This window comes from Streptomyces sp. NPDC096079, from assembly GCF_040303145.1.
Classification (GTDB): Bacteria; Actinomycetota; Actinomycetes; order Streptomycetales; family Streptomycetaceae; genus Streptomyces.
Genome location: NZ_JBEOST010000002.1, coordinates 625,788 through 679,617, shown reverse-complemented (window position 1 = coordinate 679,617; position 53,830 = coordinate 625,788). Strand labels below are relative to the sequence as shown.

The window sequence follows — 53,830 nt, the reverse complement described above, 5'->3', positions numbered from 1 at the left end:
GGGCTCGACGATCACGACGGCGCGCGCGGCGCGGGCCGCCTCGGTGACGAGCGCCGTCCGGTCGGCCTCGGTCAGCTCCTTGAGGACGTACGAGACGGTGACCAGGTCGGTCTCGGGCAGGCTCAGCGCGGTGCCGATCCGCTCGCGCCGCCACTCGGCGTCGAGCACCCCGGCGGCCAGCTCGCGGCCGAGCGTGAGCGCGGGCTCCGCCCAGTCGAGGACCGTGGTGCGGGGCGGCTCCTCCGCCCAGGCCTCGGCGACGGCCCAGCTCGCCGCGCCCGTGCCGCCGCCGACGTCGGCGTGGGTGCGCGGCTCCCAGTCGGGCGCGGCGGCCCTGAGGGCGTCGAGGGCGCCCCGTACCGCCTCGAAGGTCGCCGGCATCCGGTACGCGGCGTACGCGGCGACGTCGGAGCGGTCGCGCAGCACGGGGGCGTCCGTCGGGGTGGTGCCCCGGTAGTTGGCGATCAGCCGCTCGACGGCCTGCGCGGCCCGTTGCGGCGGCAGCCCGTCGAGGAGCACGGCGAGGGCGGCGCGCAGGGTGTCGGCGGAGGCGGAGGAGACGGCGTTCACCGAGTCAGTCTAGGCGGGCCCGGCCTGGGATCCCGCCGTGCGCCAGGGGCGGCACAGACCCAGGAAGCAGGCGAGGGCGAGGACGGCGCAGCCGAGCTGCACGACCGCCATGGGGACGGCCGTGTGCTCGCCGGCGATGCCGACGAGCGGGGAGGCGACGGCTCCGATGAGGAAGGAGGAGGTGCCGAGGAGCGCGGAGGCGGATCCGGCGGCGTGCGGGGTGCGCATCAGGGCCTGGGCGTTGGTGTTGGGCATGGCGAGGCCCATCGCGGACATCAGGACGAAGAGCCCGGCGGCGATGGGGACGAGGCCGACGTCGCCGAGGAGTCCGCTGGTCATGAGGGTGAGCGCGACCGCGGCGAGCAGGATGGTGCCGAGGCCGAAGCCGAGCGCCTTGTCGAGGCTGACGCGGCCGACGAGCAGCTTGCCGTTGATCTGGCCGACGGCGACGAGCCCGATCGAGTTGAGGCCGAAGAGCAGGCTGAAGGTCTGCGGGGAGGCCCCGTAGATCTCCTGCACCACGAACGGGGAGGCGCTGATGTACGCGAAGAGGGCGGCGAAGGCGAGCCCGCCGGTCAGCATGTAGCCGGTGAAGACCCGGTCGGCGAGGAGTCCGCGCATGGTGCGCAGGGCCTGGCCGACGCCTCCCTCGTGCCGGCGCTCGGGGGGCAGCGTCTCGTGCAGGAAGCGCCACACCACGAGGGTCAGCAGGACGCCGATCACGGTGAGGACGTAGAAGACTCCGCGCCAGTCGGTGACCCGCAGGATCTGGCCGCCGATGAGCGGGGCGATGATCGGGGCGACGCCGGAGATCAGCATCAGGGTGGAGAAGAAGCGGGCCATCTCGACGCCGTCGTACAGGTCGCGGACGACGGCGCGGGCGATGACGATGCCGGCGGCGCCGGCGAGGCCCTGGAGCAGCCGGAAGCCGATGAGGAGTTCCGCGCTGGGCGCGAGGGCGCAGACGGCGGTGGCGAGGACGTACACGGCCATGCCGATGAGCAGCGGGCGCCGGCGTCCCCATCTGTCGCTCATGGGGCCGACGACGAGCTGGCCGAGGGCCATGCCGGCGAGGCAGGCGGTGAGGGTGAGCTGGACGGTGGCGGCGGGGGCCCGCAGCGCCCCGGTGACCTCCGGCAGCGCCGGGAGGTACATGTCCATGGAGAGCGGGGGAAGGGCGGTGAGCCCGCCGAGGACGAGGGTGACGAGGAGTCCCGTCCGCCGGGCGGCGGTGACGACCGGGGTGGGTTCGGTTATGTGTCCCTGTGTTGTTTTCTGGCCGCTCTCCGGCATCGACTGCTCCATCTCGTTGAATCCTTGCCTATGCTCTCAGCTCGACCGGCATGGTCGAGACCTCTCTGGGACGGGTGGGGACATGGGTGACACGGTGCGCTGGGGAATCCTGGCGACGGGCGGTATCGCGGAGCGGTTCACCACGGACCTGCTGGCGCTCGACGGCGCCGAGGTCGTCGCGGTGGCGTCCCGGACGGAGGCGTCCGCGAAGGCGTTCGCGGACCGCTTCGGGATTCCCCGGGCGTACGGGGAGTGGGCCGGGCTCTTCGCCGACGCGGACGTCGACGTGGTGTACGTGGCGACTCCGCACCACGCGCACCGGATGGCGGCCGGCCTCGCCCTGGAGGCGGGCAAGGCGGTGCTGTGCGAGAAGGCTCTCACGCTGAACGCCCGCGAGGCGGAGGAACTGGCCGCCCTCGCGCGGGGCCGCGGGCTCTTCCTCATGGAGGCCATGTGGATGTACTGCAACCCGCTGGTCCGGCGGATCGCGGAGCTCGTCCGCGCCGGGGCGATCGGCGAGGTCCGCGCGGTCCAGGCGGACTTCGGCCTCGCGGGACCCTTCGACGCCGGCCACCGGCTGCGGGACCCGGCGGTCGGCGGCGGGGCGCTGCTCGACCTCGGGGTGTACCCCGTGTCGTTCGCGCAGCTCCTGCTCGGCGAGCCGTCCGCGGTGCACGCGCACGCCCGGATCTCGCCGGAGGGCGTCGACCTGCACACGGGGATGCTGCTGGGCTGGGACTCGGGCGCCTCCGCACTGCTGTCCTGCTCGCTGGAGGCGGACACGCCGCTGACGGCCTCGGTGACCGGCACGGAGGGCCGGATCGACGTCCCGCGCGGCTTCTTCTTCCCCGAGCGGTTCACGCTGCACCGCGCCGGCCGGGAGCCGGAGGAGTTCGCGTCGACGGACGACCCGCACTCCTTCCGGCACGAGGCCGCGGAAGTGATGCGCGCCCTGCGGGCCGGCGAGACGGAGTCCCCGCTCGTGCCGCTGGACGGCTCGCTCGCGGTGATGCGGACGCTCGACGCGGTCAGGGACCGCATCGGCGTCCGCTATCCCTCCGAGATGGCGGCTATACGGGCCTGAGGCCGGGGTTCCCCGCCTCCGTGACGAAGGAGGCGACGGTGGAGACGGGGGCGCCCGGCCGGGTCACGTACGGCACCGCGCGGAAATCGGCGCGGGCGCTCTGCTCGCCGAGGGCGACCGTCACGTAGCCGCGCCGCCCGTTGATCCACTTCACGTGCGGGTTGGACCGCATCAGGTTGTCGTGCGCGGGCGGCCGCTCGGCGCCGTCCTTCCCGCTGGCGATCGAGGTCGTGACGATCTCGGTGCCGACGGTCCGGGACGCCGGGTCGCGGAAGTCGGCCTTGACGTCGATGGCGTAGGCGACGTGGACGTCGCCGGTGAGCACCATCAGGTTCTCGAGGCCGGCCGCCTCGGCCCCCGCGAGGATCCGCTGCCGGGAGGCCGGGTAGCCGTCCCAGGAGTCCATGGAGAGCTTGTGGCCGGCGGTGACGCGGTCACGGCGCTCGGAGAGGACGACCTGCTGCGCCAGCACGTTCCAGCGGGCCCGGGAGTCACGCCAGCCGTCGAGCAGCCAGCGCTCCTGGCCCGCGCCCGTCATCGTCCGGGCCGGGTCCTCGGACTCCGGCCCCGGGAGCTGCCAGTTGTCCCCGTACGCCTGGTCGGAGCGGTACTGCCGGGTGTCGAGGACGTCGAACTGCGCGAGCTGCCCGAAGCCCAGCCGGCGGTAGAGCCGCATGTCGGAGCCCGTGGGCGACTGGGGGCGGCGCAGCGGCTGGTGCTCCCAGTAGGCGCGGTAGGCGGCGGCCCTGCGGAGCAGGAACTCCTCCGGCGGGACGTCGTCCTCGGAGGTGTCGCCCGCGTAGTTGTTCTCGGTCTCGTGGTCGTCCCACGTGACGACGAAGGGGTGGGCGGCGTGCGCGGCGCGCAGGTCCGCGTCGGACTTGTAGAGCGCGTAGCGGAGCCGGTAGTCCTCCAGGGCGAGGGTCTCGCGGTCGAACACGGCGGGCAGTCGGCGGTCGGTGTAGGCGCGGGCGCCGCCGGCGGCGTCGACGGGGTACTCGTAGAGGTAGTCGCCGAGGTGGAAGACGACGTCGACGTCCTCGCGGGCGAGGTGGCCGTAGGGCGTGAAGTACCCGTCGTGGTACGCCTGGCAGGACACGGCGGCCAGCTTCAGCGAGGTGTTCCGGGCGCCGGGCGCCGGGGCCGTGCGGGTCCGGCCCACCGGGCTGATCCAGTGGCCGACCCGGAAGCGGTAGAAGAACACGCGGTCGGAGTCCAGCCGGTCGACCTCGACGTGGACGGTGTGCCGGAACTCGGGGTGCGCGTCGACCCGGCCGCGCCGCAGGACCCGGGTGAACCGCTCGTCGCGGGAGAGCTCCCACTGGACGGAGACCCGGTGGGCGGGCAGTCCGCCCTCGGGCTCGAACGGGCGGGGCGCGAGCCGCGTCCACAGGAGTACGGAGCCCGGCAGCGGGTCGCCCGACGCCACGCCCAGCGTGAACGGGTTCTCGGTGACGCGCCCGCCGTCGAGCCGGGCGGCAGCGGCGGCACCGGCCGCGGGCAGCTGGGTGGCGAAGGCGAGCGCGGCGGCGGCGCCGGTCGCGGTGAGGAAGCGACGGCGTGCGAAGTGCCGTGCGGCAGCGCGGAGTTCGGCAGAGTGATCGGATGACTGAGGCATGTGTCCCTCCCCGGACGGATGCTGTCCTTCCGTCATTCGAAGGGGAGGGAACGACCTCTCATTGTCGAGTACAGAACATCCACGTGTCGGACGGATGAGTTCATGGAGCACGCGTCTCGCGTACGCTGCGCGCCCATGAGCATCGCAGTGGTGACGGGAGCCGGTTCGGGCATCGGCCGGAGCGTGGCGCTGGCCCTCGCGGCGGCCGGATGGTCGGTGGCCCTGGCCGGCCGCCGGGCCGAGGCCCTGGAGGAGACGGCGGCGGCCCTGCCGACGGGCGACTTCCTGACCGTCCCCACGGACGTGACCTCGGAGCGGGAGGTCGCGTCCCTCTTCGCCGCGGTAAGGGCCCGCTACGGGCGGGTCGACCTGCTCTTCAACAACGCGGGCACCTTCGCGGGCGGCGGCACTCCCGTCGAGGACCTCGACCCGGCCACCTGGCGCGCGGTCGTGGACGTCAACCTGACGGGCGCGTTCCTGTGCGCGCAGGCGGCCTTCCGCGCGATGAAGGAGCAGTCGCCGCAGGGCGGCCGGATCATCAACAACGGCTCGATCTCCGCGCACGTGCCGCGCCCGCACTCGATCGCGTACACGGCGACGAAGCACGCCATGACGGGCCTCACGAAGTCCCTGTCCCTCGACGGCCGTCCGTACCGGATCGCCTGCGGCCAGCTCGACATCGGCAACGCGGCGACGGAGATGACGGCCCGCATGCAGACCGGCATCCTCCAGGCCAACGGCGAACTGGCGGTGGAGCCGGTGATGGACGCGGCGGACGTGGCGGCGACGGTGGTGCACATGGCGGCCCTGCCGCTGGAGGCGAACGTGCAGTTCGCGACGGTGATGGCGACGGCGATGCCGTACATCGGCCGGGGCTGAGGCCGCGGTCCCGCCGGGGCCTGTCCGAGAGACAGCCCCGGCCGACACGGCGCGGGTCAGGCCTGCCCGGTCTCGAACCGGCGCGGGTCAGGCCTGCCCGGTCTCGAACCGGCGCGGGTCAGGCCTGCCCGGTCTCGAACCGCGCCACCTTCCCGCCGTCGACGGTGAAGGCCCACTTGGTCCGCATCTCGCCCCAGGTGTCGTTGCGGTACCGGGCGACGAGGGCGCGCCCGCCGTCGGCCTCGCTCTCCACGTCCATGTGCCCCCGCGAGGCGAACACCTCCCGGTCGAGCCACTGCCGCACATCACGGTCGGACCCGTCGTCGGACATGGTCACCCCGGGCGCGAGCACCTCGAAGAGTCCGGGCTCGTCGTTGGCGTTGAGGGCCGTGACGAACGCACGCACGACCGGATCACTGAGCTGGTTCACGGGAATGGTCATGCCCCACCCGTACACCCGCGGGGCCGCGCCGCCCGGACGCCCCGGCCGTGAAGTCCCCCCGTCAGCGGTCCGGAAGAGGTCACGACCAGTCGCAGGCCTTGCCGTCGCCGTCCCGGTCGAGGCCCGAGCGGTAGCCGGGCCGGCCGGCGTAGAGAGGGGCCCTGCCCGCGGCGCGGACCGCGTCGCAGTTCTTGTAGTAGGCCGCCCCGCCGCCACCGGAGCCCGAGCCTCCGCCTCCTGTGCCACCGTGGCGGTCGGGGTCCGGGTCCGGGTGCAGTCGGGCGTAGTCCTCGGCGGGGCAGGACAGGCCGGGCCGGGCGAGGGAGAGCCGTACGGACATGTACTCGGGCCCGTCGACGTCCTCGCCCGCCTCCGGGTCCTGGAAGCAGATGCGCCAGTCGTCGTGACGGGCCGCCAGGTCGTCGTCCGTGTACACGCTGTCGCCCCGGATCGTGGTGAGACCCAGCTTCCGGAGCACGGCGGAGCCCGACGCGAAGGTCTTGCCGACGACGCGCGGCACCTTGGGGAAGACCACGGCCTCACCGTCCCGCGCCGGGCACGGGCTGCTCTTCTCGACGACGGCGAACTCGATCCGGATCCGCCGCCCTTCCCGGGTCGTCTCGGTCGCCCCGGCGTCCGGCTCCTGGAAGCAGACCTTCCAGTTGCCGTCGACGAGCTGCATCCTGTCGTCCTCGGTGGCGTCGTGCGAACGGGCTCGGAACCCCGCGTCGTACGCGGCCCGCGACGCCGTCTCCAGGTTCTGCCCGGTGTAGTCGGCGACGACCCGGCTCACCAGCGGGGTCGGCGTCGGGGTGGGCGGCGTGTACGGGGTGAACGACGGGAACGCACGGACGCGCGGCGCGCCGTCGGCGACCGCCGGCCGGTCCGCGGGCCCGTCGCTCGTGCCCACGGCCACGAACCAGACGGCGGACAGCACGGTCGCCAGCACCTTCTGCCCCGGTGACCAACGACTCCGCCAGGCCAGGAAGACGCCCACGGGCGGCATCAGGACCAGACAGAAGACGGCGAACCCGGGCCGCCGCCACAGCGGCTCCTCCCGGACCGGCCCCTTCTCCAGCGACACGCCCACCCGACCCTGCCCCTCCCTGACGACCACTCGGCGCCAGACAGGGTATGACCTGCGCGTTCACCGTCCGCGCGCAGGGAGGAGGACGTCAGTCGAGACAGAACTCGTTGCCCTCGGGGTCGGTCATCACCAGATGGCCGGCGCTCAGCGGCGGGGCCGGCTCGAAGCGGCGCACGCGCTTCGCCCCGAGGCCCACGAGCCGGTCGCACTCGGCTTCGAGCGCCGCCATCCGCTCCTCGCCCCGGAGCCCGGGGGCGGCACGGACGTCGAGGTGGACGCGGTTCTTGGCGACCTTGTCCTCGGGCACCCGCTGGAAGAACACGCGGGGCCCCTCCCCTTCGGGGTCCTCGATGGCGGACCGCGTGTTGCGCTGGTCCTCCGGCACCCCGATCCGCGCGAGGAACTCGTCCCAGGCGGCCAGCGGATCGGCCCCCTCGGGCAACTCCACTCCGGGCGGCCCGGGATGGACGTACCTCAGCGCGTCGCGCCAGAAGGTGGACAGCGCCCTCGGGTCGTGGGCGTCGAAGGTGACCTGGAATCGGCGGCTCATCCGGACTGCTCCGTTCGTAGGTTCGCCAGGCGACCGTACCGAAGCGCGGGAGCCCTGCCCCCTCCCACCACGCCGTCCGAATTGCGCCAGCGGTACGGCCCCGCCCCGCGCGAACCTGACGTCATGACCGCCTACGCACCCCGCGCCATCCCGCCCGCCGCCCTCGCCCTGCTGCGCGTCACCGACGACGCCGGCCGCGCCTGCGCCCCCTACGCCGCCGTCGAGGGCGGCGACCCCCTCCGCTGCTGCCTGCGCCCCTCCGCGCCCGGCGAGGAGATCGCCCTCGTCTCGTACGCCCCGCTGCGCCGCTGGGCCGCCGAGACCGGTGCCGAACCCGGCGCGTACGACGAGCAGGGCCCCGTCTTCATCCACGCCGCCGACTGCGGCGGCCCCGCGCCCTCGGAGGCGTACCCCTTCTCGCGTGCCGGGGCGCTGCGCACCCTCCGCCGCTACGACGCGTCCGGCCGCATCGTCGGCGGCCGCCTCCTGGAGCTCCCGGCGACCCCCGCCGAAGGCTTCGACCACGCCCTCGCCGAGGCCTTCGCGGACCCGTCGGTCGCCCTGGTCCACGTCCGCGCGGTCGAGTACGGCTGCTTCCACTTCGAGGTCCGGCGCCCCTGAGCAGGACACGCGGAAGGGCCCCCGTCCAGGCGCGAACCTGATCGGGGGCCCTTCCCACGCGGGCCGACAGACGAGTCGGGCTGTACGCCGGGTTCTGTGCCCCGGGACCTCGCGGTCGTCGGGGCGACGGCCATCCATCTACGACCGGCGTTGCCGCCGGCCTCCTGCGGTCTACCCGCGGACTCGGGCGAGCAGCCCTCGAACATCCGCGCAGGGACACCGGGGTGTCCCCTCTTGACCTTGCTCCGAGTGGGGTTTACCTAGCCGCCTGAGTCACCTCAGGCGCTGGTGGTCTCTTACACCACCGTTTCACCCTTACCGAGGACCGAGGTCCCCGGCGGTCTGTTTTCTGTGGCACTGTCCCGCGGGTCACCCCGGGTGGCCGTTAGCCACCACCCTGCTCTGTGGAGCCCGGACGTTCCTCGGGAAGATCCGAGGATCTCCACGCGGCCGTCCGCCCGGCTCGTCTGCCGTGCCGACCATGCTACCTGGCGGGGCGGACGCGCTTGACCTTGCCGCAGCGTCAGGGTTTCTACTGGGCGCATGCGTATCGGCGAGATCGCCGCGCTCGTCGGGGTCACCCCCCGGGCCGTGCGGCACTACCACCAGTCCGGGCTGCTGCCCGAGCCCGAGCGGCGGGCCAACGGGTACCGGGAGTACGGGGTGCGGGACGCCGTCCTGCTCGCCCGGATCCGGCGGCTGACCGAGCTCGGGATCGGGCTCGACGAGGTGCGGGACGTGCTCGCGGACGACGAGGGGCGCGGGCTCGTGGAGGTCCTGGAGGAACTCGCGGACGACCTGGCCCGGCAGGAGGCGGTGATCCGGGAGCGCCGGGAGCGCCTCGCCCCGCTCCTCGTCGCGGCCCGCGCCGGGCGGCTGCCCGCGGAGGGGCCCGTCTCACCCGAGCTCACGGCGCTGCTCGCCGGGCTCGGCGAGCTTCCCGAGTCGCCGATGGCGGCGAAGGACCGGGAGATCCTGGCCCTGCTCGACACCGTCGCCCCCGAGGCCGAGCGGGCCCGGCTGATGGAGCTGATGCGGGACGTGGCGGGCAGCGCGCGGGAGCTGTACGGGCTCCTGGACGCCCTCGCCGACGCGGAGGCGGACGATCCCCGGGTGGACGGGGCCGCCCGCGCGCTGGCGGCCGTCCTGCCGGACGGGCTCGCGGTCGAGCTGCCACCGGCGGGCGCCGGAGGCCTCGCCGACACCTTCTTCGCGGACCTCGCCCCCGCCCAGTCGGCGGCGGTGCGGCGGGCGGTGGACCTGGTGGCCGGGCGACGGGCGCAACGACGGACCGAGCGAGGGGAAGCGGACGGATGACGGACACCACCCGGGGGCCGCGGGGCCGCCTGCTGCGGCTGCTGCGCGCGGCCGCCTACGCCGTGCTCCCCGCCGAGCTCGTGCTCTTCGTCTGTCTGCTCGCCGGGGTGCGGATACCCGAGGCCGCGCTCCTCGTCGGGGAGCTGTTCGTGTCCGGGCTCCTCGTCGCCGGGGCCGTGGTCCTCCTCCGTCTGCTGCGGCGCGGGCTCTCCGCCCGGGAGGCCCTGGCCGAGCTGGTGCCCGAGGCCGTCCTGCGGCTGATCGGGCACGAGCTGCGGCTGATGGCGGGCCTGGGACGGTGGGTCGCGCGCCGGCCGCACGGGGTGGCGGGCGCGGACGGGGTGTTCCCGCACGCCCGGGACCAGGCGGCGCTGATGTACGGGTTCGCGTTCGTGTGCGTGGTCGAGACGGTCGGCATGTCGTACCTGCTCGCCGACTGGCCCCTCGTCCACGCGGTGGTGCTCGTCCTGGACGTCTACACCGTGCTCTTCGTCCTGGGCCTGCACGCCGCCTCCGTGACCCGCCCGCACACGCTCACCGGTGACGTCCTGCGGCTGCGGCAGGCGGCCCACGTCGACGTGCGCGTCCCGCTCGACCGGATCGCGCACGTCCGGCGCGAGTCCCTCTTCTCGCACGAGAAGAGGGACGGCGAGCTCAATCTCGCCGTCGGCTCCCAGACCTCCGTCACGATCGAGCTGACGGAGCCGGTGGACGCGCCCCGGCTGCTGGGCGCGCCCCGGCCCGTACGGCTGATCCGGCTGCACGCCGACGACCCGCGGGCGCTCGTACGGGAGGTCACGCGGGCGCGAACAGCACCTTCGCCGTCCCCGGGTCCGCTGCCGACAGCCTGACGCGCAGCCACGCGCCCAGCGGGAGCCTCGCCTCCCCGCCCTCGATCCGGGCGACGACCGCGGGGTCGTCCAGGTGGACGGTGCCGACGGCCGGTTCGCGCTCCTTCACGTCGATGACGTACGCGTCGAAGATCTCGCCGATCCGTTCCCGCAGGAGCGCCGCCTCGACGATGTCGACGCTCTCGCGTTCGACGGTGTTGGCACGGCGGGCGCCGGAGGCCATCTCGTCGGGGAGGGCGGGCAGGGCGGCCCGCACCCACTCGGGCGGCTCGTCGCCGGCGACCGCCGCCACGCACAGCTCGCCCGCGTACCGGTCGACGAGACGGCGCAGCGGCGCGGTGCAGTGGGTGTACTCGTCGGCGACGGCGGCGTGCAGGGCCGGGCTGGGGACGTGGCCGTCGGTGAAGACCGTGTACCCGGCGCCGCGCAGCAGGGTGGTGCACTCCTGGAGGAAGGCGGCGTGACGCGGGTTGGCGGGGTCGGCGGCGCGGACGACGTCCGCGTACGAGACGTGGTGCGGCCAGTCGACGCCGAGGGCCTGCGCGGAGCGGCGCAGCCGGGCGACGGCGCCGTCGGGGGCGGTGGGCAGGGTGCGCAGGATGCCGGTGCCGGCGGCGGTCATGAGGTCGGCGGCGGCCATGCCGGTGAGCAGGGAGATCTGGGCGTTCCAGGCCTCGGCGGGGAGCGGGGCGCGGTATTCGAGGGAGTAGGTGTGGTCCCGCTCGACGATCTCCTGCTCGGGGACGTTGAGGGAGATCCCGCCGCGTTCGGCTTCGAGGGCCTCGCGGAGGCGGCCGATGTCACGAAGGAGGGCGAGCGGCTCCTCGGCGGTCCCGTCGTCGATCTTCCGCTGCACGCCCGCGTAGTCGAGTTTGGCGCGGCTGCGGACCAGGGCGCGGCGAACGTCGGTGGCGACCCTGCGCCCCTCGGCGTCGAGGTCGATGCGCCAGAGCAGGGCGGGGCGGGTCTCGCCGGGGAGGAGGCTGGCGGCGCCCTCGGAGAGGACGGGCGGGTGGAGGGGGACCTTGCCGTCGGGGAAGTACAGGGTGAGGACGCGCCGGTGGGCCTCGACGTCGATCGGGCCTCCGGGGGTGACGAAGGCGGCGACGTCGGCGATGGCGTAGTGGACGCGGTAGCCGCCGTCGGCCCGCCGGGCCAGGTGCATGGCCTGGTCGAGATCGGTGGAGGTGGGCGGGTCGATCGTGAGGAACGGCAGGTCGGTGGCGTCGTACGAGGGAAGCCGGGGGGCCTTGGCGGCGGCCTCGGCCTCGGCGAGGACGAGTGGCGGGAAGGCCTCGGGGATCGCGAGCTCGGTACGGAGTGCGCGCAGGGCGGCCCGCAGCGGAGCCTCGGCTGCGCCGGTCACGTGGATGTGGCGGCGGGGCATGGACCGAGCGTATGAGCTGGGGCGGGGTGCGGCACCTCGTAGGCTGGACGACCGGGGCCGCACCCCCACCCCCCGTACGGACGAAGGAGAACCACCGTGCTCGTGCTGTTGCCGCCCTCCGAAGGCAAGGCCTCCTCGGGGCGCGGGGCGCCGCTGAAGCCGGAGTCGCTGTCCCTGCCGGGGCTCGCGGAGGCGCGGGCGGCGGTCCTGGACGAGCTGGTCGAGCTGTGCGCCGCCGACGAGGAGAAGGCGCGCGAGGTGCTCGGGCTGAGCGAGGGGCTGCGCGGAGAGGTCGCGAAGAACACGGAGCTGCGGACGGCGGGCGCGCGTCCGGCCGGGGAGATCTACACGGGCGTGCTGTACGACGCGCTGGGTCTGGCGACGCTCGACGCGGCGGCCCGGAAGCGGGCGGCCGGCTCCCTGCTGGTGTTCTCGGGGCTGTGGGGCGCGGTGAGGGTGACGGACCGCATTCCGTCCTACCGCTGCTCGATGGGCGTGAAGCTGCCCGGGCTCGGGGCGCTCGGCGCGCACTGGCGGGGCGCGATGGCCTCGGTGATGCCGGAGGCGGCCGGGGAGGGGCTCGTCCTGGACCTGCGCTCCTCGGCGTACGCGTCGGCGTGGAAGCCGAAGGGGGAGCTCGCGGCCCGGACGGCGACGGTGCGGGTGCTGCACGCGCCGACCCGGAAGGTGGTCAGCCACTTCAACAAGGCGACGAAGGGCCGGATCGTGCGGAGCCTCCTGGAGGCGGGCGCGGCTCCGGGTGCGCCGGCGGAGCTGGCGGAGGCGCTGCGGGATCTCGGGTACGTGGTGGAGGAGAGCGGGAAGCCGGGGGCCCTGGACGTGCTGGTGGACGAGATCCACTAGCCGTCGTTGCACCCTCTGCAACGGTCGTTGCGGGTCGCGCTCGCCCTGGGCAGGATGACGCCCATGACGAGCGTGTTCGCCCTTGCCCCGGACGTCCGGGTGGTCCCCATCGTCGTGATCGAGGACGCCGACGACGCGGTGCCGCTGGCCCGCGCCCTGGTGGCCGGCGGGCTGCCGCTGATCGAGGTCACCCTGCGCACCCCGGCCGCGCTCGACGCCGTCCGCGCGATCGCCGCCGAGGTGCCGGGCGCGGTCGTCGGCGCCGGGACCGTCGTCTCGGCCGCCGGGGTCGCGGACGCGGTCGGCGCCGGGGCGCGGTTCCTGGTCAGCCCGGGGTGGACCGAGCGGCTGCTCGGCGCGCTGCGGGACTCGGGCGTGCCGTTCCTGCCCGGGGTCTCGACCACCTCGGAGGTGGTGGCCCTCCTCGAACACGGGGTGGAGGACATGAAGTTCTTCCCGGCCGAGGCGGCGGGCGGCGTCCCGTATCTGACGTCCCTCGCGGGCCCGCTGCCCCGGGCCCGCTTCTGCCCCACGGGCGGCGTCTCGCTCGCCTCCGCCCCCGGCTACCTCGCCCTCCCGAACGTCGGCTGCGTCGGCGGCACGTGGATGGTGCCGCCCGACGCCCTCGCGGCCCGTGACTGGGCGCGGGTGGAGTCCCTCGCGCGCGGGGCGGCGGGTCTCGGGCAGGGCCTCAGCCGGTGAACGTCACGCTGAGGTGGTCGGTCACCGGACGGTAGCCGAGGCGCTGGTAGAGGGCGTTGCTGGTGGGGTTGGCCAGATCGGTGAAGAGCAGGACCTGTGCCGCTCCGGCCTCGCGCGCGGCCCGGCTGACCGCCTCGGTGGCACCGGCCGCGTACCCCCGGCCGCGTTCGGCGGGCACGGTGTGGACGAGGTGGACGCGGGCCTGGCCCTCGATCGTGCGGGAGACGGCGGCCATCGAGACGGGGCGGCCGTCGGGCGCCTCCCAGAGCCAGAGCCGCTCCTCGGAGATCCGCTCGGTGAGGAAGCCGGTGTAGTCCTCGGCGGGCTCGTCGCCCATGGCCACCGCGAACGCCGCCGTCCAGACGGCGACGAGCGGGACGTCGGCCTCGGTGGCGAGCCTCGCGCGGCCCTCGGGCGCCGGGTCCCGCGGGGTCAGCTCGCCGAGCCGGAAGAGCCGCATCCGGGTGGTGGGCGCCCAGGGGCGGCCGGTGGCCCGCGCGTACGCCTCGACGGCGGCGGTCTCGCCGCGCACCACGGTGGGCTGCCGCTCTCCGCCGAGGAGCCCCACGGGGGCGAGCGCGCGGGCCGCCTCCGCCGGCATGACCCCGAGGGAGGGCGCGTCGGAGGGCGGCACCACGAGGACGCCGGTGACCCGGCCGTCCGGCTCCGCCCACCAGCCGAGCCGCCGGGCCGTGTCCATGAGCGTGAGCACGGCGGTGTTGCGGGCCGGTTCGGCCGCGAGGAGCTCGGCGGCGGCGGCCCGGAAGGCGGCGGCGCTTTCGGTGAAGGACCACGTCATGCGCGTGATGGTGGTACGGGGCCGGGCCCCCGCGCCACCGATTTCGCGGGGGCGTGGGGTGCGCGGGGTGCGCCGTGTCGCGGGGTGCGCGCCGCCGCGGGGGTGCGCCGGTGTCGCCTCCGCGTCCGCTACCGCAGGTGCGAGGTGTCGTTGAGGAGGCGTACGGACGCGTTGCCGTCGGCGTAGTAGGCCACCGCCGAGATCGAGGCGGCCGACAGCTCCATCCGGAACAGGGACTCCGGCGGGGCGCCGAGCGCGAGCCGCACGAGCGTCTTGATCGGTGTGACGTGGGTGACGAGGAGGACCGTGCGGCCCGCGTACGCGGCGGTCAGCCGGTCCCGGGTCGCGGCGACGCGCCGGGCGACGGTCGCGAAGCTCTCCCCGCCGCCGGTCGGCGCGGCCTTCGGCGAGGCGAGCCAGGCGTCGAGGTCCTCGGGGTACCACTCGCGGACCTCGCCGAACGTCAGGCCCTCCCAGGCACCGAAGTCGGTCTCGCGCAGCCCCTGCTCGACGCGCACGTCGAGGCCCAGTCGGGCTCCGACGGCGGCGGCGGTCTGGCGGCAGCGGGTGAGCGGCGAGCTGACGATCTCCTGGACGGTGCCGCGCGCGGCGAGCGCCTCGGCGACGGCCTCGGCCTGGCGCAGCCCGGCCGCCGAGAGCTCGGGGTCGCTCCCCCCGCTCCCGGAGAACCGCTTCTCGGGCGTGAGCGCGGTCTCCCCGTGCCGCAGCAGCACGAAGGTCGCGGGCGCGCCCATGTCGGGCCCGGCCCAGCCCTGGCGGGGCGCGACGGTCTTCGCGGGCGTGGACGGGGCGGCGGGGCCGGTGACCGTACCGGTCCCGGTCCCGTGCGGGGCGGCCGGTGCCTGGACGTCGGCGGCGTGCCCCACGGGGGCCGGGGCCGCCTGGGTGCGGGCGGCGTGCCCCGTCGGGGCCAGGGCGCCCGCCTCCGCCTCGAAGTCGCCGGAGGCCACCGAGGCGGCGACGGCGTCCTCGGCGGCGAACAGGCCGTCCTCCGGGCCGGCGTCCGGCGCGGCGAAGAGGCCTTCGTCCTGACCTGTGCCCTGGGCCGTGCCCTGGGCCGTGCCCTGGGCCGCTGGGCGCGACACGGCGCCCGGCCAGGCGCCCGAGCCCGTGCCCGTACCGCGGGGGGCGGTGCCGCCGCCCATGGACCCCGTCGGCGCGGAAGCGCTCAGCGCCGCTCGCGCCCGCGCGGCGCCCGCCGTCGCGTCGCCCGGCGGGCCGGACGGGGGCGGCGTCGCGGCGTTGCGGGCGGCGGAGGCGTCCAGGCCCGCCGTGGAGCCGGACGGCTCCCACTGGCGGCCCCTCTTGCCCGCGTCCATGGCCTCGTTGGCCAGCCGGTCCGCGTGCTTGTTCCGCTCGCGCGGGATCCACTCGTACCGGACCTGGCCGGCCGGGAAGACCCGGCCCGCCTCGGCCGCGAGCGGCTTCATGTCCGGGTGCTTGATCTTCCAGCGGCCGGACATCTGCTCGACGACCAGCTTGGAGTCCATGCGGACGTGCACGGTGGCGTCCGGGAACAGCTCCCGCGCCGCCTTCAAGCCCGCCACCAGGCCCTTGTACTCGGCGACGTTGTTCGTGGCCACCCCGATGTACTCGGCGGCCTCCGCGAGGGTCTCCCCCGTCGCCGGGTCGAGGACGACCGCGCCGTACCCGGCGGGCCCCGGGTTGCCCCGGGAGCCGCCGTCCGCCTCGACCACGACCTCGCGCATTACAGGCCGGACTCCGCGGTGCGGACCAGGATCCGGCGGCAGTTCTCGCACCGGACGACGGCGTCCTTCGCGGCGGCGCGGACCTCGTTGAGCTCGGTGATGTTGAGCTCGATGTGGCAGCCCTCGCACTTGCGCTGGTACAGCCGGGCCGCGCCGACGCCGCCCTGCTGCTCGCGCAGCTTCTCGTACAGCTTGATCAGGTCGGCCGGGACGGAGCCGGCGACGAGCTCGCGCTCCTTGGCGACGGCCGCGGACTCGGTGTCCAGCTCGGCCTGCGCGGCGTCGCGGCGGGTCGTGGCGTCGTCCACCTTGGTCTGCACGGCGGCGACCCGCTCGGTCAGCTCGGTGAGGCGCTCCTGCGCGGACTCGCGGCGCTCCATGACCTCCAGGACGATCTCCTCCAGGTCGCCCTGGCGCTTGGCGAGGGAGACGATCTCGCGCTGGAGGTTCTCCAGGTCCTTCGGGGAGGAGACGGCGCCGGAGTCGAGCCGCTGCTGGTCGCGGGCGGCGCGCTGGCGGACCTGGTCGACGTCCTGCTCGGCCTTGGTCTGCTCGCGGCCGCAGTCGCTCTCCTCGGTCTGCGCGGCGACGAGCAGGTCGCGCAGCTGGGTGAGGTCCTTGGTCAGCGCCTCGATCTCGGCGTGCTCGGGCAGCGAGCGGCGCTTGTGGGCGAGCTGCTGGAGGCGGACGTCCAGGGCCTGGACGTCGAGGAGGCGGATCTGGTCGGCGGGCGCGGCGTTCAGTTGGGGGCTCCAGAGGAAGTGTGGTGGGAGGACCAGGGGTCGGTGACCGTCTTCGAGACGTGGACGCGGAGGTCCCAGCCGTGGCGGTCGGAGATCGTGTCGAGCTGCGCGGCGGCCTGCTCGCACCAGGGCCATTCGGTGGCCCAGTGGGCGGCGTCGACCAGGCCGAGCGGTGAGTGCTGGGTGGCCTCGGAGACCGGGTGGTGGCGCAGGTCGGCGGTGAGGAAGGCGTCGACGCCCGCGGCCCGTACGGCGTCGAAGAGGCTGTCGCCGGAGCCGCCGCTGACGGCGACGCGGCGCAGCAGCATGCCGGGGTCGCCGGCGACGCGGATGCCCTGGGCGGTGGCGGGCAGCCGCTCGGCGGCGCGGGCGGCGAAGTCGGCGAGCGTCTCGGGGCGGTCGAGCTCGCAGATCCGGCCGAGGTTGTTCTCGGGGACGAGGGGGCCGGTGACGCGGAGGTCGAGGGCGCCGGCGAGGGCGTCGGAGACGCCGGGGTCGGCGGTGTCGGCGTTGGTGTGGGCGACGTGGAGGGCGATGTCGTGCTTGATGAGCGTGTGCACGACGCGGCCCTTGAAGTGGCCGGCCGCGACCGTCGTGGTCCCGCGCAGGTAGAGCGGGTGGTGGGTGACGATCAGGTCGGCGCCGAGGGCGATCGCCTCGTCGGCGATCTCCTGGACGGGGTCGACGGCGAAGAGGACGCGGTTCACCTCGGCGTCGGGGTCGCCGCAGACGGTGCCGACGGCGTCCCAGGACTCGGCTCGCTCTGGTGGCCAGAGGGCGTCGAGCTCGGCGATGACTTCAGACAGGCGGGGCACGAGGGAAAGGCTACCTGTCCCCCGTGCCCCGCCGTTCTGGCCTGTGGATAACTCCGGGACCCCGGGCTACTTCTTCACGAGGTCGGCGCGCAGGTCGTCGAGGACGCTGTTCGCGGCGGTGACGCCGAGGCCGAGGTACCAGGTCTCGTCCGGGACGTCCTTGGCCTGGCCGGCCTTGACGGCCTTGAGGTTCTTCCAGAGCGGGTTGGCCTGGGCGGTGTCCTTCTTGGTGGCCTTGGCGTCGCCGTAGACGCCGGTGAAGATCCAGTCGGCGTCGGCCTCGTCGATGCGCTCGGGGCTGACCTCGGCCGCCAGCTCGTCGATCTGCTGGTTCTCGGGCCGGGGCAGGCCGGTGTCCTCCAGGATGGTGCCGATGAAGGAGGCCTTGGCGTAGAGGCGGATCTTGCCGGGCAGGTAGCGGACCATGGAGACGGTCGGCTTGTTCGGGCCGATGTCCTCGCCGAGCTGCTTCGCCTTGGTCTCGTAGGCGGCGAGCTCGGCCTTCGCCTCGGCGGTCCTGTCGAGCGCGGCGGCGTTGAGGAGGTAGTTCTCCTTCCAGGTGAAGCCCGGGCGGATGGAGAACACGGTCGGCGCGATCTTCGACAGCTCGTCGTACTTGTCGGCGGCGCGGAGCTGGCTGCCGAGGATGAGGTCGGGCTGGAGGTTGGCGATGGCCTCCAGGTTGAGGTTGTTGATGGTGCCGACGGACTTGGGGCTGCCGGCGTCCTTCGCCAGGTAGCCGGGGATGCCGTCGTCGCCCTCGGAGGGGGCGTAGCCGACGGGCTTGACGCCGAGGGAGACGACGTTGTCGAGCTCGCCGACGTCGAGGACGACGACCCGCTTGGGCGCGGCCTTGAGCTCGGTCGTGCCGAGGGCGTGGGTGAGGGTGCGCGGGAACTGGCCCGGCTTGGCGTCGGTGCCCATGGCCGCAGTCTTGGCGGCGGCGTCGCCGAAGTCCTTGCCGCCGGTGGCGACGTCCTTCTTCTTGGACGCGTCCTCCTTCTTCGCGGGGTCGGAGGACCCGTCGCCGCCTCCGCAGGCCGCGAGCGAGAGTGCGGCGGCGAGGGCGACGACGGCGGCGGTGCCGCGGCGGCGGAGGGACATGAGAAGGCTCCTGTACGGGTCGTCCTGGCGGGGACACACGGAGGCGGAACCTCCGCTTAGGTTCGCCTTACCTTACTCACCATGGGTCACTCCAGCACAACCGCCCCCTCACCCTCAGCCGAACCGCCGCAGGGCCACCCTTATGTGTGAAGTGACCCTGCTCGTGTTGTTCGGCTGGAAGTGCGAAAACTAGCTTCGTGGCCGGAGGTGACGAGTCGATGACAGCGTGTGCCATCGAGACCACGGCCGAGGACGGCGACCGCGACCCCGGCGCGGCCTGGCCGGCGGGGTTCACGATCACGGCCAACGGCGCGTACGCGGCCAGGCTCGCGGGCGCCGGTGACGCCCTGTACGTGGAGAGGTGGACCCTCGACGGCCCGGAGCCGTACGCCGTCCCGCTCCCCCTCGGCCAGCCGGAGGAGCCGGGCGCCCGGCTGCTGCCCCTCGCCGACGGCCGGGTCCTCGTCGCCCGCCGCGTGGACGGCCGGCGGAACACGTTCTCCCTGCTCTACCCCACCGGCCCGGCCACCGGCGAGCTGCAGCTCGGCGCGGTGGAGGCGCCCGGCTCCGAGCACCTGGTGCTGCTCCCTCCCTCGCCGGACGGCATCTGCGCGTACGCGATGTGCGTCGGACCCGACACCACGACGCTCTGGCTCGTGGCGGGCGGGGCCTTCGGACCGGAGCGGGTCGCGGAGGTCGCGGGCCGCTGCACGGGCGGGGTGTGGCTCGACCGCACGGGCCGGATGCTCGCGCTCGACCGGCGGCTCGGCGACGGGCCGGTGAAGGCCGTCGCCGTCGACCTGGAGCGGGGCGGGGAGGTGACGCCGCTGCTCCAGATCACCGAGGAGAGCGACGACCGGCTGCTGCTCGCGGACCCCGACAGCGGGCTGCTCCTGATCCGCTCCGACGCGCCGTCGCCGGGGCACGACCGGCTCGGCTGGGGCGTGCTCGGGAGCCTGCTGCCGGTGCGGTTCCCCGAGTGCCTGCGGCTCGACGACGCGGCGGTGACGCCGTTCGCGGTGCAGCCGGGGCAGGTGCTGATGCCGGAGAGCTGCGCGGTGGCGCTGCGGATCGACGCGGCGGGCGGCAGCTGGGTGGGCGTCTGGCAGCCCTCGTCCCGCCGGATGGCCCAGCTGGCGGCGCCCCAGGGCTGGCTGCCCGGGGCGGGTCTGTGGACGGCGGGGGGCGAGCTGCGGCTGCCGTACGCGACGGCCGAGGTGCCGTGCGGCCTCGCGGGTCTGGAAGTGCCGCCGGAGCCCGAGCCGGTGGTGGTCGTCGAGGAGCCGCGGGTGTGCCGCCCGGTGCCCCTGCAGCAGGCTCCGCTGACGGACCGCCGGCCCGCCGGCTAGTGCGGTGGACCTTTCCGGTCACAGCACTGGTGCGGTGGCCCTTCCGGCACGGCACTAGACTCACGGCCGCACAGCAAGAGCAATACGTACGGGGTGAGTTCCAGCATGTCGGAAGCAAGCACGGAGGGTACGGAGTCGCGCGGCTCCGGGAAGCACCGCGGCCAGGCGTCGCCGGCGGAGGACTCCACGTCCTCGCCGCACGGCCGGCACCGCCGCGAGGCCGACGCCCACGCGCAGTAGGAGAAGCAGGGAAGCACGAGCAGGGCCCCGGGGTCTCCCCCGGGGCCCTGTTCCTTCCCCACCACCCCTGTGGCTCAGCCCTTCTTCAGACCCAGCACCTCCGTCGCGGCGAAGGTCTCGCCCGCCGGGCGGGACGCGTAGTGCGGGGTCAGGAGGGAGTCCAGCTCCTCGTACGTGAACGCCTCCTTGGCCGTGTCGAACTTGGCCGAGACCTTCGGCCGGTCCACGACCGCCACCATCCCGCCGTGCACGACGAGCAGCTGGCCGTTGACCCCGGCCGCCGCCGGGGACGCCAGATAGCCGACGAGCGGCGCCACGTGCTCCGGGGACAGCGGGTCGAGCTCGCCCTCCGACGGCTCCCCGAAGCCCGCGAAGACGTCCTCGGTCATCCGGGTCCTGGCCCGCGGGCAGATGGCGTTGGCCGTCACGCCGTACCGGGCGAGCGCCAGCGCCGACGAGGTGGTCAGGCCGACGACGCCGCCCTTGGCCGCCGCGTAGTTGGGCTGGCCGGCCGAGCCCGCGAGGAAGGCCTCGGACGAGGTGTTGACGATCCGGCCGTACACGCCGGTCTCGCCCGCCTTGGCGCGGCCCCGCCAGTGCACCGCCGCGAAATGGGTGGTGTTGAAGTGGCCCTTGAGGTGGACCCGTACGACCGAGTCCCACTCGTCCTCGCTCATCGAGAAGACCATCCGGTCGCGCAGGATGCCCGCGTTGTTGACCAGGACGTCCAGCTTCCCGAACTCGGCGACCGCCAGGTCGACCAGGCCGCGTGCCGTCTCGAAGTCGGAGACGTCGCCGAGGTGCGCGACCGCCCGGCCGCCCGCCGCGACGATCTCCGCCGCGACCTCCTCGGCGGGCGCGGCGGAGGCCGCTCCCGAGCCGTCGCGGCCGGGCTGCCCGTAGTCGTTGACGACGACGGCGGCGCCGAGCCGGGCCAGTTCCAGGGCCTCGGCGCGGCCGAGACCGCGCCCGGCGCCGGTGACGATCGCGCTCAAACCCTCAAGAGGGAGTGACATCTCGCAGAAGTCCTCTCAGATCGCGATGCGGGTCTCTCAGATCTCGATGCAGGTACGGAGGGCCGCGCCGGTCCGCATCTGCTCCAGCGCCTCGTTGATGCCCGCCAGGGGCACCCGGTGGGTGATGAGCGACTCCAGGTCGATGCGGCCGGCCCGCCAGAGCGCGATGGCCCGCTCGTAGGAGCGGAGCACGTCCCCGCCGCCGTACATCGAGGGAAGGATGCGCTTCTCGTCGAAGAACAGCTCGAACATGTTGAGCTGGAGGAAGTCGTCGAGGGCGCCCGCGCCGACGACGCAGAGGGTGCCGCCGCGCCGGGTCGTCTCGTACGCCGTCCGCGCGGTGGCGGACTTCCCGACGACCTCGAAGACGTAGTCGAAGCCCTCGCCTCCGGTGATCCGCTGCTTGGCGTCGGCGAGCGCGTCCGGGGCGACCGCCTCGGTGGCGCCGAACCTCAGCGCGGCCTCGCGGCGGGACTCGACGGGGTCGACGGCGATGATCTCGGCCGCGCCCTGGAGCTTGGCGCCCTGGATCGCGGAGATGCCGACACCGCCGCAGCCGATGACCGCGACCGACGAACCGGCTTCCACCTTCGCCGTGTTGATCGCGGCGCCGAGGCCGGTGGTGACGCCGCAGCCGATGAGGGCGGCGATGTCGAAGGGCACGTCGTCCGGGATCGGGACGGCGCAGCCCGCGTCGACGACGACCTCCTCGGTGAAGGTGCCGGTGCCGGCGAAGCCGAAGACGTCACCGCCGGGGCGCTTGAAGTTGGGCGTGCCGGCGTTCATGAAGCCCGCGAGGCACAGCTGGGTCTGGCCGCGCTTGCAGGCCGGACAGCTGCCGCAGGCGGGCAGCCAGCAGAGCAGGACCCGCTGGCCCTGGCCGAGGCCGGTGACGCCGTCGCCGACGTCGAGGATCTCGCCGGCGCCCTCGTGGCCGGGGATGAAGGGGGCGGGCTGCGGGAGCACCCCGCTCATCGCGGAGACGTCGGAGTGGCACAGGCCGGTGGCCCTCACCCGGATCCGCACCTTGCCCGGGCCGAAGCCCACCGCCTCGACGTCGTCGAGGACTTCGAGTTTGTCCTGGCCGATCTCGTGCAGTACGGCTGCGCGCATGGTGCGGCTCCCATCAGGCGATCAGGCGGATCAGGGGTTCAGGCGATCAGGAGTGTTCGACGAGGGTGTCGGCGAGGACCGGGGCGTCGTCGCGCTCCACGGCCGTGACCGTCACCTGGACGCGGCCGTCGCCGGCCCACATCCGGATGCGCAGGGTCTCGCCGGGGAAGACGATCCCGGCGAAGCGCGTGCGGTACGAGCGGACCCGGGTGACGTCGCCGCCGAGCAGCGTGTCCACGACCGCCTTGAGGGTCATGCCGTACGAGCAGAGTCCGTGCAGGATCGGCCGGTCGAAGCCGGCGAGCTTGGCGAACTCGGGGTCGGCGTGGAGCGGGTTCCAGTCGCCGGAGAGCCGGTAGAGCAGGGCCTGTTCCTCGCGGATCGGCCGCTCGACGGTGGCGTCGGGCGCGCGGTCCGGGACCGCGAGGCGCTCGGAGGGGCCGCGGTCGCCGCCCCAGCCGCCCTCGCCGCGCACGAAGATCGAGGCGTCGCTGGTCCAGAGCGGCCCGTCGTCGTCGGCGGCCTCGGAGCGCAGGACGAGGACGGCGGCCTTGCCCTTGTCGTACACGGCGGCGACGCGGGAGGTGGAGACGGCCCGGCCGCCGGTGGGCAGCGGGCGGTGGAGGGTGACCGACTGGCCGCCGTGCAGGACGGCCGCGAGGTCGATGTCGATGCCGGGGGCGGAGAGCCCGCCGACGACGCCCATGCCGGCGCCCGCGACGGTGGCGAAGCTGGGCAGGACGTGGAGCCGGGACTCCAGGGTGTAGCGGAGTTCGTCGGGGTCGGTCGCGGGGACGCCCGCCCCGAGGCCCAGGTGGTAGAGCTGGACGTCCTTGTGGTCCCAGGAGATCTCGGCGCTGCGGGGTTCGGCGGCGACGGCCTTTGCGGGGTCGATGGGCATCGGGCTGCTGCTCCTCGTGGCGGTGAAGACCTCGGCGCGGCCGTCCGCACCGTCGGCCGCACCGAGGCCGTGCGGGGACCGTCCCGTACGCGGCCGTTCTAGAACGCGTTCTAGGTCGGTGGACCCCATGTATAGCCGAGGCGGAAGGAGTTGGGAACCCTCCTGACGGCATGTCAGAAATGCTGCTGGGCGCGGCACCCGGGACATTTGTCACGGCCGGGTCCGTACATTCACGCCTGCCGGACGAGGGCCCCCGGCTCGTAGCGTCGTCCCCATGAAGAACGAGACAGCGGTCGCCTTCACCGGGGTCACCCGGTCCTTCGGAGCGGTCCGCGCCGTGGACGGCATCGACCTCACCATCCGGCGCGGCGAGACCGTCGCCCTGCTCGGCCGCAACGGCGCCGGCAAGTCCACCGCCATCGGCCTGCTCCTCGGCCTCGACGAGCCCGACGGCGGCGAGGTGCGGCTCTTCGGCGACACCCCGGCCCGCGCCGTCGCCGCCGGCCGCACCGGCGCGATGCTCCAGGACGGCCGCCCGGTCCCCCGGGTCACCGTCCGCGAACTCGTCGCCTTCGTCGCCCGCACCTACCCGAGGCCCCTGCCGGTCGCCGAGGCCCTCGCGCTCGCCGGCCTCACCGCGCTCGCCGACCGCCGCGTCGACCGCCTCTCCGGCGGCCAGGTCCAGCGCGTCCGCTTCGCCGTCGCCCTCGCCGGCAACCCCGAACTGATCGTCCTCGACGAGCCCACCGCCGCCCTCGACGTCGAGGCCCGCGAGGCCTTCTGGGACTCGATGCGCGGCTACGCCCGGCGCGGCAACACCGTCCTGTTCTCCACCCACTACCTGGAGGAGGCCGACGCCCACGCCGACCGGATCGTCGTCATCGACTCCGGCCGCGTCCTCGCCGAGGGCACCGCCGAGCAGCTGAAGCGCGCGGCCGGCGGCAGCCTCGTCGCCTTCGACCTGGCCGGCCGCCCCAGCGAGGGCCTGACCCTGCTGCCCGGAGTGACCTCCGTCGAGATCCGCGGCGACCGCGCCCGGCTCCACACGGACGACTCCGACGCGACCGTCCGCGCGCTCGCCGAGCGGGACGCGATCCGGCGCCTCGAAGTCGCCCCCGTGTCCCTCAACGACGCCTTCCTCGCCCTCACCGCGCACGCCCGCCCCCTGGAGACGACCCGATGATCACCGCGTACGTCCGCCTCGAAGTCCGCCGCACCCTGCGCGACACCGGATTCGCCATCGGCACCGTCGCCGTCCCGGTGATGATGTACCTCCTCTTCACCAACCTCGCCGGCCAGGACGAGGACGCCTGGAAGACCGCCTCCATGGTCGGCATGGCCGCGTACGGGGCGCTCGGCGCCGCCCTGTCGATCGGCACCGGCGTCGCCGAGGACAAGGGGACCGGCTGGCTGCGGCAGCTGCGGATCACCCCGATGAGCCCGCGCCAGGTCGTCACCGGCCGCGCCCTCACCGGCTCGGTGGTGGTGCTCCCGGCGATCGTCGGGGTCCTCCTGGCCGGCGGCCTCGTCAACGGCGTCCGCCTCGCGGCCTGGGAGTGGGCCGCGGTCGCCCTCACCCTCTGGCTCGGCTCCCTCCCCTTCACCCTCCTCGGCCTCGGCAACGGCTACCGGCTCACCGCCCAGACGACCGGCGTCGCGAACATCGCCTGCAATCTGGGCCTCGCCGTCCTCGGCGGCCTGTGGTTCCCGGTGAGCCTCTTCCCCGGCTGGCTGCGGTCCCTCTCCGCGTACACCCCCACCAACCGCTTCGCCGAACTCGGCGTCTCGGTCTCCGGCGGGCACGCCCCGGGCGCGGCGGCGCTCGCGGTCATCGCCGCCTGGGCGGCCCTGTTCGGCGCGTACGCGGCGGTCTCGTACCGTCGTTCGGCGAGGACGGTGTAGGGAGTGGACATGAGGATCCGGCAGCTGTGGAGGACGAGGGCGCACGAGCGCCGGGACCGGGGGCCCAGCGGGCTCAGCCTCCTCCCCTGGCTCCTGATGGGACTCGGCGCGCTCTCCCACCTCCTCGGCGGCGACGCCCCCAACCCCTGGATCGGCGCCCTCGGGCTGCTCGCCTTCAACACGGTCTACATCGCGATCGTCTTCAGGGCCTTCGACCCCCGCCGCCGGGAATCCCCCCTGACCTGGGCTCTCCTCGCCGGCCTCGGGGCGCTCACCTTCGCCCTGGCCATCGGCTACGGCCGTGAGTGGCTGCTCCTCTTCCCGCTCCTCGGCCTCGGGGTCGGCGCGGTGGTCAGGCGCGGCCGGCTCCTCCCCCTGATCGCCTTCCCGCTGGTCCTCGCGGTCGGGGCGGTGACCTTCTGGCGGGACGGCTGGGGCTCCATCGGGATCGTGTACGGCACGTTCATCTCGATCATGGTGACGGCGGCGATCCTCGCCCTGGACGAGACGGTCCGTCAGCTGCGGGAGACCCGGGAGGAGCTGGCCAGGGCGGCCGTCGAGAAGGAGCGCCTGCGGTTCTCGCGCGATCTGCACGACCTGCTCGGCCACACCCTGTCGGTGATCGTCGTGAAGTCGGAGGTCGTACGGAGGCTCGCGCCGCGCGACCTGGACGCGGCGCTCGCTCAGGTCGCGGACATCGAGTCCGTCGGCCGCCAGGCGCTGACCGAGATCAGGGAGGCCGTGACCGGCTACCGCGAGGGCAGCCTCGCCACCGAGCTCGACCGGGCGCGCGACGCGCTCTCCTCCGCGGGCATCGAACCGGTCGTACGCCGCTCCGGCCCCCTCCTCGAACCGCGGACGGAGGCCCTGCTGAGCTGGGTGGTGCGGGAGTCGGCGACGAACGCGGTGCGGCACAGCGGCGCGTCCCGCTGCGAGATCGTCCTGTCCGGCTCGGCCGAACGGATCCGGCTCACCGTCACGGACGACGGCCGCGGCCCCGCGTCCGGCACCCCGGGGAGCGGACTGCGCGGCCTGCGCGAGCGGGTCGCCGCGGCAGGCGGCACTCTTGACTCGGGACCGGCTCCGCGGGGCGGGTTCCGGGTCACCGCGGAACTGCCCGTGGAGGCCCCCGTACCGCACGAGGGGGAGCCCACGGGATGATCAGACTGCTGCTCGCCGAGGACCAGGGCATGATGCGCGGCGCGCTGGCCCTGCTGCTCGGGATGGAGCACGACATCGAGGTGGTCGCGCAGGTCGGGCGCGGGGACGAGATCGTGGACGCGGCGCTCCTCGCCCGCCCCGACGTGGCCCTGCTCGACATCGAGCTGCCGGGCCGCTCGGGCCTGGACGCGGCGGCGGCCCTGCGGGACGAGGTGCCGGAGTGCCGGGTCCTGATCCTCACGACCTTCGGCCGGCCGGGGTACCTGCGCCGGGCGATGGAGGCGGGGGCCGCGGGCTTCCTCGTGAAGGACGGCCCCGTGGAGGACCTCGCCGAGGCGGTCCGGCGGGCGCTGCGGGGCGAGACGGTCATCGACCCGGCGCTCGCGGCGGCGGCCCTGAGCGCGGGCCCGAACCCGCTGACGGGACGTGAGCGGGACGCCCTGGCGGCCTCGGTGGACGGGGCGACGATCGCGGACATCGCCGCCGCCCTGCACCTCTCGGAGTCGACCGTACGGAACTACCTCTCGTCCGCGATCGGCAAGACGGGCACCCGCAACCGCATGGAGGCGGTCCGGGCGGCACGTCAGCAGGGCTGGCTCTGAGCCTTGGGCCCCCGCTTCGGGAGCCACAGCAGCATCAGGAGGGCCGCACCGACGAGGACGGCCGTCGAGACGCGGAAGGCGGCCGCGAAGCCCGAGGTGAGGGCGGCCGGGCCGCCGGCGGGGCCGGTGACGGCGGTCGCGAGCGTGCTCAGGACCGCGAGGCCGAGGGCGCCGCCCATGGTCCGGGAGGTGTTCACGAGGCCGGAGACGAGGCCCGCGTCGCCGGGGGCGGCGCTGGAGGTGGCGAGGGTGGCCAGCGGGGTGGTGGCCAGGCCGATGCCGGCCATCATCAGGATCCCGGGGCCGAGGATCGTCCTCAGGAAGCTGCCGTCGGCGGTCATCGTGGACTGCCAGGCGAATCCGGCGGCACCGACGAGCGCACCGGCCACCGCGAGGTTCCGGGCGCCCACCACCGGCATCAGGCGCGGGGCCAGCTTCGAGCCCACGATGACGCTGAGGGAGCTGGGGACGAGCGCGAGTCCGGCCTGGAGCGGGGTGTAGCCGAGGACGCTCTGCGCGTACGTCGTCATGAAGAACCACATGCCGAAGGAGCTCGAACCGCACAGCAGGATCCCCACGTTGGCGGCCGACACCGCCCGCGTGCGGAACAGCTTCAGCGGCATCAGCGGGGCCGCCGTGCGGGCCTCGACGGCCACGAAGACCCCGAGGAGCGCCAGGCCGCCGAGGAGCGTCAGGAGGGTCCCCGGGTCGGTCCAGCCGGCCTCCTCGGTCTGGACGATGCCGTACGCGAGGGTGGCGAGGCCCGCGGTGACGAGGACGGCGCCCGGCAGGTCGAGGCGGCGGCCGGAGCCGGTGCGGCTCTCGCGGAGCCAGAGGACCGCGCCCGCGAGGACGAGGACCCCGACGGGCACGTTGACGAGGAGGACCCAGCGCCAGGAAAGCAGGTCGACGAGGAGCCCGCCGACGAAGCCGCCCGCCGCGCCGCCGGCCGCGCCGACGGCCGTCCAGGTGGCGATGGCCCGGGTCCTGGCGGGCCCGGCCGTGACGGCGCCGGTGACCAGGGTCAGTGTCGCCGGGGAGAGGACGGCCGCGCCGAGTCCCTGGACCGCGCGGCCCGCGACGAGCTGCCAGCCCTCCTGGGCGAGCCCGCCCGCCACGGAGGCGGCGGTGAAGAGCCCGAGCCCCAGCAGGAACATCGCCTTGCGCCCGTACAGGTCGGCGGCCCGCCCGCCGAGGAGCATGAACCCGGCGAACGCGATGGCGTAGGCGCTGATCACCCACTGCAGTCCGGCCGCCGAGAGCCCGAGGTCGGCCCGCATCGACGGCAGTGCCACGTTCACGACGGAGACGTCGAGGACGACGACGAACTGTCCCGCGCAGGCGGTCAGGACGACCGCCCAGGGGCGGGAGGAGGGTCGGGCGGGAGGGGGCGCGGTCGTGGTGGCGGAGTCGGTCTGCGGCATGGACGTGATGGTCGCAGACCGGCTCCGCCCCGTACATGGGGATAAGGTCCTAGGCCTTCCGGAGCAGGGTCACGACCGCCGCGCCGCCCAGGCCGATGTTGTGGGCGAGGCCGACCCGTGCGCCCGCGACCTGCCGGGCTCCCGCCTCGCCCCGCAGCTGCCAGACCAGTTCGGCGGCCTGCGCGAGGCCCGTCGCGCCGAGCGGGTGGCCCTTGGAGATGAGGCCGCCGGAGGGGTTCACGACCCAGCGCCCGCCGTACGTGGTGGCACCGGACTCGACGAGCTTGCCGGAGGCGCCCTCCTCGCACATGCCGAGCGCCTCGTAGGTGAGCAGCTCGTTGACGGAGAAGCAGTCGTGGAGTTCGACGACGTCGACGTCCTCGATGCCGAGGCCGGAGCGCTCGTACGCGAGGCGGGCCGCGGCCCGGGACATGGGGCGGCCGACGGCGTCGATGCAGGAGCCGGAGGCGAAGGACTCCCCGGTGTCGGTGGTCATCGCCTGGCCGGCGATCTCCACCGCCCTGTCCCGCAGCCCGTGCTCGTCGACGAAGCGTTCGGAGACGACGACGGCGGCGGCCGCGCCGTCGGAGGTGGGCGAGCACTGGAGCTTGGTGAGGGGCCGGTGGACGGTCTTCGCGGCGAGGATCTCGTCGACCGTGTAGACGTCCTGGAACTGGGCGTTCGGGTTGTTCGCCGAGTGCTGGTGGTTCTTGGCGCCGACGGCGGCGAGCTGCACCTCGGTCGTCCCGTACCGCTCCATGTGCTCGCGGGCCGCGTTGCCGAAGATCTGGGCGGTGGGCGGGGACATCTCGAAGCCGTGGGCGGCGGCCATGATGCCGTAGTGGCGGGCGACGGGCGAGGTCTTGAAGTCCCCGGCTCCCGCCCCGCCGCCGAGGGCGCCCCTGGCCATCTTCTCGAAGCCGAGGGCGAGGACGCAGTCGGCGATGCCGCCCTCGACGAACTGCCGGGCGGTCATGAGGGCGGTCGAGCCGGTCGCGCAGTTGTTGTTGAGGTTGTAGACGGGGATGCCGGTGAGCCCGAGCTCGTACACGGCGCGCTGGCCCGCGGTGGAGGCCTGGAAGCAGTAGCCGACGGCGGCCTGTTCCACGCGCGCGTAGGGGATGCCGGCGTCGGCGAGGGCGGCGTCGCCCGCATCCTTGGCCATGTCCCAGTACTGCCAGTCCCGGGTCTCCGGCTTCTCGAACTTCGTCATGCCGACGCCGACGACGTACGCCTTGCCCATCTGCATTTCCCCCTCAGTCCTTCGGGAGGCCGAGCAGGCGCTCGGCGACCACATTGAGCTGTACCTGGGTGGTTCCGCCCGCGATGGTGAGGCAGCGGGACATGAGCAGGCCGTGGACGGCCCGCTCGCCGGGGCCCTCGCGCACGGCGCCCTCGGGGCCGCGGAGTTCGAGGGTGAGTTCGGCGAGCTTCTGCTGGTGCAGGGTCTGGACGAGTTTGCGGACGCTGGCGCCCGCGCCGGGTTCGAGACCGGACACCTGGAGCAGGGTGGTGCGCAGACCGATGCACGCGAGCGCGTGCGCCTCGGCGAGCAGGGCTCCGATCCGTACGCGCACGGCGCTGTCGACCCGGTCCGCCTGGGCGATGACGGCTTCGAGGCCGGTGTCGAAGGCGACCTGGTCGGCCATGTGGACGCGTTCGTTGCCGAGGGTGTTGCGGGCGACCCGCCAGCCGTCGTCCACCTCGCCGACGACGGCGTCGGCGGGGAGGAGGGCGTCGTCGAACCAGACCTCGTTGAAGAGGGAGTCGCCGGTGATCTCCTTGAGCGGCCTGATGTCGATCCCGGGGGTGTTCCGCATGTCGACGAGGAAGTAGGTCAGCCCCTGGTGCTTGGGGGCGGTCGGGTCGGTGCGGGCGAGCAGGATGCCGTGGTGGGCCCACTGGGCGGCGCTCGTCCACACCTTCTGCCCGTTGATCCGCCAGCGCCCGTCCTCGGTGCGCTCGGCGCGGGTGCGCAGCGAGGCGAGGTCGGAGCCGGCCTCCGGCTCGGAGAAGAGCTGGCACCAGAGGCGTTCGCCGCGCAGGGTCGGGCCGAGGTGCTCGGCCTGCTGCTCCGGGGTGCCGTGGGCGAGGAGCGAGGGGACGACCCAGGTGGCGATGCCGAGTCCGGCGACGGTGATCCCGGCCTCGTCCAGCTCGCGCTGGACGGCGAGCTGCTGGAGGGGGCCCGCGCCGAGGCCGTACGGCTCCGGGAGGTGCGGGGCCGCGTAGCCGGTGGGGGCGAGGGCGCGCCGGGCGGCGGCCGGGTCGAGCCCGACGGCGGGGGCGACGGCCTCGCGGGCCGCGCGGCGGTACGCATCGGCCTCGGGCGGCAGGTCGAGGCGCAGGCCCCGCCGGACGCCGGCCGTGGCGTGCCGGAGGGCGGCGAGCCGGTGCTGGTCGCCGGTGCCGAGGAGCTGGCGGGCGACGAGGGCGCGGCGGAGCAGCAGATGGGCGTCGTGCTCCCAGGTGAAGCCGGTGCCGCCGAGGATCTGGATGCAGTCCTTGGCGCAGGTGTAGGCGGCGTCGAGGGCGGTGGCGGCGGCGAGCGCGGCGGTGAGGGAGCGGACGCCCTCCTGGCTGTCCTGCCCGGCGCGGGCGGCGTCCCAGGTGAGGGCGCGGGCCTGTTCGAGCCGGACGAGCATGTCGGCGCAGAGGTGTTTGACGCCCTGGAACCGTCCGATGGGGCGGCCGAACTGTTCGCGGGTGCGGGCGTGTTCGGCGGCGGTGTCGACGGCGCGGGCGGCGGTGCCGCAGGCGTCGGCGGCGAAGAGGACGGCGGCGAGGTCGTGGACGAGGGGGGTGCCGAGGTCCAGGGCGTGCGCGTCGGACACGTGGGCGGCGCGTGCGGTGATCTCGGCGGTGGGCCGGGTCGGGTCGGCGCTCTCGTGGGGCCGGACGGCGAGGCCTCCGGTGTCGGCGGCGAGCCAGACGGAGCCGTCGGCGGTGGCGGCCCTGAGGAGGACCAGGTCGGCCTGGGCGCCGCCGAGGACGGGGGGCGCGGTGCCGTCCAGGAGGTAGCCGCTCGCGGTGCGGACGGCGGTGAGGGTGCCGGTGCCGCCGAGGGCGACGGCGCCGATGCGCTCCCCCCGCGCGAGCGCGCCGGCGGTGTCGTGGTGCCCGCACCGGTGGAGGAGTTCGGCGGCGAGGACGGAGGGCAGGTAGGGCCCGGGCAGCAGGGCCCTGGCCGCCTCCTCCACGACGACGGCGAGGTCCCCGAGACCGCCGCCCCCGCCGCCGTGCTCCTCGGGGAGGTGCAGGCCGAGGAGGCCCTGTTCGGCGGCGGCGTCCCAGTAGGAGGGGCGGCCGGTGGCGGTGTCGGGGACGTCCAGGTGCTTGCGGACTTCCTCGGGGGGTACGGCGCGGGTGAGCCAGCCCCGGACGGATCGGGCGAGCTCCCGCTGTTCGTGCGTGATGGCGATGCCCATGGCCCGCAGACTAGAACACGTTCCATTCTGACGGAAGGTCAGAAACACGATCGGGGTGCGCCACCGGGACCCGGAGACCTGACCGGACGCCGAGGCCCTGTCGGCCCTCTCGACGGCGGTCCGTGTCCTGGAGCGCATGATCGAGAACTTCGAGGAGGCCCCGGAGCCCGACGCCAGGCTCTGTGGCAGCATCGAGGCGGGGAACGAACCACGCGGGGGGACATCGTGGGCACAAGTCTGACGGCACTGCTGATCGCCGTGGTGGGCGTGGCCGGAACTCTGGGAGCGGCACTGCTCACCCAGAACCGCGCGGACCGCACCAAACGCATGGAGCTCCAGGCCGCCGCCGACCAGCGGCGCGAGGAACGCGACCACGCCGAGCAGCTGCGCCGGGCGGAGCTGGAGCGGCAGCGGGCGAGCGAGAGCCTGGAGCGCCGGCGCGCCTGCTACATCACGCTGAACACCGCCGCACGGCAGTACGTGACGGCGATGACCAACCACATCCACGCGCTGCGGCGCGGCGAGGCCGCCGCCGCGTCCCTGGAGCGCCTGGAGGAATGCAGGGCGGCCTACCGCGACAGCTACGCGGAGGCCCAGATGATCCTCCCGAACACGGTGGCGCGCGCATCCAGCGACGCGAAGGACCATCTGAACGAGGCATACGGAATGCTGCGGAAGTACGCGGCGGACCCGGCCGTGTACGCGGCCGAACTGGCGGCTCTGGGACCGGCGCTCCACGCGGAGGTCTGGCCGTACCTGGGGAGGCTGAAGGGGGCCATGCGGGCCGACCTCGGCATCGCGGACGACTGATTGTCAGTGGCGCCTGCCACGATGCGCGAGACCTGAGAGACGACACGGGAGAGCGAGCGCACCATGGGCACCTGGGACATCGGCCCCTTCGACAACGACACCGCCGCGGACTTCTCCTACCGGGTGGACGAGGCCCCGGAGGAGAGGCGGGCGGAGGTCCTGCTCGCGGCCTTTCGCGAGGTGACCACGACGGGCGGGGAGTACCTCGACGCGGACTTCGCCGTGGAGGCGATCGCGTCGGCGGCCCTGGTCGCCGCGCAGTGCCCGGGCGGCGAGCCGGTCACCACCTCGTACGGCCCGAAGAAGCCCCTGCCCGCGCTCCCGGCGGAGCTCCGCCCGGCGGCGGTCGAGGCCCTGGACCGCGTCCTGGTCGAGCCCTCCGAACTCCTGGAGCTCTGGGAGGAGTCGGACGGCGAGGAGTGGAAGGCGGGCGTACGGAAGCTGAGGGCGGTCCTCGCGGGGGCGTGAGCCGTCAGCGGCGCGCGGCCCGGCGCCGCACGGCGAGGACGACGCTCGTGACCGTCGCGGCGACGGTGGTCACCGCGAGGACGAGGAGGCCAGGGTTGACCCACCACGGGACGATCTCCTCGCCCGCGCACACCAGGCTCACGGGCAGCGCGCTGCTGGAGTCGGGCACCGCCAGGTACCCGGCGTTGAACCAGCAGGCGTCCTCCGGCTGGAGGAACGGCAGGTACGAGAGCCCGTACAGGTGCAGCGCCCCGCCGCCGACGAAGGCGAGCGCGGCGACCCAGGCGGCCTTCTTGGCGGGGGTGCGGCGGGGCCGGGGCGACGGGGGCAGCCCGGCGTTCTCCCGCCGGGCCCGGCGGAGCCCGACGAAGGTGATTCCCGCCCAGGCCGGCAGGGCGACGGCGAGGATCACCATCCCCACGAGGGTCACCACGAGCTGTCCTCCAGGGAGAGACCGGACACTCGGAGAGATCGTAACGGGGCGGCCCCGCCCCGGACGCCGACGGGAGGACGGTGTGGTTCGGGTGCGACGCGTAGGGCACCATGGGCGCCCTAAGACGCGTACCCGCCAGTAGGAGTGACCATGTCCGAGCCCTCGCCCGAGATCCTTGCCGCCTTCGAGGCCGCGAAGGGCTTCATGCCCGTCGGGGAGGGGCTGGCGCTGTACGCGGCTGCCACCGAGGCCGCGAAGCTCGGGCTGCCGCTCCTGGAGGTCGGGACGTACTGCGGGCGGTCGACGATCCTGCTGGCCGACGTGGCCCGGCAGGCGGGGACGGTCGCGGTGACGGTGGACCACCACCGGGGCAGCGAGGAGCAGCAGCCGGGCTGGGAGTACCACGACGCGACCGTGGTCGACCCCGAGGTGGGTCTGATGGACACGCTGCCGACCTTCCGCCGGACGCTGCACAGGGCGGGCCTGGAGGAGCACGTGATCGCGGTGGTCGGACGTTCGCCCCTGGTCGCGAGGACCTGGGGCGGGCAGCTCGGGTTCGTGTTCGTCGACGGCGGGCACACGGACGAGCACGCCACGAACGACTACGAGGGCTGGGCCCCCAAGGTCGCCCCCGGGGGCCTGCTCGTCATCCACGACGTCTTCCCGAACCCGGAGGACGGGGGCCAGGCGCCGTACCGGATCTATCTGCGCGCCCTGGAGTCGGGTGACTTCGAGGAGGTCTCGGTCACCGACTCGCTGCGGGTGCTGCGCCGCCGCTGACGGCCGCGCCGGCCGTTCCCGTCACGGTGAAGGCCACCGAGTAGGTCAGGGTCTCCTCGCTGTCCAGGTGGGCGAGGAAGACCCCGACGGCCCGGTCGGCCGCCTCCGCCGAGCCGCCGAGGGCGCGGGCGATCAGCGGGCGGGCGATGTCGAGCTTGAGCGCCCACTGCTCGCGCTCCACGGGGTCGATCCGCCCGGCGATCAGGTGGTACGGGTCGACCCGTACGGTCAGATCGGTGAGACCGGCCCGGCGGGCGAGGGCGAAGAGCCGGCGCCCGGTGTGCGGGTCGAAGCCGGCCGCCCCGAGCGCCTCGGTCACCGGGTCGAGGGCGGCGCGCAGTTCGGGGCCGACGGGGTCGTGCCAGACGAGCTGGCCGTCGAGGTCGAAGAGCACGACCCGGCCGCCGGGCCGGGTGACGCGGGCCATCTCGGCGACGGCCCGCTCGCGCTCGGCGACGTACTGGAGCATGAGCCGCCCGTACACGAGGTCGAACGAGCCGTCGCCGAAGGGAAGCGCGACGGCGTCGCCGGTGCGGCGGACCAGCGCGTCGCCCGCCGGGTCGCCGGTACCGGCGGCGAGCCGCTCGGGGTTGCCGTCGAAGGCGGTGACCTCCGCATCGGGGCGGGCCCGGAGGACGGCCTCCGCGATGTGGCCGGGCCCGGCGCCGACGTCGAGGACCCGCCCCGCGCCGGCGGGCAGGAACGCGTCCAGGTACTCCCGTACCCAGCCGTCGGCGTCGACCTTCGCGACGAGCCGGCCGGCCTCGCGCCGGTCCTCCATCAGGTACGGGACGCTCACGGGTTCCTCCTCGGTGGCTGCCCCCGGCCGCGCAGGCGGCTCGCGTAGAGGCGGTCGATGTGTCGGTAGACGTCGGGGTACGCCTCGGCGAGCCAGAGGACGCGGGTGTACGGGCGGACGGGTTCGGCGCCCGCCCGTACCAGCCGGTCCATCGGCGTCTCGCCCGCGACGGGGACGCCGCCGGGTTCGAAGTCCTCGTACGCGGCGCTCGCGGCGGCGACCAGCGCGTCGCGCGCCCGCTGCGCCTCCTGCTCGTCGAGCTCGGGGGAGACGAGCACGTCGCAACGATTCTCCAGGAAGGAGAAGTTGAAGCCGAGCGGACCGCGGTAGGCGAGCGCTGCGGCCCGGATCCGTCCGGTGGTGTCGTACTGGACCCAGATCCGCCGGTAGCGGCGCAGTCCGACCAGGGCGTAGAGCCGGTCGACGTCGCCGAGGAGCAGATCGTCCCGGTCGAGGCCCTCGGCCCGTACGAACACCTCTCCCCGGCAGGCGCGGGCGAGTTCGGCGAGTTCCGGGCAGGCCCCGCCGTCGAGCTCGACCACCGGCCGGTTCCGGTCGCCGCCGTGCCCGAGCCGCTCGGCGAGCGCCCCGGGCACCCTCACGTACTCGCCGGGGACGGTCAGGGAGCGCTCGGGGCCGATGCCGTCGGTCATCCCGCCGAAGGCGAGGGAGGCGAAGCGGTTCGTCGGGCTGAACCAGTTCTGCTGGGCGACGTCCCGCCACTCCCCGGTCCGCACCGCCTGGGCGGCCAGCATCACGGCCCGGCCGCCGAGCAGGGTGCCGGAGCTCACCAGGTGCTGGGTCTGCCAGCCGGCGTGGGTGGACCGCCAGGAGGAGAGCGAGGCCCAGCCGCCGTCGGGTTCCTCGTAGCTGACCACCCAGTGCAGGAGCTCACCGGCCCGGCGGGCGCGCTGCCAGTTCTCCAGGATCAGGGAGCGGTAGGGGGCGAGCCGGGCGCGTTTGGCGGGGTAGAGGAACCGGGAGCGTTCGTAGCGTGCGAAGAGTTCGGCCGGGGGCTGGGCGTTCACCCGGCAGCCGAAGTCGGACCAGGTTAAGGAGGGGTCCGGGCGGCCCGGGAAGTGCGGGCGCCCGGTGTCGCGGTCGAGGACCGCCGTGCTGTTCATCCGTCGTGTTCCGTCCTGTGCGTCCTGTGCGTCCTGAGGACTCGAAGGGGCGGGCGATCTCGCGTGGTCCAAGATCACCGACAGTCCAACGGCCGCCCCCTGGAAAGGTGACGGCCGTCGGGACGAACATCGGCGGTGCGGGGTGAGGATCAGAACAGCGAGGTGACGTACAGGCAGTTGGTGTAGCTGTAGCCCGGTTCGATCTTCGTCTTGCTGGACTTGGTGTCCCCGGCGGTCGAGGTGCCGGTGGCCGCGCGCTTCTGGAGGAAGTGGTAGTCGCCGGCGGGCAGCAGCAGGGTCGCCTTCGGGTACTTCGAGGACGGCCCCGAGCAGGCCTTGATCTTCGGGGAGTTCACGAGCAGCGGGGTCTGGTACTTCTTGCAGGTCCCGCACGCCTTGATGGTGACCTTGCCGGTCATCGGGCCCGTGTAGAGCAGCTCGACCTCACCGGGGCCGTCGTTGCTGACCACCATGACCATCCGGCCGCCGCCGGGGACCTCGGCCGGGGGCAGGCTCCTGCCGGCCGCGGGCTCCTCCTCGGCGATCTCGGCGGCGATGGCGATCGAGCGGGCGTGGGCGGCCTGCGGACTGTTCGGGTAGGCCTTCGCGTAGTCGGTCATGGTGGTGGCGGCGGCGCTGAACTCCTTGTCCTTGAACTGGTCGGTCCCGCAGGCGAAGTCGCCCTTCCGGACCGCGTCCGCCGCCTCCTTCGCCGCCGGTTCGAGGGACGGGTCCGTCATGTTGTCGAGGGAGGAGCGCAGCGCGCGCAGCTGGGCCGTGGCGTCGCAGGGCTCCGTGCCGCTCAGGGCGGCCGTCCGGGTCCTGATCGCCTCGCGGACGGCCGGTTCGACGCGGGTCGCCTGGGTGGACTTCGGGAAGGTGTCGAGGAGCTCGTTGAGCGTCTCGCTCGCCGTCGGGTCCGCGGTCTGGACGCCGAGCGCCGCCGTGCCGCACGCGTAGAGCGACTCGGCCAGCGGCTCGTCGGTCTTCGCGGGCCGCGAGCCGAGCAGCTCCTTGTCGACGGTTCCGGGGAGCTCCCGCAGGTGCTTGAGCGGGGGGACGGCCTCGCAGTACCGCTTCTTCTCGTACGGGGCGGAGACCGTCCGGTAGTACGCGTCGAGGCGGTCGGGGACGAGCTTTCCGGCCCGCGAGCCGGCGTACCGGGTGCCGAGGTCCTCGTAGGCGGAGAGCGCCTGGCGGTAGATCGGCTCGGCCTTGTCGAAGGCGAGCCCGTCGGCGGACTTCACGAGCGCGTCCGCCGCCGCGAGCTGTTCGAGCAGGGCCTGCTCCTTCGCCTCGTCGCGGGCCGCGCCGTACGCGAGGGAGCCGCCGGCGGGGACGGCGAGCAGCACGAGGGCGAGCGGCAGGGCGAGGCGGCGGAAGGAGGCGGCGATCCGGAGCGTGGCCCGCAGCCCGCGGCGGGCGCCGTCGGCGGCGACGGCGAGCAGGAAGACGCCGTAGCCGACGAGGAGGCCGAGGGGCACGCCGTCGACGTCGGCGGGGAGGGCGGCGACGAGCAGGGCGGCGGTGGCGAGCCAGCAGAGGGCGGCGCCGATCCAGTTCCGCAGCAGGACGTAGCCGAGGCCGAGGCCCGAGAGGTTGAGCAGGGCGATCGCGGCGGCCTGCGCCGGGTTCGCGTCGCCGGGGGGCTGTGCGGGCGGCTGCGGGCCCTGACCGGGCGGCGGGCCGTAGCCGCCGGGCGGTCCGTACCCCGGGGGTGGTCCGAAGCCGGGCGGGGCGCCCGGCGGCGGCGGCGCGGTCCCGGACCCGGCCCACCCGGCCGCGGTCGCGGGCCCGGAACCGGCACCGGCACCGGCCGGGACGGCACCCGCGGGTTCGGACCCGGCACCGGCCGGGGTGGATCCCGAGGGCGCCGCGCCCGGCGGCGGGCCGAAGGCGAGCGTGGGCGGACTCACACCCGGTGCCGCGGGCGGACTCACCCCCGGTGCCGTGGGCGGACTCACACCCGGTGCCGTGGGCGGACTCACACCCGGTGCGGCGGCGGGCCGCGCCGGGGCCGCCCACGGCGGCTCGGCCGCACTCGACGCGCCTCCCGCCACCGGTCCGGACGGCGGCTCGGCCGCCGCCCGGTCCCCCGGGTCCAAGCCGCCGTCGCCCGCAGGTCTGCCGGCCGGCTCGGGGCGTGCGTCGTTCGGTTCTTCCCCCACCACGGTTCCCCCTCGTGGGTCCATGCGCGGTGACACCCCACCGTCGCCCTGTTCCCTTACCCTTCACGCTTCGCTCACACGCGTCCACCGCTTCGTGAAGGCGGTGACGAACCTGCGACGTATCCCTGCGGCGTTCACCCCCGCGCAGGGCCTAAAGTCGCGGGGTGCCGTACGACCACCGGAACACCTCCACCGCCCGCCGTACCCTCGCCCTCGCCCTCGCCGCCACGGGCTGCTGCGCCGTGCTCGCGGGGTGTGCGACCTCACAGGCCTCGTCGCCGAACGGAAAGGCCGCGGAGTCCCTGGCGACCCGGGGCGCGAGCGGGACGCAGTCCCGGCCGCCGATCTCCGCCTCCGCCGCGCCCCGGCCGACCCCCTCGCCGGTCCCGCCGCAGGGAAGCCGCTCGCTCGCCGGGAGGACCGTCGTCATCGACCCCGGTCACAACTCCGGCAATTTCCGCCATTCCACTGAAATCAACAAGAAGGTCAATATCGGGACGACCCGCAAGGAGTGCGACACCACCGGCACCTCCACCGACGCGGGTTACACCGAGGCCTCCTTCACCCTCGACGTCACGCACCGGCTGCGGGACCTGCTCACCGCGCGCGGCGCCAAGGTGGTGCTCACCCACGACGGCGACCGCCCCTGGGGTCCCTGCATCGACGAGCGGGCCCGGATCGGCAACGCGGCCCGCGCCGACGCCGTCGTCTCCGTCCACGCGGACGGCTCGGCCGTCGGGCACCGCGGCTTCCACGTGATCCTGCCCGCGAAGGTGCGGGCGGGATCCGCCGACACCGCGCGGATCGTCGGTCCGTCCCGCGCCCTCGGCGAGCGGATCGCGGACCGGTTCGCCCGCGCCACCGGCACCTCACCCGCCAACTACATCGGTTCCGGTACGGGTTTGGACGTACGGAACGATCTCGGCGGCCTCAATCTCTCGACCGTGCCCAAGGTCTTCGTCGAATGCGGCAATATGCGTGACCCGAACGACGCCCGGCTGCTCACGTCGTCGGCCTGGCGGCAGAAGGCCGCCCAGGGGCTGGCCGACGGCATCGCCACCTACCTCAAGGGGTAGAACCGGCGAGCGATAGATTCGCTCCGTACGATGGGGCCCCGCCCCCCGTGCCACGAACCCGAGCGCCACGACCCGAGCGCCACGACCTGAGCGCCACGACCCCGAGCGCCACGACCTGCGCGCCGACCGACGCGACGACCGACGACCCCGACGAAGGACTCTTACGTGAATATCCGCTCCCTCACCCGAGGCGATGGCGTGCTGATCGGTGCAGCGGTGTTGCTGTTCATCGCCTCGTTCCTCGACATCGCCGGCTGCGACGCCGGTGCCGACATCTGCGACCGGATCCCCACCACGAACTCGTGGGAGCTGTCGTACCTCGGCTGGGGCTCCTTCTTCGTCGGCCTCGCCGGCGCGGGCCTCGTCGTCGCCTCCCGCGCCCTGCCCGAGCAGCGCAAGGTGGCCGGCCTGGAGCTCGGCCAGGTCGGCACCGCGTTCACCGTCGCGTCCGCCTGGACCCTGCTCATGTGGATCTTCGAGGCGGAGAACGCCGGCGCGGGCCTGGTGCTCGGCCTGATCGCCGCCCTGGCCCTGGCCGGCGCGGCCGTCGCGGGCCCGCTGGTCCCCGCCCTCAAGGCGCCGCTCGTCGGCGCGCCCAAGCCGCAGACCCCGCAGCCGTACGGCATGCAGCCGGGTCAGGGCCAGCCGGGCGTCCCCGGCGGCTACGGCTACCCGGGCGCGCAGCACCCGCCGTACGGCGGACCGCAGGACCCGTCGCAGGGCGCGGGTCAGCCGTTCGCCGCGCAGGCCGCCGCCCCGCAGCCGCAGGCCCCGCACCAGCCCGAGCCGCAGGCCGCCGCTCCGGCCCCGCAGCCGGCCGCGGACTTCGCACCGTTCTGGTTCGCGGTCCCGGTCGCGCGTCCGCTGTACGCGGAGGACGGCTCGCAGGCGCCGATCGCCGAACTGGCCCCGGGTACCTGGTACCTGGCGGTCGAGCAGCGCGGTCCGGCCCTGGTGGCCCAGACGCAGGACGGCCGCCGCGGTGTCCTCCAGGACACCACCGGCATCCAGCGGGGCTGATCCCCGCTCCACCCGACGGCCCCCCGCCCGGAATCCCTTCCGGGCGGGGGGCCGTTGCCGTACAGTCCTCGCATTGAAACTGACGGAGCGTCAGAAGGGATGTGGGGCATGCGACTCGGGCTCGCCCTCGGCTACTGGGGCCGCGGCCCCTCCCCCGCCCACCTCGACCTCGCCCGCGAGGCCGAACGCCTCGGCTACGACTCCGTGTGGACGGCCGAGGCCTGGGGCTCCGACGCCTTCACCGCGCTGACCTGGATCGCCGCGCACACCAGCCGGATCAAGCTGGGCACCGCCGTCGCGCAGATGGCCGCCCGCGCCCCCACCACCACGGCGATGCACGCGCTCACGCTCGACCACCTCTCCGGCGGGCGGATGATGCTCGGACTCGGCCTGTCCGGGCCGCAGGTCGTCGAGGGCTGGTACGGGCGCCCCTTCCCCCGCTCCCCGCTGACCGCGACCCGCGAGTACGTGGACGTGGTCCGCCAGGTCCTGCGCCGCGAGGGCCCCGTCCGGATCGACGGACGGCACCACTCCCACCCGTACACCGGTCCGGACGGCACCGGCCTCGGCAAGGCGCTCAAGCCCATCACGCACCCGCTGCGCGCCGACGTCCCGGTCCTGCTCGGCGCCGAGGGCCCGAAGAACATCGCGCAGACCCTCGCCATCGCCGACGGCTGGCTGCCCCTCTACTGGACGCCGGACCGCTGGGCCGAGGTCTACGCCCTCCCCGGGACACTCCCGGAGGGCTTCCTCGTCGCTCCCATGGTCCGGGCCCAGCTCTGCGAGGACGTGACGGCCGGGCTGCTGCCGGTCAAGGCGATGCTCGGCTTCTACATCGGCGGCATGGGGCACGCGGCCCGCAACTTCCACGCCGACCTGATGGGACGCATGGGGTACGAGAAGGAGGCCCGGCGCATCCAGGAGCTGTTCGCGGCGGGCCGGCGCGAGGAGGCGGTGCTGGCCGTCCCGGACGCCTTCGCGGACGAGATCGCGCTCGTCGGCCCCCGGGAGCGGATCGCCGAACGGCTGGAGAGATGGCGGCGGGGCCCGGTGACGGACCTGCTGGTCACGGCACCGGACCCCGCCACGCTCCGCCTCCTGGCGGAGCTCAACGCCTAGGACGGTCCTGGCTCAGCCGCCCAGCTGCGAGGTGCTGGGGATCTGGTCCTTGACCTCGGCTCCGGCGCTCTTGCCCGCCTCCTTGACGCTGTTGATGACGCCCTCGAAGGCGCCGACGTCCGCGTCGCCCACCTCGCCCTTGCGGAGCTTCGTCCCCAGCTCCTTGAGCGACTCGATCCCCGCGGTGAGCGGGGCGACGGCCTTGGAGAGCAGCGGGTCGCCCTTGGCGTTGTTCACCGCCGCCTTGAGCCGGTTGTACGTGAACGCCCCCGCGAGGCCCGCCTTCACCAGGGCGAGGGTCCGGCCGTCCACGCCCTTCTTGAACTTGCCCGCGCGGTACGGCTTCACGATCCACTGGTACGTGGCGCCCGCGGCCAGACCCGCGTTCGCCACGAACCGCGTCTTCGCCAGCTTCTGCTGCTCGAAGCTCGTCGAGGCCGTCGGGGTGGCGGCGCTCGCGCTCGTCTTGTCGTCGTCGTTGCAGGCGGCGGTGGTCAGGAGCAGCGTGCAGGACAACAGCAGCGCCACGACTCCGCGCGAAACGGTTCTGGGCAAGACGAGACCTCCCTGATGGCTGTGGCGCCAGCCTCGCCCGGCGGCCTCCGCGCGGCTACCCGAGCGGCCCCGAACGAGTGGCCGGCGCCTCGTCACGCATCCCTCCCTGCCAGCGTCCTCGCAGGTCAGAGGCGTGGGACGTCCCTCCGCGTCCCTGGGACGCCGATGCCTCTGGCCCCTCGTCCGGCCCGATCAGACAGTGGTCGTGAAGGTCGGTCCGGACGGTTCCGGACCCGGAAGGGTGTGACGGTGAGACGCCGCGTCTGCGCAGCGGGAAACTGCCAGTGGTTCTACGCGAGGCCCGACGCCCGGCTCCGGCCGGGCATCGGCGCGTACCGCGGATTCCGGTCGACGGCGGGCACGCCGCAGGAGCGGCTCGTGGTGCCGACCGGGAGGGTGTCGCTGCTCATCGGGTTCGGCAGCGAGATGCGGCTCGGCCGGACGGGTCGCGGGGCGGCCGGCTCGGCGGCCGCGCACACCTCGGTGGTGTCCGGTCTGCACACCCGGGCCAGGGTCCTCGGCCACCAGGGCGACCTCCACGGGGTGGAGCTCACCCTCGCCCCCTGGGCCGCGTACCGGCTCCTCGGCGCCTCCCTCGGGGAGCTCGCGGACACCGTCACGGACCCGGCGGACGTCCTGGGCGACCGGGTCCGTGACCTCGGCGCGGCCCTGGAGGCGGCACCGGGATGGCGGGAGCGGTTCGCCCTGCTGGACGAGGCCCTGCTGCGCTGGACCGCCGGTGCCGCACCGTCCCGCGAGCCGTCCCCCGCCGTCCTGGAGGCGTGGCGGCTGCTCGACCGCACGGCCGGTTCGCTGCCGATCGGGGAGCTGGCGGCCAGGACCGGCTGGAGCCTGCGGCACCTGGAGAACCGCTTCCGCGAGCAGGTCGGTCTCACCCCGAAGCGCCTGGCCCGCGTCCTGCGGCTGAACCGGGCGATCCGGCTGCTGGCCACGGGCGCCGGAGCGGCCGGCGTCGCGGCCGACTGCGGGTTCTACGACCAGGCCCATCTCAGCCGCGAGTTCTCGGCGATGACGGGCCTGCCGCCGGGCCGTTTCCTGGCGGCGAGGAGCGGGACGAGCGCCTGGCTGGCCGGGTGAGGCGAGCCGCTCCACGAGGGTGCGTTTTTGTCCAATACGGGGCCGTGCGGCGGGTGCCAGTCTTTCTGCGCGCGCGACCCGCCGGGTCGCCCACGACACGAAGGCGGTTCAGAAGTTGAGCAGCATCACCGGGTTCCGTAAGCGGGCGGCCGCCGCCCTGGGCGCGACGGCGCTGATCGTCGCGGGCGGGGTGGCGACCGCGGGCCAGGCGGCGGCCGGCCCCAACTGCCCGTCCGGCTACCACTGTGTCTTCTCGGCCTCCATCGCGAACAACAACAAGCACGCGTTCTTCAACAGCGACGGCGACTTCCGGAACGACTACTTCGACGTCTACGGCAACGTCGTGAACGACGAGGTCCACGCCGCGAGCAACTCCAGCAACAGCGGCTACGAGAGCCACTACTACCGGGACCTCAACTACGGCGGCGGGCTGCTGTTCTGCGTCAACCCCGGCAGCTCGGTCGACGACTGGCAGCTGGAGGACGACGGCGTCGACGGCAACGGATCCGGTCTGGCCGGCGAGGCCACCTCCCTGCGGGTGCGCTCCACGACCTCCGTCCCCTGCTTCTGACCGACCCGCGCGATCCGGGGCCCGGCGACACGGGGGTGCGCCGGGCCCCTCCTCCCCGCATCCGAAAGGCAGCTCAGGATGACCAAGAAGAACCGAAACACCGGCCTCGGCAAGCGGATCGCCTCCGTGGCCGGCGTCACCGCCCTGCTCGTCGCCGGCGCCGTCGCCACCGCCGGGCCCGCCGCGGCGGGGCCCAACTGCGCCTCCGGGTACCACTGCGTGTTCATCAGCTCCATCGAGAACAACGTCAAGCACTCGTACTTCAGCAGCGACTCCGACTTCACCAACGACACCTTCGTCGGCGCCCCGGCCGACGTGCCGGTGAACGACTACGTCGCCGCGGCCAGCAACTCCAGCAGCAGCGGCTACGAGAGCCACTACTACTACGACATCAACTACGGCGGCGGTCTGGTGTTCTGCGTGAACCCCGGCAGCTCGGTCGACCTCTGGTCGCTGTCGGACGACGGCGACTGGGGCAACGGCAGGTACCAGCGCAACGAGGCCAGCTCCCTGCGGGTCCGTTCCACGACCTCCATCCCCTGCTTCTGAACCCGAAGGGCAGCTCACAGATGACCACGAAGAACCGGACCCCCGGCCTCGGCAAGAGGATCGCGTCCGTGGCCGGCGCCACCGCCCTGCTCGTCGCGGGCGCCGTCGCGACCGCCGGGCCCGCCGCGGCGGGGACCAACTGCGACGCGGGCTACCACTGCGTCTTCTGGATCGACTTCAGCACGGCGAAGCACTCGTTCTTCAACAGCGACCCCGACTTCACGAACGACTCCTTCGAGGGCGGCGCTCCCGGCACCGGCTACGTCGTGAACGACCGGGTCTGGTCGGCGAGCAACTCCAGCACGGGTGGCTACGAGAGCCACTACTACAAGGACATCAACTACGGGGGCGGCCTGCTGTTCTGCGTCAACCCCGGCAGCCAGGTCGACGGCGGCAGCCAGCTGCAGCCGTGGCAGCGGGACGCGGCCAGCTCCGTGAAGCTGAAGCCGACCACCACCACCCCCTGCTTCTGACCCACCGAGGCCGTCGGGGCCCGGCCGCGCGCGAGTGCGCCGGGCCCCGTCAGGCCCCTCCCACCCCCCGAAAGGCAGCTCGCTGATGCGGAAGACGCTCGGACTCACGCTCGGCCTCGCCGTCGGTGCGGCGACGCTCTCCGGGTGCGGCACGGTGCCGGAACCGGACCACCGGACCACCTCCGCCACCCGGATCGACACGGCCGAGCTGCACCGGCGTCCTCCGGTCACCGGGCTGCTGTTCACCCCGAACACCCGCGGCCACGAGGCACAGCGGCAGTTCGCCATCGCCTGCATGGCGAAGCGGGGCTTCCGCTACGCACCCGTCGCCGGGGCGGAGGAGACGGAGGGCGGCGACCAGCTGCCCCAGCCGTTCGGCCTCGAATCGGCCACGAAGGCCCCCGCGGCCGCCCCGCCCGCCCCCGACACCCCGCCGAAGCCGGGCAGTCCGGAGAGCACGGAGGCGTACGGCAAGGCGCTCTTCGGGGCGCAGAACAAGCGGGTCACCGCCAAGGGCATCCGCATGCAGGTGTCCCGGCCGGGCGAGGGATGCCTCGCCGAGGCCGAGACGCGGGTCCTCGGCGACGGCCGGATGCGCTGGCTCCAGGTGCGGATCATGCTCTTCGAGGCGCAGGAGCAGGCCCGTGCGGACGTGGAGAAGGATCCCGCGTTCAAGGCCGTGACGGCGCGGTGGCGGACGTGCATGGACCGGGCGGGGTTCCCCGCGCCCGGTCCCGCACAGCTCCTCGCCTCCGTGGGCACCGCCGAGGCGCGGGCGAGCAGCACCGCGCTGGCGGCGGATCTGCGCTGCAAGGAGGAGACGGGTTACCTCGACACCGCGTACACCCGGCTCGCCGCCGTCCAGCAGCGCTGGCTGGACCGGAACCCTTCGGTCCAGAAGGACTGGAAGACCCTCTCGGCCCGCCAGGAGCGGGAGTCCCGCGAGGTCCTGTCCGCTCCCGCTACGGCTCCTCGCTCGGGATGAAGCGGCCGGTGCAGCTGCGCGGCCCGTCCTTCGGCAGGGCCGCGCAGACCCAGACCGAGCCGTCGTCCGGGGCCGCGATCAGCGGCGTGTAGACGTCCCTGTCGTAGTGCACGACGTCGGCCTGCGCGGCGCCGTCGGAGTTGTTGACGACCACCGTGGCGCCGATCTGGGCGAAGGAGATGCGCCCCCAGGCCGCCTGGCAGGCCTTGCTGTACCGGAGCTCGATCACCAGGTCCTTGGGGATCGATCCGGTGCGTACCGTGACCGCGTCGGCGCCGCAGTTCATCTTCTTCGGGTCCCGGCCCTCGCACCCGGCGCCGGTGCAGCCCGTCGCCGGGCCCGCGACCTTGGGCGGGGGCGCCGGGTCCTCGCCGGCGAGCGTCACGGCGGCGACGGCGACCCCCGCGGCGACGAGGAGTCCGGCCGCGGCCGAGATCCACAGCGCCCGGCGCCGCCCGGGCCGCGCGGGTACGGCCCCGGTCGCCTCGTCCCCCGGCACCGGCTCCTCGTCCGCCGACGCCCGTTCCTCCTCCGCCGACGCGCGTTCCTCGTCGGCCCGGTCCCAGAGGGCGAGCAGGACCGCCGGGTCCTTCCCGCCGAGGCGGACGACGCTCTCCACGGCGGCCCTGGGCGGGAACTGCTTCCCGTTGACCCACCGCTCCCAGGACGACTTCGCGTAGTGGGTCTTCTCGCCGAGCTGGGCGAAGCTCAGCCCCGACGCCTTCTTCAGGGCGAGCAGTTCGCCCGCCAGTTCCTCGGCCGCGGCCGTGGATCTACCGCTCACAGACCCTTGACGGTCCACTTGACTCTGTTCTCCCGCACCATGCGCATGCTCATGCCACTCATGAACGCGCACATCCTAGAGTGCGGGAAAACGTGGTCAGCAGCAGTCCGGCTCCAGGCCCGCCGGGAGGCGGTCGCCGCCGAAGACGGCCACGGTCGCCTCCTCGCCGCCGAGGGCCGCGACCGCGAGCAGCAGGGAGCCGGCGGTCCAGGCCGTCTGCTCCTCGGGCCACACCGCCCTGTCGCTCTCGGCGTCGCCCTCGAAGACGTACCCCGTCCAGTACATGCCGTTCCCGGCCCTGAGGTGCTGGATGTCCTGGAGGATCGTCAGGGCCCGGTCGGACTCCCCCATCGCCCAGAGGGCGAGCGCGAGTTCACAGCTCTCGCCGCCGGTGACCCAGGGGTTGGGGACGACGCAGCGCACCCCGAGGCCGGGGACCACGAAGCGGTCCCAGTCGGCCTCGATCCGGGCCTTCGCGTCGGCCCCCGTGACCGCGCCGCCGAGGACCGGGTAGTACCAGTCCATCGAGTAGCGGGACTTGTCGAGGAAGCGCTCGGGGTGCCGGCGGATCGCGTGGCCGAGGGCTCCGGCGGCCAGCTCCCAGTCGGGCTGCGGCTCCTCGCGGACCTCGGCGATGGCCAGGGCGCAGCGCAGCGCCTGGTGGATCGACGCGCTTCCGGTCAGCAGCGCGTCGTCCACCGGTGTGCCGTCGGGCTCGCGCTTCCAGCCGATCTGGCCGCCGGGCCGCTGGAGCCCGAGGACGAACTCGACGGCCGCGTACACGACGGGCCACATCCGGTCGAGGAAGGCGTCGTCGCCGGTGGAGAGGTAGTGGTGCCAGACGCCGACCGCGATGTACGCGACGAAGTTGGACTCGCGGCTCCGGTCGGTGATCTGCTCGGGGTCACCGTCGTGGTAGGCCGCGTACCAGGAGCCGTCGCCGTTCTGGTGCCGGGCGAGCCAGGCGTAGGCGCGGGCGGCGGCCTCGTGCTCGCCGGCCGCGTCCAGGGCCATGGCGGCCTCGGTGTGGTCCCAGGGGTCGAGGTGGTGGCCCCGGAACCAGGGGATGGCGCCGTCCTCGCGCTGCACGGCGAGTATCCCGGCGACGGTCTCGGCGGCCTGCTCGGCGGTGAGCACCCCCGGCAGGACGAGGTGCTCCGCGATCCGCTCGGGCGAGGTCACTTCGCCGCGTCCACGGGCAGGTGCGGCTTGGTGGCGTACGCGACGAAGCTCTTGCCGACGACCGGGTTGAGCAGCTGCTCGGCGACCCGGGTCAGGGCGGGCTTCTTCATGATGTCCCAGACCAGGAGCTTGTGGTACGCGCGGACGGGCAGCGCCTTGTCGTTGTCGACGCCGAAGGCGCACTTCAGCCACCAGTACGGCGAGTGCAGCGCGTGCGCGTGGTGGGTGCCGTACGGCTTGAGGCCGGCCTGCCGGATCTTGGCGAGCAGCTCGTCGGCCTTGTAGATGCGGATGTGGCCGCCCTCGACCTCGTGGTACGCGTCGGAGAGCGCCCAGCAGACCTTCTCGGGGCCGTACCGGGGCACGGTGATCGCGATCCGGCCGCCCGGCTTGAGGACGCGGACCATCTCGGCGAGCACGCCCTTGTCGTCGGGGATGTGCTCCATGACCTCGGAGATGATGACGACGTCGAAGGACTCGTCGGGGAAGGGCAGGTTGAGCGCGTCGCCCTCCATCGCGGTGGCGGTCGCGCCGGCGGGGGCCTCGCCGGCCTCCTTCATCGCCGCGAACCACTTGGCGACCTCGCGGATCTCCTCGCCGTTCTGGTCGAGGGCCACGACCTGGGCTCCGCGCCGGTAGCACTCGAAGGCGTGCCGGCCCGCACCGCAGCCCAGGTCGAGCACGCGGTCGCCGGGGGCGAGCGGGAAACGAGTGAAGTCGACGGTCAGCACGAGGTCTGCCTTTCGGGGTTGACGGGGGCTTGCGGGCAGGCGTTCCGCCGGGCGACGGGGGTCCCCCCTGCGCGAGCGAGGCCGAGGGCTTGGGTGCGGGCGGGCAGGAGTCGCCCACCGGGCCGCACCCGGCGGCCGGGGCGAGGCGTCACCGGCGGGCTCCGGCTCCCTGACGGGCCACCGCCTCGCGGTACAGCTCGGCGGTGCCCTGGGCCGCGCGGGCCCAGGTGAACCGGTCCAGGACCCTGGCACGGCCCGCGGCGCCGAGCCGCGCCCGCAGCTCCGCGTCGCCCAGCACCCGCCCGAGCGCGGCGGCCAGCGCCCCCGCGTCGCCGGGCGGCACCGCCAGGCAGGTCTCCCCGTCGGGTCCGGCGACCTCCGGGATCGCTCCGCCCGTCGTCGCGACGAGCGCGGTCCCCGTCGCCATGCCCTCCGCGGCCGGCAGGGAGAACCCCTCGTACAGGGAGGGCACGCAGGCGACCTGCGCGGACCGGTAGAGGTCGACGAGCTCGGCGTCGCTGATGCCCTTGACGAAGTCGACGGCGCCTTCGAGTCCGTACCGCTCGATCGCGGCGGCGACGGGCCCGTCCTCGGCGCGCTTGCCGACGACGACGAGGTGCGCGTCGGGGGTCTCGGTACGGAGCTTGGCGAGCGCCTCGATCAGGTGCACGAGGCCCTTGAGCGGGACGTCGGCGCTGGAGGTGGTGACGATCCGGCCGGGGACCTCGGCGACGGAAGCGTCCGGGGACCACAGGTCGGTGTCGGCGCCGATGTGGACGACCTCGATGCGGTCCTCGCGGACGCCGAGGTGCTCGACGATCTCCTGGCGGGAGGTGCCGGAGACGGTGAGGACGGACGGCAGCCGGCGGGCGACCTTCTTCTGCATGCCGGTGAAGGCGTACCAGCGTCGGACGGAGGCGCGGCGCTTCCAGTCGGCGGCGGCGTCGAGTTCGAGCTGCCGGTCGACGGTGATGGGGTGGTGGATCGTGGTGACGAGCGGCGCGCCGATCGCGCGCGGGCCGCCGAGGAGCCCGTAGCCGAGGGTCTGGTTGTCGTGGACGACGTCGAAGTCGCCGCGGCGGGCGGCGAGCATGCGCCGGGCCCGCAGCGAGAAGGTGAGCGGCTCGGGGAAGCCCCCGGTCCACATGGTGGCGACTTCCAGGGCGTCGATCCAGTCCCGGTACTCCTCGCGCTTCGGCGTCCGGAAGGGGTCCGGGGAGCGGTAGAGGTCGAGGCTGGCTATCTCGGTGAGCGGCACCCCCTCGTCGAGGGTGGGGTACGGCTGGGAGCCGATGACCTCGACGCTGTGGCCGAGGCGGGCGAGCTCACGGGAGAGGTGGCGGACGTAGACGCCCTGGCCTCCGCAGAACGGGTTCCCCTTGTACGTGAGGAGAGCGATCCGCAACGGACCGTCACCCGCGGTGGTGACGCCCTGTCGGGGGCTTGCCTCTATGGCCTCAGCGGTCATGCGCGACCCCCTTCGAGCGTGCGTTTCGCCGGAGCGTAACCGCTCGCGCTAATCTAGAACAAGTTACAGACTTGATCGTTCTTGATCCTTCAAGGAGCACAGAATCTACCGGCAGGTAGCTCCGTGGTGAGAGCCGGAACAGGTGATTCGCGCCACGGCGGCAGCACCGCCATACTGTCGCTCCCCACCGCACGGAACGGGACCTCATGACCGCAGACAGCAGAGCGGACCACAGACCCGCGTCGCCGCCCCTCACGGAGCGCCAGGAGGCGCGCCGCCGCCGCATCCTGAACGCCAGCGCCCAGCTCGCGGCCAGGGGCGGTTTCGACGCCGTGCAGATGCGGGAGGTCGCGGAGGCGGCGGGGGTCGCCCTCGGCACGCTGTACCGGTACTTCCCGTCCAAGATCCACCTGCTCGTGGCGACCATGCAGGACCAGCTCCAGCACATGCACACGACGCTGCGGAAGCGGCCGCCCGCCGGGGCCGACCCGGCGGACCGGGTCGCCGAGACGCTGATGCGCGCCTTCCGGGCCCTGCAACGGGAGCCGCAGCTCGCCGACGCCATGGTGCGGGCGCTGACCTTCGCGGACCGCAGCGTGAGCCCCGAGGTCGACACGGTCTCCCGGCTGACCACCGCGATCATCCTGGACGCGATGGGGGCGGAGCACCCGACGCCGAGCCAGCTCTCGGCGGTCCGGGTGATCGAGCACACCTGGCACTCGGCGCTGATCACCTGGCTGTCCGGGCGCGCCTCGATCGCACAGGTGAAGATCGACATCGAGACGGTCTGCCGACTGATCGACCTGACGGCACCGACACCGCCGACGCCGCCGACGGGCTGAGCGCCGCAGCCGACCCGGGCGGCACCGACAGCGCGAGCGGCGCCCACGACCCGAGCGCCGCCGACAGCGCGAGCGGCGCCCACGGCACGGGCGAAGACCACGACCCGAGCGGCGCCGCCCGTGCCCCGGACGGGGCACGGGCGGCCCCCGGTCAGGGGGTCTTGTTCTTGTTCGCCTCCGCCAGGACCGCGGCGCACTCCTGGCTGCTGTCGACGGCCACGAACATGACCAGCTTCAGCGGGCCCGCCGAGTGGTTGCTGGCCTGGAGCTGCCAGCTGCTCTTCTTCAGCGACTTGATGACCGAGCCGCCCGCGCCCGAGCTGCGCTCCTCGTTCCAGCCGCCCTTGGTGAGGGTCGCGACGGTGTCCGCGTAGGACTTCGCCGGGTCCGCGGCCTTCTCGGCGTCGGCCGTCCAGCTGACCATGCAGTCCTTGGCCTCGGCCGGGATCTGCTCGCCCGAGGCGTCCTGCGTGAAGCCGGCCCCGGTCGCCGCGTCCGTCAGCTCCTTGGTGACGGCCGCGCCGTCCAGTCGCTCGCCGTCCGAGCCGCCCGAGCCGCCGGTCGCGGCCGAACCCGCCGAGGACGAACCACCGGACGCCGAACCGCCCTTGTCCGCACCGCCCTCGCTGCCGCAGCCCGCCACGAGCAACACCACACCGGCAGCCGCGGCCGCCCACATCGCCTTGCGCACAACACTCCCGATTCCGCGCGCACGAAGGCCCGTTGCCCCCGTGACCAAGGGGCCTAGTTTTGCACGCGGGAACGACAGGCCGGCACCGACGGAGCCGAGGACCCCGCCCCACTACTCCTCCGGTGGGTACACCGGCTCCCCGCCGTCCGCCAGGGTGATCAGGATCGCCTCCACCGGGCAGCCCTCCGCCGCCGCCAGGAGGCGTTCGCCCGCGTCCGCCTCCGGCTGCTTCGGATGGGACTGGCGGGCGGTGTCGAGACGGAAGCCGTCCGGGGCGTGGTTGACGCACATGCCGGAGCCGATGCAGACGCTCCGGTCGACCTCGACGCGCCAGCGGTCGCCCATCACGCCCCGCCCTCGTAGCCGCCGGGGAGGTGGATCATCTTGTGCTCCAGGTACTCGCCGAAGCCCTCCGGGCCGAACTCCCTTCCCAGGCCCGAGTTCTTGTAGCCGCCGAAGGGGCCGAGCATGTCGAGGCTGAAGGTGTTGACGTTGAAGGTGCCGGTGCGGACCTGGCGGGCGAAGTCGATGCCGTGCTCGACGTCGCCGGTCCAGACGCTGCCGGACAGGCCGAAGTCGGAGTCGTTCGCGATCCGTCGCGCCTCGGCCTCGTCCCCGTACGGCAGGAGGCAGATGACCGGGCCGAAGATCTCCTCGCGGGCGATCCGCATGGAGTTGTCGACGTCGCCGAAGAGGGTCGGTTCGACGTACCAGCCCCGTTCGAGCCCGTCCGGCCGGCCGCCGCCGGTCAGCAGCTTCGCCCCCTCCGCCTGGCCGATCCCGATGTAGTCGAGGGAGCGCTGCTGCTGGCGCCGGGCGACCAGCGGGCCGACCTGGGTCGCCGGGTCGAGCGGGTCGCCGACGACGAGCGCGCCGGCCGCCGCCGCGAAGGCCTCGGCGATCTCCTCGTACCGCGAGCGGGGCGCGAGGATCCGGGTCTGGGCCACGCAGGCCTGCCCGTTGTTCATCCAGGCGGCAGGGACGATCCCGGCGACGGCGGTCTCCAGGTCCGCGTCCGGCAGGATCACCGCGGCCGACTTCCCGCCGAGTTCGAGGGTGACGCGGGTCAGATTCCGGGAGGCGACCTCCATGACCCGCTTCCCGGCCCCGACGGAGCCGGTGAAGGAGACCTTGTCGACGCCCGGGTGCCCCACGAGGTACTCGCTGACCTCGCGGTCGGCGGGCAGGATCGACAGGACCCCCTCCGGGAGCCCCGCCCCGGCCGCGATCTCGCCGAGGATGTACGAGTCGAGGGGCGACTCCGGCGAGGGCTTGAGGACCACCGTGCAGCCGGCGAGCAGTGCGGGCCCGAGCTTGGCGGCGGCGGTGAACTGCGGCACGTTCCACGGGACGACGGCCGCCACCACCCCGACCGGCTCGCGCCGCACGAGCAGCGGCCCGAGGACCCCGCCGCGCCGCTCCTCATACGGGAAGTCCCGGGCGACGGTGATCGCCGCGTCCCAGACCATCATCGCGCCGAGCGCCTGGGCGAGGACGGACCAGGAGTACGGGGAGCCGTTCTGCGCGCTGATGGAGCGGGCGATCTCCTCGTACCGCACGGCGATCGCGTCCTTGATCCGCGTGACGACCGCGATCCGCTCCTCGACCGTCATCCGCGGCCAGGGCCCTTCGTCGAAGGCCCGCCGGGCGGCGGCCACGGCCCGGTCCACGTCGGCCGGCGACGCGTGCGGGACGCGGCCGATGACCTGCTCGGTGTGGGGGGAGATCACCTCGATGACCCCGTCGCCGAGCGGTTCGGTCAACTCCCCGCCGATGAACAGCTTTCCGTGCTCCACAAGCTCGGTCATGACCGCTGCCTCCCGAGGAGATGAATGAGCCACTGAGTTCCTGACGATGCTTCAGAACTGATACCAGTTCTAGTTATGGTGGGCAATGGCCGTACCGGTACGCAGAGACGAGGACGCTCATGACCCAGGTGACCGAGCACGGCGGAGGCGTCTGGTCCCTGCGGGTGCCCATCCCGGACAATCCGCTGGGCCACACCCTGGTCCACGTCCTCGACACCGACCGCGGCCCCGTCCTCGTGGACACGGGGTGGGACGACCCCGCGTCCTGGGACGAACTCGTCGGCGGGCTCGACGCGTTGGGGCTGTCCGTACGGGACGTGCACGGGGTCGTCATCACCCACCACCACCCCGACCACCACGGCCTCTCCGGCCGGGTCCGCGAGGAGTCGGGCGCCTGGATCGCCATGCACGCCGCCGACGCGGCCGTCGTCCGCCGCACCCGCGCGTCCGAACCGGGCGTCTGGTTCGACTACCTCGCCCGCAAGCTCGCGACCGTCGGCGCCCCCGAGGACCACATCGCCCCACTGCTCGCCGCCCGCGACTCCGGGCGGATGCGGACCCTGCCCGGGCTCCGCTCGGCTCTCCCGGACCGCGAGATCGTCCCCGGCGAACTCCTCGACCTCGCCGGACGGCGGCTGCGCGCCGTCTGGACGCCCGGCCACACCCCCGGGCACGTCTGCCTCCACCTGGAGGAGGAACACCCC

At 73.9% G+C, this 53,830-nt stretch carries 56 protein-coding genes and 1 other RNA gene (2 of these 57 only partly in view); 26 read left to right on the top strand and 31 right to left on the bottom strand.

The genetic code is table 11. From position 1 onward, the window contains the following. A protein-coding gene (locus ABTY59_RS07055) for a small ribosomal subunit Rsm22 family protein (protein ID WP_352017860.1) crosses the window boundary here: on the bottom strand, positions 1-570 show its 5' portion. The gene continues 417 nt to the left of window position 1, outside the view; the window shows 570 of its 987 coding nt (coding positions 1-570); the start codon lies at positions 568-570; the stop codon falls past the left edge of the window. 9 nt (positions 571-579) lie between these two features. Further along, on the bottom strand, positions 580-1,863 hold the full coding sequence (locus ABTY59_RS07050; protein WP_352017935.1) for a Bcr/CflA family multidrug efflux MFS transporter: 1,284 nt from the start codon (positions 1,861-1,863) through the stop codon (positions 580-582). An 82-nt stretch (positions 1,864-1,945) separates the two neighbouring features. Between ABTY59_RS07050 and ABTY59_RS07045 the strand changes: the two genes are divergently transcribed. Further along, a complete protein-coding gene (locus ABTY59_RS07045) occupies positions 1,946-2,947 on the top strand; it encodes a Gfo/Idh/MocA family protein (RefSeq protein ID WP_352017859.1) in 1,002 nt (333 codons plus the stop codon). Here the strand turns inward: ABTY59_RS07045 and ABTY59_RS07040 are convergent. Further along, on the bottom strand, positions 2,934-4,565 hold the full coding sequence (locus tag ABTY59_RS07040) for an alkaline phosphatase D family protein (protein WP_352017858.1): 1,632 nt from the start codon (positions 4,563-4,565) through the stop codon (positions 2,934-2,936). The two genes, ABTY59_RS07045 and ABTY59_RS07040, sit on opposite strands and share 14 nt — an antisense overlap. A 102-nt stretch (positions 4,566-4,667) precedes the next feature. Between ABTY59_RS07040 and ABTY59_RS07035 the strand changes: the two genes are divergently transcribed. Next, positions 4,668-5,444: an SDR family oxidoreductase gene (locus ABTY59_RS07035; protein ID WP_352017857.1), complete on the top strand. Its 777-nt coding sequence runs from the start codon at positions 4,668-4,670 to the stop codon at positions 5,442-5,444. 118 nt (positions 5,445-5,562) lie between these two features. Here the strand turns inward: ABTY59_RS07035 and ABTY59_RS07030 are convergent, their stop codons facing one another. The 3 genes from ABTY59_RS07030 to ABTY59_RS07020 form a co-directional block, all read right to left on the bottom strand. Next, on the bottom strand, positions 5,563-5,886 hold the full coding sequence (locus ABTY59_RS07030; RefSeq protein WP_352017856.1) for a nuclear transport factor 2-like protein: 324 nt from the start codon (positions 5,884-5,886) through the stop codon (positions 5,563-5,565). Between the two features lie 79 nt (positions 5,887-5,965). Further along, positions 5,966-6,970: an excalibur calcium-binding domain-containing protein gene (locus ABTY59_RS07025; protein WP_352017855.1), complete on the bottom strand. Its 1,005-nt coding sequence runs from the start codon at positions 6,968-6,970 to the stop codon at positions 5,966-5,968. A gap of 91 nt (positions 6,971-7,061) precedes the next feature. Next, complete coding sequence (locus ABTY59_RS07020; RefSeq protein ID WP_352017854.1) at positions 7,062-7,523, bottom strand: VOC family protein; 462 nt, start codon at positions 7,521-7,523, stop codon at positions 7,062-7,064. A 123-nt stretch (positions 7,524-7,646) separates the two neighbouring features. Here ABTY59_RS07020 and ABTY59_RS07015 point away from each other — a divergent pair, with 123 nt between their 5' ends. Next, complete coding sequence (locus ABTY59_RS07015) at positions 7,647-8,144, top strand: DUF1203 domain-containing protein (RefSeq protein WP_352017853.1); 498 nt, start codon at positions 7,647-7,649, stop codon at positions 8,142-8,144. A 67-nt stretch (positions 8,145-8,211) separates the two neighbouring features. On the opposite strand, the gene rnpB is transcribed toward ABTY59_RS07015, so the two are convergent. Beyond that, positions 8,212-8,610: RNase P RNA component class A (gene rnpB, locus ABTY59_RS07010), an RNA gene on the bottom strand. Positions 8,611-8,687: 77 nt separating this feature from the next. On the opposite strand from rnpB, the gene ABTY59_RS07005 reads away from it, so the two are divergent. Beyond that, positions 8,688-9,461: a MerR family transcriptional regulator gene (locus ABTY59_RS07005; protein WP_352017852.1), complete on the top strand. Its 774-nt coding sequence runs from the start codon at positions 8,688-8,690 to the stop codon at positions 9,459-9,461. Continuing rightward, positions 9,458-10,312, top strand: a complete 855-nt coding sequence (locus ABTY59_RS07000; RefSeq protein ID WP_352017851.1) for a hypothetical protein — start codon at positions 9,458-9,460, stop codon at positions 10,310-10,312. Before ABTY59_RS07005 ends, ABTY59_RS07000 begins: the two co-directional genes overlap by 4 nt. Here ABTY59_RS07000 and ABTY59_RS06995 read toward each other — a convergent pair. Next, entirely contained in the window at positions 10,257-11,699 is a 1,443-nt protein-coding gene (locus ABTY59_RS06995; protein ID WP_352017850.1) for an RNB domain-containing ribonuclease, read from the bottom strand. The genes ABTY59_RS07000 and ABTY59_RS06995 overlap by 56 nt on opposite strands. A 96-nt stretch (positions 11,700-11,795) precedes the next feature. Between ABTY59_RS06995 and yaaA the strand changes: the two genes are divergently transcribed. Both yaaA and eda read left to right on the top strand, forming a co-directional pair. Next, a complete protein-coding gene (gene yaaA / locus ABTY59_RS06990; RefSeq protein WP_352017849.1) occupies positions 11,796-12,563 on the top strand; it encodes a peroxide stress protein YaaA in 768 nt (255 codons plus the stop codon). A 63-nt stretch (positions 12,564-12,626) separates the two neighbouring features. Then, entirely contained in the window at positions 12,627-13,265 is a 639-nt protein-coding gene (gene eda / locus ABTY59_RS06985) for a bifunctional 4-hydroxy-2-oxoglutarate aldolase/2-dehydro-3-deoxy-phosphogluconate aldolase (protein ID WP_352017848.1), read from the top strand. Here eda and ABTY59_RS06980 read toward each other — a convergent pair. The 5 genes from ABTY59_RS06980 to ABTY59_RS06960 form a co-directional block, all read right to left on the bottom strand. Further along, entirely contained in the window at positions 13,255-14,064 is an 810-nt protein-coding gene (locus ABTY59_RS06980; protein ID WP_352017847.1) for a GNAT family N-acetyltransferase, read from the bottom strand. The two genes, eda and ABTY59_RS06980, sit on opposite strands and share 11 nt — an antisense overlap. A 128-nt stretch (positions 14,065-14,192) precedes the next feature. After that, positions 14,193-15,794 (bottom strand): bifunctional RNase H/acid phosphatase, encoded by a 1,602-nt coding sequence (locus tag ABTY59_RS06975; RefSeq protein WP_352017846.1) that lies wholly within the window; start codon positions 15,792-15,794, stop codon positions 14,193-14,195. Then, positions 15,794-16,537, bottom strand: coding sequence for a zinc ribbon domain-containing protein (locus ABTY59_RS06970; protein ID WP_352017934.1), 744 nt, complete (start codon positions 16,535-16,537; stop codon positions 15,794-15,796). Before ABTY59_RS06970 ends, ABTY59_RS06975 begins: the two co-directional genes overlap by 1 nt. After that, complete coding sequence (locus tag ABTY59_RS06965; protein ID WP_352017845.1) at positions 16,534-17,352, bottom strand: Nif3-like dinuclear metal center hexameric protein; 819 nt, start codon at positions 17,350-17,352, stop codon at positions 16,534-16,536. Before ABTY59_RS06965 ends, ABTY59_RS06970 begins: the two co-directional genes overlap by 4 nt. A 66-nt stretch (positions 17,353-17,418) precedes the next feature. Continuing rightward, positions 17,419-18,456, bottom strand: coding sequence for an ABC transporter substrate-binding protein (locus ABTY59_RS06960; RefSeq protein WP_352017844.1), 1,038 nt, complete (start codon positions 18,454-18,456; stop codon positions 17,419-17,421). Positions 18,457-18,674: 218 nt separating this feature from the next. Here ABTY59_RS06960 and ABTY59_RS06955 point away from each other — a divergent pair, with 218 nt between their 5' ends. After that, entirely contained in the window at positions 18,675-19,805 is a 1,131-nt protein-coding gene (locus ABTY59_RS06955) for a hypothetical protein (RefSeq protein ID WP_352017843.1), read from the top strand. A gap of 105 nt (positions 19,806-19,910) precedes the next feature. After that, complete coding sequence (locus ABTY59_RS06950) at positions 19,911-20,045, top strand: hypothetical protein (protein WP_352017842.1); 135 nt, start codon at positions 19,911-19,913, stop codon at positions 20,043-20,045. 74 nt (positions 20,046-20,119) lie between these two features. On the opposite strand, the gene ABTY59_RS06945 is transcribed toward ABTY59_RS06950, so the two are convergent. The 3 genes from ABTY59_RS06945 to chsH3 are packed head-to-tail and all read right to left on the bottom strand — an operon-like array spanning position 20,120 to position 23,075. Continuing rightward, complete coding sequence (locus ABTY59_RS06945) at positions 20,120-21,061, bottom strand: 3-oxoacyl-ACP reductase (protein WP_352017841.1); 942 nt, start codon at positions 21,059-21,061, stop codon at positions 20,120-20,122. Between the two features lie 36 nt (positions 21,062-21,097). Continuing rightward, positions 21,098-22,174, bottom strand: coding sequence for a Zn-dependent alcohol dehydrogenase (locus ABTY59_RS06940; RefSeq protein ID WP_352017840.1), 1,077 nt, complete (start codon positions 22,172-22,174; stop codon positions 21,098-21,100). A gap of 46 nt (positions 22,175-22,220) precedes the next feature. Next, positions 22,221-23,075 (bottom strand): enoyl-CoA hydratase ChsH3, encoded by an 855-nt coding sequence (gene chsH3, locus ABTY59_RS06935; protein WP_352017839.1) that lies wholly within the window; start codon positions 23,073-23,075, stop codon positions 22,221-22,223. Between the two features lie 274 nt (positions 23,076-23,349). On the opposite strand from chsH3, the gene ABTY59_RS06930 reads away from it, so the two are divergent. Genes ABTY59_RS06930 through ABTY59_RS06915 form a run of 4 tightly spaced genes read left to right on the top strand, consistent with a single transcriptional unit; the run spans position 23,350 to position 26,740 of the window. Beyond that, complete coding sequence (locus ABTY59_RS06930) at positions 23,350-24,258, top strand: ABC transporter ATP-binding protein (protein ID WP_352017838.1); 909 nt, start codon at positions 23,350-23,352, stop codon at positions 24,256-24,258. Continuing rightward, entirely contained in the window at positions 24,255-24,977 is a 723-nt protein-coding gene (locus ABTY59_RS06925) for an ABC transporter permease (protein WP_403533204.1), read from the top strand. The genes ABTY59_RS06930 and ABTY59_RS06925 overlap by 4 nt, the downstream gene beginning before the upstream one ends. Positions 24,978-24,986: 9 nt before the next feature. Then, positions 24,987-26,138, top strand: coding sequence for a sensor histidine kinase (locus ABTY59_RS06920; RefSeq protein ID WP_352017837.1), 1,152 nt, complete (start codon positions 24,987-24,989; stop codon positions 26,136-26,138). Continuing rightward, positions 26,135-26,740, top strand: coding sequence for a response regulator (locus tag ABTY59_RS06915; RefSeq protein WP_352017836.1), 606 nt, complete (start codon positions 26,135-26,137; stop codon positions 26,738-26,740). The genes ABTY59_RS06920 and ABTY59_RS06915 overlap by 4 nt, the downstream gene beginning before the upstream one ends. Here the strand turns inward: ABTY59_RS06915 and ABTY59_RS06910 are convergent. From ABTY59_RS06910 to ABTY59_RS06900, 3 genes are read right to left on the bottom strand one after another with little or no spacing between them, the layout of a single operon-like run. Further along, on the bottom strand, positions 26,722-28,164 hold the full coding sequence (locus ABTY59_RS06910; RefSeq protein WP_352017835.1) for an MFS transporter: 1,443 nt from the start codon (positions 28,162-28,164) through the stop codon (positions 26,722-26,724). The genes ABTY59_RS06915 and ABTY59_RS06910 overlap by 19 nt on opposite strands. A 49-nt stretch (positions 28,165-28,213) precedes the next feature. Continuing rightward, positions 28,214-29,413, bottom strand: coding sequence for a lipid-transfer protein (locus tag ABTY59_RS06905; protein ID WP_352017834.1), 1,200 nt, complete (start codon positions 29,411-29,413; stop codon positions 28,214-28,216). A 7-nt stretch (positions 29,414-29,420) separates the two neighbouring features. Beyond that, positions 29,421-31,592, bottom strand: coding sequence for an acyl-CoA dehydrogenase family protein (locus ABTY59_RS06900; RefSeq protein WP_352017833.1), 2,172 nt, complete (start codon positions 31,590-31,592; stop codon positions 29,421-29,423). 225 nt (positions 31,593-31,817) lie between these two features. Here ABTY59_RS06900 and ABTY59_RS06895 point away from each other — a divergent pair, with 225 nt between their 5' ends. After that, positions 31,818-32,402: a hypothetical protein gene (locus ABTY59_RS06895; RefSeq protein ID WP_352017832.1), complete on the top strand. Its 585-nt coding sequence runs from the start codon at positions 31,818-31,820 to the stop codon at positions 32,400-32,402. A 63-nt stretch (positions 32,403-32,465) separates the two neighbouring features. Then, positions 32,466-32,870, top strand: a complete 405-nt coding sequence (locus ABTY59_RS06890) for a DUF4259 domain-containing protein (RefSeq protein WP_352017831.1) — start codon at positions 32,466-32,468, stop codon at positions 32,868-32,870. Between the two features lie 4 nt (positions 32,871-32,874). On the opposite strand, the gene ABTY59_RS06885 is transcribed toward ABTY59_RS06890, so the two are convergent. Then, positions 32,875-33,303, bottom strand: a complete 429-nt coding sequence (locus ABTY59_RS06885) for a hypothetical protein (RefSeq protein WP_352017830.1) — start codon at positions 33,301-33,303, stop codon at positions 32,875-32,877. Between the two features lie 150 nt (positions 33,304-33,453). Between ABTY59_RS06885 and ABTY59_RS06880 the strand changes: the two genes are divergently transcribed. Beyond that, on the top strand, positions 33,454-34,083 hold the full coding sequence (locus ABTY59_RS06880) for a class I SAM-dependent methyltransferase (protein ID WP_352017829.1): 630 nt from the start codon (positions 33,454-33,456) through the stop codon (positions 34,081-34,083). On the opposite strand, the gene ABTY59_RS06875 is transcribed toward ABTY59_RS06880, so the two are convergent. From ABTY59_RS06875 to ABTY59_RS06865, 3 genes are all read right to left on the bottom strand, one after another. After that, positions 34,049-34,882, bottom strand: a complete 834-nt coding sequence (locus ABTY59_RS06875) for a methyltransferase domain-containing protein (RefSeq protein WP_352017828.1) — start codon at positions 34,880-34,882, stop codon at positions 34,049-34,051. The genes ABTY59_RS06880 and ABTY59_RS06875 overlap by 35 nt on opposite strands. After that, positions 34,879-36,006 carry a hypothetical protein gene (locus ABTY59_RS06870; RefSeq protein ID WP_352017827.1) on the bottom strand — a complete coding sequence of 376 codons (1,128 nt, stop codon included), beginning with the start codon at positions 36,004-36,006 and terminating at the stop codon, positions 34,879-34,881. The genes ABTY59_RS06875 and ABTY59_RS06870 overlap by 4 nt, the downstream gene beginning before the upstream one ends. Positions 36,007-36,155: 149 nt before the next feature. Then, positions 36,156-37,922, bottom strand: coding sequence for a hypothetical protein (locus tag ABTY59_RS06865; protein WP_352017826.1), 1,767 nt, complete (start codon positions 37,920-37,922; stop codon positions 36,156-36,158). 416 nt (positions 37,923-38,338) lie between these two features. Here ABTY59_RS06865 and ABTY59_RS06860 point away from each other — a divergent pair, with 416 nt between their 5' ends. The 3 genes from ABTY59_RS06860 to ABTY59_RS06850 all read left to right on the top strand — a co-directional run bounded on the left by ABTY59_RS06860 (position 38,339) and on the right by ABTY59_RS06850 (position 41,389). Continuing rightward, complete coding sequence (locus tag ABTY59_RS06860; protein WP_352017825.1) at positions 38,339-39,250, top strand: N-acetylmuramoyl-L-alanine amidase; 912 nt, start codon at positions 38,339-38,341, stop codon at positions 39,248-39,250. 165 nt (positions 39,251-39,415) lie between these two features. After that, positions 39,416-40,270 carry a DUF5336 domain-containing protein gene (locus ABTY59_RS06855; RefSeq protein WP_352017824.1) on the top strand — a complete coding sequence of 285 codons (855 nt, stop codon included), beginning with the start codon at positions 39,416-39,418 and terminating at the stop codon, positions 40,268-40,270. A gap of 108 nt (positions 40,271-40,378) precedes the next feature. After that, on the top strand, positions 40,379-41,389 hold the full coding sequence (locus tag ABTY59_RS06850) for an LLM class F420-dependent oxidoreductase (protein ID WP_352017823.1): 1,011 nt from the start codon (positions 40,379-40,381) through the stop codon (positions 41,387-41,389). Between the two features lie 12 nt (positions 41,390-41,401). Here ABTY59_RS06850 and ABTY59_RS06845 read toward each other — a convergent pair whose 3' ends face one another. Then, entirely contained in the window at positions 41,402-41,944 is a 543-nt protein-coding gene (locus ABTY59_RS06845) for a hypothetical protein (protein ID WP_352017822.1), read from the bottom strand. Positions 41,945-42,193: 249 nt separating this feature from the next. On the opposite strand from ABTY59_RS06845, the gene ABTY59_RS06840 reads away from it, so the two are divergent. The 5 genes from ABTY59_RS06840 to ABTY59_RS06820 all read left to right on the top strand — a co-directional run bounded on the left by ABTY59_RS06840 (position 42,194) and on the right by ABTY59_RS06820 (position 45,620). Beyond that, positions 42,194-43,042, top strand: a complete 849-nt coding sequence (locus ABTY59_RS06840) for a helix-turn-helix domain-containing protein (RefSeq protein ID WP_352017821.1) — start codon at positions 42,194-42,196, stop codon at positions 43,040-43,042. A 115-nt stretch (positions 43,043-43,157) separates the two neighbouring features. After that, a complete protein-coding gene (locus ABTY59_RS06835; protein ID WP_352017820.1) occupies positions 43,158-43,613 on the top strand; it encodes a hypothetical protein in 456 nt (151 codons plus the stop codon). Positions 43,614-43,691: 78 nt separating this feature from the next. Continuing rightward, positions 43,692-44,162, top strand: coding sequence for a hypothetical protein (locus ABTY59_RS06830; protein ID WP_352017819.1), 471 nt, complete (start codon positions 43,692-43,694; stop codon positions 44,160-44,162). 20 nt (positions 44,163-44,182) lie between these two features. Then, positions 44,183-44,635 (top strand): hypothetical protein, encoded by a 453-nt coding sequence (locus tag ABTY59_RS06825; protein WP_352017818.1) that lies wholly within the window; start codon positions 44,183-44,185, stop codon positions 44,633-44,635. Positions 44,636-44,720: 85 nt separating this feature from the next. Next, positions 44,721-45,620: a hypothetical protein gene (locus ABTY59_RS06820; protein ID WP_352017817.1), complete on the top strand. Its 900-nt coding sequence runs from the start codon at positions 44,721-44,723 to the stop codon at positions 45,618-45,620. Here ABTY59_RS06820 and ABTY59_RS06815 read toward each other — a convergent pair. The 4 genes from ABTY59_RS06815 to ABTY59_RS06800 all read right to left on the bottom strand — a co-directional run bounded on the left by ABTY59_RS06815 (position 45,598) and on the right by ABTY59_RS06800 (position 49,785). After that, positions 45,598-46,404: a DUF2690 domain-containing protein gene (locus ABTY59_RS06815; protein WP_352017816.1), complete on the bottom strand. Its 807-nt coding sequence runs from the start codon at positions 46,402-46,404 to the stop codon at positions 45,598-45,600. The genes ABTY59_RS06820 and ABTY59_RS06815 overlap by 23 nt on opposite strands. A 96-nt stretch (positions 46,405-46,500) precedes the next feature. Beyond that, complete coding sequence (locus ABTY59_RS06810; RefSeq protein WP_352017815.1) at positions 46,501-47,586, bottom strand: glucosidase family protein; 1,086 nt, start codon at positions 47,584-47,586, stop codon at positions 46,501-46,503. Next, positions 47,583-48,317: a class I SAM-dependent methyltransferase gene (locus ABTY59_RS06805; protein WP_352017814.1), complete on the bottom strand. Its 735-nt coding sequence runs from the start codon at positions 48,315-48,317 to the stop codon at positions 47,583-47,585. Before ABTY59_RS06805 ends, ABTY59_RS06810 begins: the two co-directional genes overlap by 4 nt. Positions 48,318-48,465: 148 nt before the next feature. Then, on the bottom strand, positions 48,466-49,785 hold the full coding sequence (locus ABTY59_RS06800; RefSeq protein WP_352017813.1) for a glycosyltransferase family 4 protein: 1,320 nt from the start codon (positions 49,783-49,785) through the stop codon (positions 48,466-48,468). A gap of 206 nt (positions 49,786-49,991) precedes the next feature. On the opposite strand from ABTY59_RS06800, the gene ABTY59_RS06795 reads away from it, so the two are divergent. After that, entirely contained in the window at positions 49,992-50,627 is a 636-nt protein-coding gene (locus tag ABTY59_RS06795) for a TetR family transcriptional regulator (RefSeq protein WP_352017812.1), read from the top strand. A gap of 151 nt (positions 50,628-50,778) precedes the next feature. Here the strand turns inward: ABTY59_RS06795 and ABTY59_RS06790 are convergent, their stop codons facing one another. From ABTY59_RS06790 to ABTY59_RS06780, 3 genes are all read right to left on the bottom strand, one after another. Then, entirely contained in the window at positions 50,779-51,318 is a 540-nt protein-coding gene (locus ABTY59_RS06790) for a hypothetical protein (RefSeq protein WP_352017811.1), read from the bottom strand. 111 nt (positions 51,319-51,429) lie between these two features. Further along, complete coding sequence (locus tag ABTY59_RS06785) at positions 51,430-51,663, bottom strand: ferredoxin (protein WP_352017810.1); 234 nt, start codon at positions 51,661-51,663, stop codon at positions 51,430-51,432. Continuing rightward, positions 51,663-53,126 (bottom strand): aldehyde dehydrogenase, encoded by a 1,464-nt coding sequence (locus ABTY59_RS06780; protein ID WP_352017809.1) that lies wholly within the window; start codon positions 53,124-53,126, stop codon positions 51,663-51,665. Before ABTY59_RS06780 ends, ABTY59_RS06785 begins: the two co-directional genes overlap by 1 nt. Before the next feature lie 119 nt (positions 53,127-53,245). On the opposite strand from ABTY59_RS06780, the gene ABTY59_RS06775 reads away from it, so the two are divergent. Next, positions 53,246-53,830: the 5' portion of a Strvi_7410 family MBL fold metallo-hydrolase gene (locus ABTY59_RS06775; RefSeq protein WP_352017808.1), read on the top strand. It continues 453 nt past the right edge of the window; the window shows 585 of its 1,038 coding nt (coding positions 1-585); its start codon is at positions 53,246-53,248; its stop codon lies off the right edge, out of view.

What these genes read in the sequence shown, in the direction of transcription:
- ABTY59_RS07035 (WP_352017857.1), top strand. Translation starts at nt 4,668, where the DNA reads ATGGAGCACGCGTCTCGCGTACGCTGCGCGCCCATGAGCATCGCAGTG.
- chsH3 (WP_352017839.1), bottom strand. Translation starts at nt 23,075, where the DNA reads ATGCCCATCGACCCCGCAAAGGCCGTCGCCGCCGAACCCCGCAGCGCC.
- ABTY59_RS06850 (WP_352017823.1), top strand. Translation starts at nt 40,379, where the DNA reads ATGCGACTCGGGCTCGCCCTCGGCTACTGGGGCCGCGGCCCCTCCCCC.
- ABTY59_RS06910 (WP_352017835.1), bottom strand. Translation starts at nt 28,164, where the DNA reads ATGCCGCAGACCGACTCCGCCACCACGACCGCGCCCCCTCCCGCCCGA.
- ABTY59_RS06800 (WP_352017813.1), bottom strand. Translation starts at nt 49,785, where the DNA reads ATGACCGCTGAGGCCATAGAGGCAAGCCCCCGACAGGGCGTCACCACC.
- ABTY59_RS06955 (WP_352017843.1), top strand. Translation starts at nt 18,675, where the DNA reads ATGACAGCGTGTGCCATCGAGACCACGGCCGAGGACGGCGACCGCGAC.
- ABTY59_RS07020 (WP_352017854.1), bottom strand. Translation starts at nt 7,523, where the DNA reads ATGAGCCGCCGATTCCAGGTCACCTTCGACGCCCACGACCCGAGGGCG.
- eda (WP_352017848.1), top strand. Translation starts at nt 12,627, where the DNA reads ATGACGAGCGTGTTCGCCCTTGCCCCGGACGTCCGGGTGGTCCCCATC.
- ABTY59_RS06930 (WP_352017838.1), top strand. Translation starts at nt 23,350, where the DNA reads ATGAAGAACGAGACAGCGGTCGCCTTCACCGGGGTCACCCGGTCCTTC.
- ABTY59_RS07045 (WP_352017859.1), top strand. Translation starts at nt 1,946, where the DNA reads ATGGGTGACACGGTGCGCTGGGGAATCCTGGCGACGGGCGGTATCGCG.
- ABTY59_RS06825 (WP_352017818.1), top strand. Translation starts at nt 44,183, where the DNA reads ATGACCACGAAGAACCGGACCCCCGGCCTCGGCAAGAGGATCGCGTCC.
- ABTY59_RS06940 (WP_352017840.1), bottom strand. Translation starts at nt 22,174, where the DNA reads ATGCGCGCAGCCGTACTGCACGAGATCGGCCAGGACAAACTCGAAGTC.
- ABTY59_RS06925 (WP_403533204.1), top strand. Translation starts at nt 24,255, where the DNA reads ATGATCACCGCGTACGTCCGCCTCGAAGTCCGCCGCACCCTGCGCGAC.
- ABTY59_RS06945 (WP_352017841.1), bottom strand. Translation starts at nt 21,061, where the DNA reads ATGTCACTCCCTCTTGAGGGTTTGAGCGCGATCGTCACCGGCGCCGGG.
- ABTY59_RS06960 (WP_352017844.1), bottom strand. Translation starts at nt 18,456, where the DNA reads ATGTCCCTCCGCCGCCGCGGCACCGCCGCCGTCGTCGCCCTCGCCGCC.
- ABTY59_RS06780 (WP_352017809.1), bottom strand. Translation starts at nt 53,126, where the DNA reads ATGACCGAGCTTGTGGAGCACGGAAAGCTGTTCATCGGCGGGGAGTTG.
- ABTY59_RS06920 (WP_352017837.1), top strand. Translation starts at nt 24,987, where the DNA reads ATGAGGATCCGGCAGCTGTGGAGGACGAGGGCGCACGAGCGCCGGGAC.
- ABTY59_RS07000 (WP_352017851.1), top strand. Translation starts at nt 9,458, where the DNA reads ATGACGGACACCACCCGGGGGCCGCGGGGCCGCCTGCTGCGGCTGCTG.
- ABTY59_RS06795 (WP_352017812.1), top strand. Translation starts at nt 49,992, where the DNA reads ATGACCGCAGACAGCAGAGCGGACCACAGACCCGCGTCGCCGCCCCTC.
- ABTY59_RS06880 (WP_352017829.1), top strand. Translation starts at nt 33,454, where the DNA reads ATGTCCGAGCCCTCGCCCGAGATCCTTGCCGCCTTCGAGGCCGCGAAG.
- ABTY59_RS07015 (WP_352017853.1), top strand. Translation starts at nt 7,647, where the DNA reads ATGACCGCCTACGCACCCCGCGCCATCCCGCCCGCCGCCCTCGCCCTG.
- ABTY59_RS06830 (WP_352017819.1), top strand. Translation starts at nt 43,692, where the DNA reads ATGACCAAGAAGAACCGAAACACCGGCCTCGGCAAGCGGATCGCCTCC.
- ABTY59_RS06915 (WP_352017836.1), top strand. Translation starts at nt 26,135, where the DNA reads ATGATCAGACTGCTGCTCGCCGAGGACCAGGGCATGATGCGCGGCGCG.
- ABTY59_RS07030 (WP_352017856.1), bottom strand. Translation starts at nt 5,886, where the DNA reads ATGACCATTCCCGTGAACCAGCTCAGTGATCCGGTCGTGCGTGCGTTC.
- ABTY59_RS06975 (WP_352017846.1), bottom strand. Translation starts at nt 15,794, where the DNA reads ATGCGCGAGGTCGTGGTCGAGGCGGACGGCGGCTCCCGGGGCAACCCG.
- ABTY59_RS06980 (WP_352017847.1), bottom strand. Translation starts at nt 14,064, where the DNA reads ATGACGTGGTCCTTCACCGAAAGCGCCGCCGCCTTCCGGGCCGCCGCC.
- ABTY59_RS06900 (WP_352017833.1), bottom strand. Translation starts at nt 31,592, where the DNA reads ATGGGCATCGCCATCACGCACGAACAGCGGGAGCTCGCCCGATCCGTC.
- ABTY59_RS06950 (WP_352017842.1), top strand. Translation starts at nt 19,911, where the DNA reads ATGTCGGAAGCAAGCACGGAGGGTACGGAGTCGCGCGGCTCCGGGAAG.
- ABTY59_RS06995 (WP_352017850.1), bottom strand. Translation starts at nt 11,699, where the DNA reads ATGCCCCGCCGCCACATCCACGTGACCGGCGCAGCCGAGGCTCCGCTG.
- ABTY59_RS07005 (WP_352017852.1), top strand. Translation starts at nt 8,688, where the DNA reads ATGCGTATCGGCGAGATCGCCGCGCTCGTCGGGGTCACCCCCCGGGCC.
- ABTY59_RS06870 (WP_352017827.1), bottom strand. Translation starts at nt 36,006, where the DNA reads ATGAACAGCACGGCGGTCCTCGACCGCGACACCGGGCGCCCGCACTTC.
- ABTY59_RS07050 (WP_352017935.1), bottom strand. Translation starts at nt 1,863, where the DNA reads ATGCCGGAGAGCGGCCAGAAAACAACACAGGGACACATAACCGAACCC.
- ABTY59_RS06820 (WP_352017817.1), top strand. Translation starts at nt 44,721, where the DNA reads ATGCGGAAGACGCTCGGACTCACGCTCGGCCTCGCCGTCGGTGCGGCG.
- ABTY59_RS06785 (WP_352017810.1), bottom strand. Translation starts at nt 51,663, where the DNA reads ATGGGCGACCGCTGGCGCGTCGAGGTCGACCGGAGCGTCTGCATCGGC.
- ABTY59_RS06905 (WP_352017834.1), bottom strand. Translation starts at nt 29,413, where the DNA reads ATGCAGATGGGCAAGGCGTACGTCGTCGGCGTCGGCATGACGAAGTTC.
- ABTY59_RS07040 (WP_352017858.1), bottom strand. Translation starts at nt 4,565, where the DNA reads ATGCCTCAGTCATCCGATCACTCTGCCGAACTCCGCGCTGCCGCACGG.
- ABTY59_RS06890 (WP_352017831.1), top strand. Translation starts at nt 32,466, where the DNA reads ATGGGCACCTGGGACATCGGCCCCTTCGACAACGACACCGCCGCGGAC.